The organism is Paenibacillus dendrobii (assembly GCF_009807035.1).
Taxonomy (GTDB): domain Bacteria; phylum Bacillota; class Bacilli; order Paenibacillales; family Paenibacillaceae; genus Paenibacillus_AQ; species Paenibacillus_AQ dendrobii.
The window spans coordinates 1-57,671 of sequence record NZ_WUBI01000005.1; the positions used below are offsets into that span (position 1 = coordinate 1).

The window sequence follows — 57,671 nt, forward strand, 5'->3', positions numbered from 1 at the left end:
AAGCAAGCTTCTCATCAAGTCCGCTCGACTTGCATGTATTAGGCACGCCGCCAGCGTTCGTCCTGAGCCAGGATCAAACTCTCCAAGAAAGTTTGTAGCTCATTTTGAAACTGACGAGATATAATGAATTTTTGAATGAGGAAAACCCCAATCAAAAACTTCATTACTTAAAAATCTCATTTACGCTCCACAGTTCGGGGACCGAACTGTGGAGCGTTTCGACTTCATGACTGAAGTCTGTATCTCACTCGTTGTTCAGTTTTCAAAGATCAAAGTCTTTCTTTCGTCCATCACCGCATCTCAGCGGCAACTTTTATAATATATCATGATTCCTAGAGATTAGCAAGCTTTTTTTCAAAACTTTTTTTCTCTTAATCTCATTCGGCTTTTAGTAGTTTTCTTGGCCGGAATAATAATATACCATATGAACCAGTTATTTAGCAAGCATATTTTTAAATAATTATAGAACTTCTACTTTAGCGTTTAGGAACATGCAAAAGCAGACATACGACGTGTGGACGTATGTCTGCTTCATCCTACTTATTTCATATCTAACCTTTAATCCATGGATTCTTACGTTTGGATGAAACGACTTGTTTGTGGGGTTTCTTAGAACCAACTTTTTCGCTGGCAGCCTTTGTGTTGTTTTTACTACTGCTCATTGTTTTAACTTTTTTAGCAGGCTCCTGTTGAGGCTCTTCGACTCGATCTGCTGTTTCAAGAGAGTTACTCTGAACCTCTGCTGATTTTACACTGGCGGTATTCATGGCACCATCAGGCTGTGCCGATTGCGGAGGATATGCATATGCTTGAGCCCGGTCCCACTCTGGGTGTCCCATGCCTCCCCAGCCCGGAAAAGGCATATTCGGATCGTGATACGGCATATTCGGATCATGGCTGTATGCGCCTAACTGAGAATTCGGGCCCGCTCCATAGTGCCCTACCATCGGCGCGGGATATGGATAACACCAGTCAGGGTGCATAAACTGTGGAAATGCTCCCGGATGATGATACATAGGCTCTACATAAGTCGGTTGCGGTGAATGGTAGGCAGGAGATACATCTGAACAACCACAAGGGTTATAAGGAAGATGCTGTGCATGAACAGGTTCATAATACATTGGGGAGACGTTGGCGTGGTGGTAAGGCTGATTTGGCTGATAACTTACAGGAGATTGCATATTGGGTTCATAAGCGACGGGCGACTGGTGGTTCTCCCAATGGTTCTCACCCCACTGTCCAGCATCAGGCATCTGGGAGTACGGACTTACCCAGGACTGATTAGGCATACAATCTGCATCCTCCGCCCCTTCTACAATACCTGGATAATGAGAGTTTCCTGGATACGGCATGTTGTTGTAAGTATGAGCAGACTGGACATGATCATCACAATACATATCGTGGAAGGAGCCTACTTCCTGGACAGGGGTCGGATAGTGCATAAAAGGATGGTGCGCTCCCCCCATAAAGTAATTGTCATCGCAGCCACAAGGCTCCTCGGCTACAGGCATGACATGCATAGGCTTATTCTCTGAAAGAGGCATAATGTTTGGCATTACGTTTGGCATAATGTTTGGCATTGTCATCTCAGGCATGACGTTTGGCTTTTCATTTGGTTTGATCATCTCAGGCATGACATTCGGCATCACGTTAGGCATGATCATTTCAGGCATGACATTTGGCATGACATTAGGCTTAATCATTTCAGGCATAATGTTAGGGAGATTCGGCATCACATTGGGTACCGTAATCTCGGGCATCACATTCGCATTTGGCATCACATTTGGAAGTGGATGGTTAGGCATTTCAAGCTGCTGTGGCTGTACATTAATTGGAGCGGTGGCTTCCGCTTTGGGTGCAGTGATTTCTTCTTTAGGGCCAGTGAAGGCTTTACCACCCGGAAGTACTTTGTCATGATGGGCATTCGCATTGGCATTAGCATTTTCATTGGCGTTTGAATTCCCGCTGGTTTTGGGAATGTTTACAACCTCTCCAACCAAGAGGGCATTTGGATTTTTGAGCTGAGGATTGGCATCGATCATTTCCTTCAGCGATACTCCCCATGCTTTCGACAACTTCCAGAGACTATCACCCTGTTTGACGACATGCTTATGAATAATTTGATCATTGCTTGGCACCTGCACCGGCTCTGCGGGAATTTTCACCTTTTGTCCGATTTGCAGCTGGTTGGGATCGGAAATTTGAGGATTAGCGTCGATGATTTTTTGCAGAGGAACATCATACTTTTTGGAAAGCTCATATAAAGTGTCGCCATTTTTCACGATGTGTATCTTCACGCGGCAAATACCTCCTAAACTTCTTATAGGCGCATAAATCGTCCGCCTTCGTTACTACATCTTATGCACAGGATAGGCGGATGACATCCCTAATGACAAAAAAATCCTTTCATGAGCTTGTCATGAAAGGATTTTCCGGGAACCTGCACGCTCGATCCGGGCCAATTGCTTATGCTTCCCAGACTTTATAACCATCCTGAGTTACCGCTTTGCGGAATTCTTCGAGCAATTTCAACGTAATAGGACCTGCGTGACCTTCACCGATCACACGTCCGTCAATTTCGCGGGCTGCAATAACTTCCGCTGCCGTCCCCGTGAAGAATACTTCATCGGCAATATATACATCATGCATGGTGAATGGCTCTTCCTTCAGCTTGTAGCCCAACTTCTCGCACAGCTCGATAATCGCCAGACGTGTAATGCCCTCTAGAGCGCCTAGATAGCACGGCGGAGTGTATACGACACCCTTTTTAACCAGGAATATGTTATCGCCGGAACCTTCAGTCACGTAACCCTGTGCGTTCAGCATAATAGCTTCGTCAGCTTCAGCGAGATTCGACTGGATCTTCACCAGGATATTGTTCAAATAGTTCAGAGATTTAATCTTCGGATTCAAGGCATCCGGTAGATTGCGGCGCTGGGAAACCGAAACCGCGCGCAGTCCCTTCAAATAAGCTTCTTCCGAGTAGATAGCAAGCTGTTCCACGATAACAAGCACCGTCGGTTTCGGACAGCGTCTTGGGTCGAGCCCCAAATTGCCGGCCCCGCGGGACACAACCAGACGAATATAACCGTTTCTCATCTCATTGCGGCGAATTGTTTCTGCCATGACTTCGCGCATTTCCTCAAAAGACAGCGGAATGACAAGGTCGATGGATTTGGCGGAATCGTAAAGACGTTCCAAATGCTCGTCACATTTAAAAATATTTCCCTCATAAATCCGGATTCCTTCAAAAATACCATCGCCATACAAAAATCCATGGTCAAAAACGGATACCTTTGCGTTCTCTTTCGTAACGAATTCTCCATCCAGATAGATCCACTGCTCTGACATTAACTACTGCACCTCCGAAATTAGTTGCTGATAAGTATAGCTAGGATATGATCCCAAAACACGTACCTGACAGCCAAGAGCCTCGATTTCCTCAATCGCCGCAGTCAGGAGGACGGAATCCACCGATTCAAGCACATCAATATAAAAATAATAACTGCCAAGCTTTTTCTTCGTCGGACGGGACTCGATGCGAGACAAGTTTAACCGTCTCCATGCAAAAGTTGCGAGAACCTGGTGAAGCGCTCCGGCAAAATCCTCCGGCAACGTAACCAGGACACTTGTTTTCATTTGCTTGACGGGCTGCGGCACCTTAGAGAGTCCTTCTTGGCCAATCAGGATGAACCGCGTGTAATTATTGTCATGATCCGTCACTTTTTCAGCCAAAATGTCCAGCTTGTGGGTAGCCGCGCCCAACGTTGTTCCGATAGCAGCCAGTCCTTGACCTGGATTTGCTTTTACGATCCCTACAGCTTCCGTGGTACTGCCCGCATTCACCAGCTCTGCCTGCGGGGCATACTTACGTATAAACTGTTGGCACTGAGCCATCGCTACAGGGTGGGAGAGTATTTGTTGAATTCGGGTGAAATCCACATCCCCGGACTCTGAAATAAACTCCTCACGATCCCCGATTAAATTTTGTATAGAAGGATACACCCATTCGATTTGCATCGGGATATCCACTTCGTTAACGAGCCAATCCATATGAAGACTAACGGATCCTTCAATGGTATTTTCAATCGGAATGACGCTGTAATCCGTTTTCCCATGTACCGTCGACAAAAATACATCTGAAATCAGCTTGTGGTATACCAGTTCAACCTGCTCATCCCCAAGCAACTGTACGACGGCCTCATGCGACACCGACCCTTCAGGCAATAATGCAATTCTTTTCATGCTTTTACTTCCCCTTTTATGAGTTCCAAGAATGAGCCAGACGACATATTGCCGATCAGCTGAGCCCCTTCGGATGACGGGTTCAGCCAGCGGGCAGTCGCGCGAATGCCCTTGGCCTTCATCGTATTCAGGAGGTAGGCCTCCAGTTCCTTTTTCCGGTCTGAATGACGGTCAACCAATGCAAGAAGCGTTGGTCCCGCGCCGCTAAGCGCAATACCCAAAGCGCCGTGCTGAACGGCCTCTTTCAGAATCTCAGCCATCCCAGGGACGAGATTAGCCCGATACGGCTGATGCAAACGGTCAGACATCGTTCTCTGGATTAGATCCAGTCTTCCTTGGGCCAATGCCGCCACAAGCAATGAGGATCTGCTGATATTAAACACCGCGTCCTGGCGGCTGATCTGAGCTGGCAGCACTTTTCTTGCTTCGGAGGTCGACAATTGAAAATCCGGAATGACGACCAACACTTCCAAGTCCTCATGCGGCTCCATACGGATATAATCTGCATGCAGCCCATCCCATACCGCGGTAATGATTCCGCCGAATAACGAAGCACCGACATTATCAGGATGATCTTCAATGGCCGTCGCCATGTTGAAAAGCTTCGCTTCCGAAAGCGGAGAACCAATCAAAGCGTTCGCCGCGAACAGCGCGCCTACAATAGCCGATGCACTACTGCCTAACCCCCGCGTCAGCGGAATGTCGGAATACATGGATATTTCAAGCTCAGGTATATGGACTCCAGCTTCGCGAAATACCATCTGAGCCACCTTGTAGACCAAATTGCTCTTATCCGTAGGTATGCCTTCCATTTGGCTGCCGTACAAGCGGATCATGGTTTCCTGCGAAGACTTCATTCCGATCCATGCGTATATAGACAAGGCCATGCCGAGCGTATCAAATCCGGGGCCGAGATTCGCGGTGCTTGCAGGTATTCTCACATATACGCCTTCCGGTTTGATCATGCCCCGGCCTCTTCCAACTTCGCGATGGCCTCCATTACCGCTGCTTCGGTATCCGGTACCACAAGAGGATCCGCGTTAACTGTCTTCAGAGCGACATTCGGATCCTTCAACCCGTTGCCCGTCAGGACACACACGACGGACTCCCCGCCTTGGAAATAACCTTCTCGTTTCAATTTCAACACGCCAGCGATGGAAGCTGCTGAAGCAGGTTCAGCAAAAACACCCTCACGGGATGCAATCATGCGGTAAGCCGTCAAAATTTCGTCATCCGTTACATAATTAATCTGCCCGCCTGATTCCTCGGCAGCTGCAACTGCTGTTTTCCAGCTGGCAGGGTTGCCGATGCGGATCGCCGTAGCGATGGTTTCAGGCTCGAGAATCGGTTCGCCTTTGACGATTGCCATGGCGCCTTCCGCTTCAAATCCAACCATTTTCGGCAGGGATGAAGCTTTGCCTGCTTCATGGTACTCCTTGAAACCCTTCCAGTAAGCCGAGATATTGCCGGCATTTCCGACAGGAATCGCAAGCACGTCAGGGGCTTTGCCCAGCTGATCAACCACTTCAAATGCGGCTGTCTTCTGTCCTTCAATGCGGTATGGGTTAACCGAGTTCACAAGCGTGATCGGATGCTTCGCCGTAATTTCGCGGACGATCTCCAAAGCACGGTCAAAGTTGCCCTCGATGGCAATAACCTTTGCTCCGTAGATCATGGCCTGGGCCAGTTTGCCTAGCGCAATATTATTGTTCGGAATCAGCACGATGCAGTTCAGCCCGGCTCTGGCGGCATATGCCGCTGCAGCTGCAGAAGTATTGCCGGTGGAAGCACACATAATCGTACGGCTACCTTCTTCAATCGCCTTGGCAACGGCCATAACCATACCCCGGTCCTTAAAAGACCCCGTCGGATTCAGTCCTTCATATTTGAAATACAGATCAAGCCCCAATTCCTCCGAGAGATTCTCCGCACGGATCAGCGGCGTATTGCCTTCCTTCAGGGTAAGCAAAGGCGTTTTTTCATTCACTGGCAGGTACGATTTGTAAGTTTGAAGTAGTCCTTGGTATGACATGGGTATGGCTCCTTTTCACTTTATATATAGATAATTTGAAATAAAGAAAACACTCATCTTCTCATCGAAAACAGGGCCAATCATGAGAATGGCGGATCAAGCTTTATTTCATTTTATAATCGCAGGCATTTATCCCTCTACACGGTATACACTCTTAATTTTGCGAATGACCGAAAGCCCTTCGAAATGTTGGAGAACTTTGTCCATGCTCGTTTTAGTTGCATTATGCGTGACGATAATGATTTCCGCTTCCGGATTCAGCTCATTTGGCTGTTGTACCACCGATTCCAGACTGACCCCAAACTCAGCAAACACCTGGGTAATTTGGGCAAGCACACCCGCTTTGTCATCCACATGCAGCAGAATGAAGTTTTTGAAGGAAATTTGATCGTCGCTCTTCAACTTCTTCTGTTTATAAGGGACGATGGCCTTCAGACCATTTACGCCCAGCTTCAGATTCTTGATAACTGCAATCAAATCCGCCACTACGGAAGTTGCCGTTGGCATTTCGCCTGCGCCGGCACCATAGAACATCGTCTCTCCTACAGCCTCGCCATAGACGTAAACGGCATTAAATACACCATTCACAGAGGCGATCGGATGGCCTTTGCGCACCATGGTAGGCTGAACGCTGATACTCACATGATCATCTTCGCGGTCGGCTATGCCGAGTAGCTTCATCTCATATCCGAGACGTTTAGCATAGGTGATGTCTTCCTTCGACACTTGAGAAATGCCGCGAACGCTGACATCTTTCAGTTCCACATTGGTGCGGAAGCCAAGCGTGCCGAGAATGGCCATTTTACGAGCAGCATCCAGTCCTTCCACGTCGGAGGTTGGATCAGCCTCTGCATAACCCAGTTTCTGTGCCTCTTCGAGAACAGCCTCGTACGATGCACCTTCCTGGCTCATTTTCGTTAAAATAAAATTGGTCGTTCCGTTCACGATCCCCATAATTTTCAAAATGCGGTCTGACGAGAATCCCTCAATCAAGGTCCGGATAATAGGAATGCCGCCGGCAACGCTGGCCTCATAGAATACATCGCATTGTTTTTCCTGAGCCTTGGCTAAAATCTCAGATCCATGAAGAGCCATGAGATCCTTATTAGCGGTGACGATATGCTTGCCGCGCTCCAAAGCTTCTAGAATATATGCCTTGGTATGTTCAATGCCGCCCATGACCTCGACGATCACATCAATTTCCGGATCGCGGATCACATCCCAAGGATCTTCTGTCAGCTTGCTTTTGTCCACGTTGATGCTGCGGGTCTTGTCGCTGTTTTTCACGGCAATTTTCTCAATAATGATGGGAGAGCCCACTTGACTGCTCAAGTCCTCTTGATGCCCTTCCACAATCCGTACGACGCCTGTACCCACAGTTCCCAGACCCAATAAACCTACTTTTACCGGTTTCATTCCCTTACCTCCTATTTCGTCTGTTACATTCTCTTTCTTTTTCGCCACTAGCCTTGGCCGATGAGGTTTGCACGCTTGACACCTGCGCAGTCACGCAAGTTTTCCAGCATATCTCCCAGTTCGTCGCTCATTCTGGAGACCTCGACGGATATCACGACATTCGCAATCCCTTGCAGCGGTATGCTCTGGTGAATCGTCAACACGTTACCGCCAAAGCCAGCAACGAGACTTAATACCTTGGAAAGCATCCCCGAGCGGTGTTCCATGTCAATGGAGATCGTAACGATACGTTCTCTTTCCAGTTGGTTGATCAGATGAATGCCATCTTTATATTTGTAAAATGCACTGCGGCTCATTCCAACCTGCTCCACAGCTTCATGCACCGTCTTCGCGTCACCGGCCGCAAGCAGCTGCTTTACCTGCATGGTTTTCACCACGGCTTCCGGTAAAATATCTTCACGGACCAAATAATAGCGTTCTTTCACGAACGTCCTCTCCTCAAAGACTGATGTTTTTATATAGTGGACATTATAAAGAATTGTACAGGATGGGTCAATAGATTTGAGCCTTTTTGTACCAAAGAATCAAAGGTAAACGCTTACGGAGTGAATTCGCAAGTAAAACGTCATTTGAAGAGGTTATTTCACGGCGGAAGAACGAATTCCGTGTCCATGCACTCCGGTTATGTATGATTCCATTTTCGTTTGAATGCGTACATATGCTTGATTTAATTATAGAATGGGTCCAGCTTCGCTGAAATTTTTAAATTCTATCATCTTAAAAAAGCCGTCCAGGTGCCGGAATGCACCTTAAACGGCTTCTCATTTTAATAGTAGCTGCTACCTTCCACAAACTCGAATTCGAAGTCTGCGATTCGGACGATGGTACCTTCAACGGCTCCGCGTTTGCGCAGTTCCTCGTCAATACCCATATGACGCATCGTACGAGCAAGCTTCAGAATAGCCTCATGCGAGTTCATCTGAATTCTCTTCAGCATCCGCTCGATCTTCACGCTGTGTACAACATATGCCTCGTTATCCCGCGTGATGGTAAACGAATTGTCTTCTTCCTTCTTATCCAGTTTGTACACTTTTCTTTCCGTCGTTTCGGCTACTTCTTCGACATGAACTTCTTGTGGTATCGCGTCGAGAATGCCAGCCGCACGGTAAAGAAGCTCCTGAATCCCTTGGCGGGTAAGAGAAGAAATCGGCATGATTTCGATGTCCGGTCGCTCGCTCTGAACCTGTTCACGGAATGTGGCCAGATTCTCCTCTGCTCCAGGCATGTCCATCTTATTCGCGGCCACGATCTGTGGACGCTCGGCAAGAGCTGCATTGTACAACTCAAGCTCCTGGTTGATCTTCACCCAGTCTTCGAACGGATCACGTCCTTCGGACCCGGCCATATCGACGACGTGGATAATAATACGCGTCCGTTCCACATGCCGCAAGAACTCATGCCCGAGGCCCACGCCTTCATGGGCGCCTTCAATCAAACCCGGCAAATCGGCCATGACAAAACTGCGGCCGTCCCCTACTTCAACCATGCCGAGATTCGGCGTTATCGTTGTAAAATGATACGCACCAATCTTCGGTTCTGCTGCAGAGACCACAGACAGCAGGGTAGATTTCCCGACACTCGGAAACCCTACGAGCCCTACATCAGCCATGACTTTAAGTTCCATGACCAGATAGCGCTCCTGGCCTTCTTCACCATTCTCAGCAATCTCCGGAGCCGGATTCTTCGGCGTGGCAAAGCGGGTGTTACCGCGTCCGCCGCGTCCGCCGCGGGCTACAACGACTTGCTGGCCATGGCGCACCATATCTGCCAGTACCTCGCCTGTATCATCATCAATTAGCACGGTCCCTGGCGGGATACGTACGATCATATTCTCCGCATTGGCGCCATGCTGGCTTTTATTCCGACCCTTGATCCCACGATCAGCTTTGAAATGCCGCTGGTAACGGAAATCCATCAGCGTGCGCAGGCCTTCATCGACGCGGAAAATAACATCTCCGCCTTTTCCTCCGTCACCGCCGGCAGGGCCGCCTTCCGGGACGTATTTCTCCCGGCGGAACGCTACGAGACCATCACCGCCGTCTCCGCCCTTGACGTAAATCTTCGCTTTATCTACAAACATGAATTCACCTTCCTCATAACTCACACGGCACACGCAATTGAAACGAAGCCTGGGAGGGGTGTAGCTGCTCCGCTTTCATTCGTTTGCCTTGTACCACATTATATATTTGCTGCTTCAGGATTTCCGGGTCTCCCATCGACCCGTCTCCTTCGAAGCTTACGATAATCTCCGAACCATCTTGCCGCAGACTGAGAAGCAGTTTGCGGGTATCCCCCCAAGATACTTTTCCGCTATATTGATAAGCGCGAACCGTCTGCATGATTACAGCAGCCAATTCGGTGCCAACCTGCGGATTCAGCTTATCCAGCTGCATATCCTGATCCACTGCAATTTCCAGCTCCAGGTTACTGTTAGACGTTCGGAACGACTGCAGATAGAACACAAGTGACGGGATGCCAAGCTTCGAGATTTTGCTCTCCTGATTCATCCGCTCTTTTATTCTTTCCACACATTGAACGGCTTTATCAATTTTTCCGAGTTGAATATAACCATACAGGATCTGCAGGTCATTCATCCAGTCATGCCTGTGATGATTCAGCGTCCGAATGGCCGCCTCCTCAAAGCTCCGCAGCAGTGCCTGCTGTTCCTGATCACGACGACGGGCAATCACCTTATAGCCTCCTGCCAATACGGCCGCCACCCACAACACCAGAACAATGCTCCAGATGAGAGACTTGTCCTGTATAACAAAATATAAAGGTATAGCCACAGATATAGCGAATATAGCCAATAGGGTCTTCCAGGATTTCAATAGCCTCTCCCCGTTCCTGATCACCGATCATTCTTACATCAATTACCAGTATAACACAGCAATCGTTGATAGATCATCCATCAGCTGCAAGAAAAACAGGATACTCTTTTTTAGCAGACGCAAAAATCCTGAGAAGGTTCGGTGAAAGGCCATATTCCGCTCAAAAGAGCCCTATTTGCAATATTCCCACCAACGCTTATATAGACCTCATATATTTAAAAAAAGCCCCCGGCAAGCACTGCCGAAGGCTCTTTTCGTTACTCCAACCCGTTATGTGAAGACAACTTACGCTTCCACTGCTGCCGCTACCGGAGCGACATCAACAGGGTAGACGCTCACTTTTTTGCGATCGCGGCCCCAACGCTCGAATTTCACAACGCCGTCCACTTTTGCAAACAAAGTATCGTCTTTGCCGATGCCCACGTTCGTACCAGGATGAATTTTAGTTCCGCGTTGACGAACCAAAATGCTTCCGCCAGTAACGGTTTGTCCGTCAGCACGCTTAACGCCGAGGCGTTTCGCTTGGCTGTCGCGTCCGTTCTTTGTGGAACCAACACCCTTTTTCGATGCGAACAATTGAAGATTCAACTTTAACATGTTGTCTACCTCCTTCTTTAAGTAATAACTTCTTTTATTTGAATATACTTCCCGTATGATTCTTCAATCGAATTTAGCATGACAACCATAGACTCGAGCAGCAGCTGTATCTGCTTCCCAGCATCCCCATTTTCCTTGGAAGGAAGATAGGCGCTTAAAAAGCCGTTGTTCATCCTGCTGTCCATGATGGTTCCGGTTAAAGCTTCCAAGGAATTCACAGTTCCGATCGTGACCGTCGATACGCCGGCGCACACAATATCTTCACCGTGTTTCGCAAAGTTCGCGTGACCCTTCACCTCAAAGCCATGGATGCTGCCATCCTCTTGACGTAGTATGCGCACGTTAATCAAATCAGTGCACCTTCTTACGCCTGGATTTTTTCGATGGTTACTTTAGTGTAAGGTTGACGATGGCCTTGTTTCTTGTGGTAGTTTTTCTTAGGTTTGTATTTGTATACAACAACCTTTGCACCTTTGCCATGTCTCTCCACTTTTGCAGTTACAGCAGCGCCGGAAACCAATGGCGTACCTGCTACCAAACCGTTGTCATTAGATACGGCCAATACACGATCGAAAGTCACGCTTTCGCCGTCGCCCGCATTCAATTTTTCGATGTACAATACGTCGCCCTCTTGAACTTTGTATTGTTTACCGCCAGTTTCGATAATTGCGTACATTTGCTTGCACCTCCTCATGTCTCAGACTCGCCTGATCCAGGTGGCTGCCCTAAAGCATGCGCTTTTCAACCCGACCGGAGCGGTTACAGCATGTGACAAGCATAAATACCGGACACATACTCATAGATATTAACATAACACGTGCACCGGAGTCAATGGATGCCTAACAGATTTATTTTGCCCGTTCCGTCGCAGGTATCGCATGGCTTCGTAAACAGCATGGCTGTATCGTCACGTACCTTCTTGCGCGTTAATTCAAGCAGACCAAGCTTGGTCCAACCGACCACGTGGCTTTTCGTACGGTCCTTGCTCATCCCGGCCTCCAGCCTGTCCACCACATCTTGTCGATGTTGATCCATCTCCATATCAATGAAATCAACGATAATAATGCCGCCGACATCGCGGAGTCTAATGAGCCGGGCAATCTCTTCCGCCGCCAGTAAATTGGTACGCGTAACCGTATCCTCCAGGCTGTCTCCGCCGATATACTTGCCTGTATTCACATCCACGACCGTCAGTGCCTCCGTTTGGTCCCAAACGATCGAACCTCCGCTCTCCAGAATGACTTTTCGTGAAAAGTCCCTCTCCATTTGCTCCTGAATCCCGAAACTCTTGAAAATATGCTCCTGACCATGGTACACCTTGACCGGCAGATGGCTGCCGTGCGCGATTTCTTCCAGGAACATTTCCGCTTCCTTGGCTTCTTTGGCGCTGTCAATTTGCAGTTCATCCTGCTGCGGGTCAAACACATCACGAATAAATCGCTGCACAATACTCAGATCCTGATGCAAAAGGGACGGTGCACAGCTCGCGTCGGCACGTTTCTGAATCTTACGCCACTGTTCACGGAGCAGGCTGAGATCGCCGGCGATAGCCTCGGGATGCTCTTCTTCGGAAACAGTTCTCATAATAATGCCTTCCCCGGCATGACGGATTTCTTCCCCGAGCATTTTGAGTCGGCTGCGTTCATGTTCTTTGCTCACCTTTTTGGACACCGCCACATAATCGGCATTCGGCATGAACACGACCCATCGTCCCGGAAGTGAAAAATGCGTGGTTACGCGAGGCCCCTTGCTTCCAAGAGGCTCCTTCATCACCTGAACCACAACCTCCTGACCTACGCGAAGCAGCTCATCAATCGACGGTTTCTCTTTGGGCTGCTTGTCCAGATGTGGATGGAGAACATCGTCCACATACAAGAAAGCATTCTTCTTATGACCAATATCTACAAAAGCCGCCTGCATGCCCGGTAGAACATTGACGACCCGACCTTTATAAAAGCTTCCTACCAGACTATGATTATGGCTGCGTTCAACCGCAAACTCCACCAGTTTGCCTTCCTCCATGAGGGCCATCTGCGTCTGCTTCGGTTCACAATGAACTATCATTTGTTTCATGGCTTCACCCCTGCTAGAAGACATTTCCATTCCATATTACCATGAAATCCCCTTTTTTAGCTTATAGCTCGTATTCAATTATTGATCTTGTTTCATGTATTTATTTCATATGGGAGCCTGCTTGCCAAGCATCATCTTCATGATGGGCGGTCAGTGGCGAAATAAGCCGAAATCAGACGCTGCTCCGGAAGCATGGCGATGAGTCCTCCCTGCTTGTTCATTACATAAATGACATGATACTTCTCTCTTTTAAATAGACGCAAAATACTGTCCAAATGTTTCGCCTGATCGGCAATGATCGGCTGCGCAAATCCCCCTGTCTCCGACCCTCCATACCTTTTTTCCCGGTTCATGAGAAATCTGGTAAAACGGTACGGCACATGGCGATAGTCGGTCCAGTTTGAGTACAGCAAAAATATTCCGATAAGCAGCAGATTTAATTGTATCCTGTTTTCCCCTTGCAAGAAGGGCAATACCGAGAAGAAAACCACGCCAATACTGCCTGCAATGCTGATTCTCGAGGACCAAAGCAGAGTCTCATGGTAAGGAAAATACAGACTGGCTGCAGCGTGCACGATCTTGCCTCCGTCCAAGGGAAGGATTGGAAGAAGATTAAATAACGCAATCATGCCGTTCCCAAAAATTACATAGTTTAAAAATGCTCCATCCCCCGCTCCCCATTCACGAACAAGCAGGGCGGCAACGATCATAAGCAGATTTTGAAGCGGTCCGGCAATCGCAATGCCGATTTCCTTCCAGGCGGTTAACTCTCCATGGTCCTCCATTTCCACGACGCCACCAAACGGAAGCAACTGAACGGAGCGTATACGCACGCCGAACAGCAGAGCTGCTGCCATATGCCCAAGCTCATGTATAAAAACAATGGAGAACAAAACGATCAGTTCCAAAAAATGCCCAGTAATCACGGAAAAAAGCATGAGGATAACGAAAAATGGATGCAGCGACAACTTGATGCCCCTTATATTAATCAATAGGAATCACGTCCGCCGGGTCCACGTAATTGCCGTTCTCTTTCACGGAGAAGAATAGGCTCGGCGTTTCCCCTTCCGCTGCGGCCTGAAGATGTCCAACCGCATCGCCGCCTTCAACCCAGTCGTTTTTTTGCAGACGGGTATCAGCCAAGTGACCATAAGAAGCCACGATCTTCCCAGTATGCTGAATCGTTACCGTAATGCCGGTATCGGCACTTCCAGTTACATCGATGACACGTCCTGTTTCTACACTTTTCACCTCAAGCGGGATATTTGAAACCTTGCGCGGGGCAATTTCGACACCCTTTAAGCTCACGGCAAATGCCTGAACGATTTCCCCATCAATGGGCGGGTACAACGATTTGGAAGCATTCACTTTAATCGGGGACGTCTGGTTCTGCTTGAAAATCGGAATGAACGTCGGCGCCTTGCCAAAATGGGATTCATACCAAACCTCAGCGGCTTGAAAATCCATCTCACGGTTCAGCGACTGCATCACATAATCCTGCACCTTCATGCTCCAAGGCTGGGGAAATTTGAATATGCCCCACACCAGAACAAAAATGATTGCGCTGAAAAACAAACGCCACATCATTCCCGAGAAGAAGCGGGTTTTATGATGAAACGGGCCGCGGCCCTTGGCTTGCTCTTTTTTCCACAATTTCTCCGGATCGGGCTCCGGAGCATACGATTCCGGCAACTTTCCTTTATTCCAGAGTTTGGGCGTTTCTTGAACGGGCTGCAGTATCGGCTGGGCCAGATCCTCGCGAAGCAAAAGATCCTTGATTCTCTCTTCCCTGCGCTGCTTGATGGAGGATTTCGTATCCATTGCATGATCCCCTTTCGAGGCTTGTTTTTAATACATTTTATGAGGGGATGTCCCTGTTTTAGAACAAGCCCAGGCCCTTGGAACTGCCATATTTACAAAGACAGAGCGAAACGCCAAAAGGAGCCCCTTCATACGAAGGAGCTCCTGCGGAGTCAGATGTGCACCGATAGGCGTCAGCCGATATTTTGTATTTTGGCAGGCGCAGGAGCCGCACTGGCCGACTTTCGTTTGGACAGATCCATTTTTCGCTGCAGAATGCCAAGAACAAGATCCGCAACAATCGCCAGCACCGCAGCAGGTATGGCACCTGCAAAGATCCGAAGAGAGTTATTGCTGTTCAACCCGGCATATATCTCCCGACCAAGTCCGCCACCGCCCACAAGGGGTGCGATCGTTACGACGCCGATGGCGATGACCGCAGCAATACGAAGACCCGACATGATATAGGTCAGCGAAAGCGGAAAACGCACTTTAACGAGCATTTGGAAGGGGCTCATGCCGATTCCTTTTCCAGACTCCAGATAGCTGGGATCCACCTGTTTCAACCCTACGTACGTATTGCGCGCGATAGGGTTCAATGAATACAGAAAGAGTCCTACCATGACCGTTTTCGTTCCCAGTCCCAGCCATAACATGAGCACCACCAGCATGGCCAGGCTCGGTACCACCTGAAGAATGTTCGTTATGAACAAAATGATTTTGGCGGCCCATTTGTTTTTAGAGCAGAGAATGCCAAGGGGCACCCCGATGATGACTGCAAGCCCCAGGCCGATAACCACCATCGTGATATGCTGGATGAAATACTCCCATAGCATCCCTTTATTCCGTGATATATAGGACATAAAGTCCGCAAATGTTAAATGTTTATTTTCCATGCTTACCCTCCTTTAGCTTTTCAAGAGGCCCTGCTGCTTCAAGTACGTAATTGCAACCTCCCGCTCGCTTTTCTTCTCAATGTCCACCTGATAATTGAGCGATATCATCGTATCCGCATCCAGATGGCCAATTAAAGGCGCTATCGCCTCCTGAATTTCGGGATGCTTTTTCAGAAGATCCGAACGCAATACCGGGCTTGCATCATATGGAGGGAAGAATTGCTTGTCATCTTGCAGTGTCTGCAATTTGTAGGCTTTCAGCCGGGAATCCGTAGAATAGGCCAATACGATATCGACCTGCTTATTGGCTACCGCGCTGTACACCAAACTGATTTCCATGGGGAATATCTGACCGAATTTGATTCCATATGCTTTGGAGAAGGCGGGATATCCATCCGTGCTCCGCTCAAGCCATGTGGTATCTACCCCCAGCTTCATATCCGCCATGTCTTTTTTGACATCGGAAATTTTGGTATACCCTTTGGATTCGGCAAGATCCTTTCTTACCGTAAACGCGTATGTGTTTTCAAACCCCAAGGGCTTCATCCAAGTAAAATCGTAGTATTTCTGAAATCCTTCCTGGGCTTCCTTCAAAACCTCTTGGCGTTCTTTGGTTCCGCTGATCGGAAAATGGTTATTGAAAATTTCGCCGGTATATAATGTCGCCATCTGAACGTCGTTTCTTTTCATCGCATTGATAACCAACGAACTCGACGCCAGATCCGGAATAACGTCCACATTCAGATCGGTGCGGTCTTCAATCAGGGCTTTATACATTTCAGCCATAATCTTGGTTTCGGTATAGGTTTGTGTTCCGATCGTGATCTCGCTTTGAATCCCGCATGCGGAGGTTAACGAGGCAAGAACAATCGCGCAGATCAGCATCGGTATCCATTTGAGCTTATTCAGTTTCATCACGCCTCCCTTGTTCAGTCTGGGTCGCTGGTTCCAGAAGATCCTACTCATATGGCTGCATCCCGTGTCTGATGATAGCGTCTGCTGAGCCAGCCCTCTAGGAGGCCAAGCAAGCCGTCAGCTACAAGAGCAAGCAGGATCGCGCCAATGCCGCCGATAAATATCATCTCCGGTTTGTTGACACCAAGCCCCGATACGATAAGCTGGCCCAGACCTCCAGCACCAATCAGGGAGGCGAGAGTTGCCCAGCTGATGATATAAACGGTGGTAATTCGGATCCCCGACATAATGTAGGGAAGGGATAAGGGAAGCTGAATTCTCAAAATCGTCTGTGCCGTACTGTATCCCATCCCTCTGGCGGAATTCAGCACACCTTCATCAACGGAATGAAAACCGTCATAGGTATTCCGCAAGATTGGCATCAGGGAATATAGCAGCAGCGCCAGAATGGCAGGCTTCATGCCGATACCGAGCAGCGGAATCAGAATGGCAAGAAGCGCCAGACTCGGAATCGTTTGAAACAAATTTGCTATGAAAAATACAATACTGTTAATCCAGCCCACCCGGCTGTACACCAGCAGAATACCGATCGGGACTGCAATAATCGTACCCAGGATCACAGCAGAGAACGATAGGACGAGATGTTCCTGCAAAGCCTTCAGAATATCCGGATAACGTTCCGTGATAAAGCTCCAGAATGCATTCATATCACTCATCCTCTCCGTTCAGCAGCGGAGGGACCATGGTAGGATATACTTCGGCCAAATGTTTAACTACACTGCCTCTTGTAATTAATCCGAGGAATCGGTTATTACTGTCGATTACGGGGAGATTGCTGAGCTGATGGCTGTCCATAATTTCGATTGCCTGCGGAAGCGTGCTTCCGGAAGCAACGGAATAACGGACCGGATGCATAACATCCGCCACTGTTTTGCCTTCTTCGCCGTACTGGTCAAGTACCCGATAGATAGAAACTGCGCCCTGCAACTGTTTGTTGCGGTCCACAATCAGCAGTGAGTCAACCCGCTTCATCTCCATCATTTTGATGGCTTCCGCAAGTCCCCTGCTCGGGAAGGAAGTTACCGGGTTGGTAATCATCACTTCATCCACAAGCGGGATTTCATAAATGTTTTCATTCTCGTTCTCCAGACGCTTAGAACCGATGAAGTTACGAACAAAATCATTGGCCGGATGGCGCAAAATGGTGTCCGGTTTACCGGTTTGTACCACTTCTCCATCCTTCATCAAAATGATGGTATCCGCAATCTTGATGGCTTCGTCCATATCATGCGTAACAAAAATAATGGTTTTATGGAGATCCTGCTGAAGCCGGATCAGCTCATCCTGCAGCTGCTCGCGGCTGATCGGATCCAATGCGGAGAACGGCTCGTCCATCAGTATAATGTCAGGATCAGCCGCAAGTGCGCGCGCAACGCCCACACGCTGCTGCTGCCCGCCGCTAAGCTCCGACGGGTAACGGGTGCCGTAAACCGTGTGATCCAGTCCGACCATGTCCAACAATTCATTGACTGTTTGATCCGTTTTGCCTTTATCCCACTTTTTCAGACGCGGAACCACACCCACGTTCTTGGAGATATTCATATGCGGAAATAAACCGACGCTTTGAATGACATAGCCGATATTGCGCCGCAGTTCAACCGGATTCAACCCCGAGATGTTCTTACCGTCAATCAGTACTTTGCCCGATGAGGGCGTATTGAGCGCATTGATCAGCTTCATCGTGGTTGATTTGCCGCAGCCGCTCGGTCCGATCAGGACGGTAATTTCCCCTTCTTTGAATTCGAGATTAATGTCTTTCAGCGCGTGAAAGCCATTATCATAAACCTTGTTCACATGCTCCAGTACTATCATTCAATCGCCCCTTTGCAAGCAGTATCCATATTATGCGGAGCATTTGGCATATCATCCATCGGGGAACCAAAAAAACCGCTAAAGGAAATGTGTGATGCCAGAGTTAAGGGAAGACGGCAGCCTTGATATGTAGAAACGGAAGTGAAGCTAAGTAAGATGGCTAAAAAAAGAAATCAAATTGGAATAGGATTAAGCGCATTGATAAGGGTTGGAAAAAATTAAAGAGGAAGCCCTGAGGGTATTAAAAAACAAAGTCAAAAATCTTCGTTACGGCATTGACTTACATACCTAAAATTCCACCTTTATATGCATTGTAGCTTTCCAAGCTGTGCAATCCCCCTGTTACATCCATGCCATCCATCCGAAACATTCCAAGCCTGCGAGCCCGTGTTCGTTAAACAAGAAGTATGCGCTGTCACACATAAAATCCTGTTATACCTGTGAGAAAGCGAACTTCATTGCAATTGTGCTTCTGCTTCTCTCAGCCCAAATGGATATATGCAAAATGCGTAAGCAGGTAACGAGCCCCTTTTAAGTAGGTCCGTATACCTGCAATAATATGTTTAATACATTTACCCATTATGCCTTGGATTGAAACATGTATTTGGAATGATTTCGAATTGTTATTTTTTGGTACCTCGGGTCCAGAATCCTCCATGGAGCAGAACAGGTTCTGTAACGACAATAAAAGCCTTAGGATCCAGTTCAAGAATCATATTATATAATTTTTTTTGGTTTTTACGTTTCGCCAACACTTCAAATACCAACCGATGTCCATCCCGTCCGCTGCCAATCCATGAAGTGACCCCGTATCCGTTATCACGCAGAGCGTTAGCCATGCCACTGTCCGGATCATTCAAGATGACCTTCATCGTAATGTAGCCCAGAGCAATGCGACCCTCAATCCATGAACCGACCAAAACGCCAAGCCCGTAACCGACGGCATAAACAATCAAGCTGATCGGCTGGTTCACGTATTTCAACACGATACTGAGCCCAAGCACATAGATGGTGATTTCAAACATACTAAGAACAGCTGCCAAATATTTCTGGCCTTTCAGGGTTAAGATCATGCGCAGGGTAAAAAAGGTGACATACACGATTTGAATAATGAAAATGGATGCAAGAATTCCAAGCATTCCGGTTCACTCCTTTGTTAGTCTGGTTGATAAAAGGCTTTGCGGCTGTGCCGGACAAAAACTTCCGTATGATGTAACTTAACCCGATCTGAAGCTCTGTTATACATTTTTATCCTTTGAATCGGTAATCCAAAGATCAAGAAACAAACTCCCGGCACGGAAAACAGACCAAAAAAAGCCGCTGCTTAAAAGCAACGGCTTCGAGACATGCGGTTCAACCCATGCCAAATAGTTTTTTAAATTTCGAGAACATGCCCTTCTTTTGATCCAAATGCATTAGAGGAACCGTATCCCCTAGAATGCGGCGGGCGATATTACGGTATGCGATGGCAGCCCGAGAATCGGGATTCATCACCGTCGGTTCCCCGCTGTTCGCAGCTTTGATGACGTACTCATCATCAGGCACGATACCGATCAGATCGATGTTCAGCACCTGGAGCACGTCTTCAATATCCAGCATATCTCCTGTTTTCACCATATTCGGACGGATTCTGTTCACGACCAGCTTCGGAGATTCAACATCCGAACTCTCCAGAAGTCCGATAATCCGGTCAGCGTCACGTACTGCCGCATTTTCCGGCGTTGTTACGACTATGGCCTTATCGGCCCCGGCAATCGCATTTTTGAACCCTTGCTCAATACCCGCCGGACAATCGATAATCACATACTCATATTCTTTTTTCAGCTCAAGTATAATGTCTCTGACCTGCTCTGGCGACACGGCGTTTTTGTCTTTCGTCTGGGCGGCCGGCAGCATATACAGTTCATCGAAACGTTTGTCTTTCACAAGCGCCTGATTCAAACGGCAGCGTCCTTCCGCAACATCACATAAATCGTAGATGATCCGGTTTTCCAGCCCCATAACCACATCCAAATTACGCAGGCCAATGTCCGTATCCACCAGACAGACTTTTTTGCCAAGCAGTGCAAGCGCAGTCCCGATATTCGCCGATGTGGTGGTTTTCCCGACACCGCCTTTACCGGACGTAATGACAATAGCCTCTCCCATGTGCTACACCCCTTTAAACACGTTAAAATCGCGCCGTATCCGTACGATATTGCTAATTTTGTCGATTTGCATGGCTCCATCCTGCAAAAACGCGAATTCCATACTGGTTTCACGCGTTTCCCATTCATCCGGCGGACGGCTGATTTGCTCCGCGATGCGAAGCTGCGTCGGGGCGAAATGGGATGCAGCGATAATCGCTTCTTCCTTGCCTTCGAAACCTGCATGTGCCATGCCCCGCAGAGCGCCCAGTATATAAATGTCACCCGTGCACAGAATGCTGCCCCCCGGGTTCACGTCTCCCAAAAACAGCAAATCTCCATGATGGCTCAGCACTTGACCGGAGCGCACCATGCCGCTCATGATCGTATAAGCAGGAGCCTGCTCCGGCTCCGATTCAGGAAATTCGACAGAACGGATGAGCAAATTCCCTTTTTGTTTTAAAATATCGAGCATGCTTTGTTTCTGATCTTCCGTAATCCGCCTTGAACCCATCTTTACATCTACGTGAATGATTGGACCGGTCAAAATATTTTGATGGCTGTGCTCCAGCTTATAGCGGAGCTCGCCAAGCAGTTCCTCATATTCACATTCATCGTCAAGCAGGAATACCAGGCCATCTTTGATGCCCTTGATCGTGACATGATTCGATTTCACTGCCATGCCTGTCCCCCCTATCTCATTACATTTCGTCTTCGGTTGGCGAAGTTCCTGCTGGAAAAGAAAAATGGCGGTGAGGTTTACGCCGCCTTTTCCTTCTTCTCCCGTCTCGCAATCTTTTCAAGCTGCTTCCGGAGAGGAACATAAATAATGAGCCCGAACACAAAATGGACAACAAGATCGGGTAAAATGTGATGCAGCAAATTCCAGTCATAGGAAACCTGCGTTAAGGAGAACACTCGGTAAATGGCAAACAGCATACTGTCGAACAGCAGGCTTCCCAAAATCACGACCGTCATCATCAGCGGCATGGGAGCCCGAGGAGCACGAAAGATAAAGCCCATGATATAAGTAGAAAACCCCATAACCAGGGAATAAGTGCCGATCATATCACCGTAAAAAACCACATCGTGAATCAAGCCGAAAATGATGCCGAGCACGAGCGCCGTATGCCGATGATGGTACACCGATACAAACAACAAGACGATGAATACCAGATTCGGCATAATGACGTTTTGCCAGGAGAAGGGCAACAGCCACGGGACGATGGTACCTTGCAGGATGAAGAGGAGAAAGAGCAACAGAACCAGAACCTGCTTACGCACCACCATTATTTAGGTGCCTCCGGCGTAAAGACTACAAAGAGCTGTTTCCAATCCTGGAACTCGGCTTCAGGTTCGATGGTTGCTGTCTTCGTCTTACCGAATTTGCTCTCCTGAACGCTTTTCACCTTGCCGATGATCAATCCACGAGGGTACTTATCCGTATCTCCTAATGACACGATCATGTCTCCCGCTTTAATCGGGTCTTCCTGTTTGATTTGTGTCATCAAAAGCATCTGCGTTGCTTCGTCATAGCTTTCCACAATCCCGAAAGTCTGATGATTATCCATGGAAGTAGCGGCGATTCCGTTGGAGTTCGGGTCCTTCGCATCCATCGTTGTAATCAGCTTCACGGTAGAAGTGAAGTTGCTGACATGGCTGATCACGCCTACCATTCCCTTAATTGATATGACAGACTGACCGATTTTAACCCCGTCGCGTTCCCCTAAATCAATGACCAACGTTTTGTTGACCGTATCGGCATTGACGCTGATAACTTGGGCGATATGATAGGAGTAATCGAACTTTCCTTCTTGCTGCTTTGTGAATTTCAGATCTTCCATTAATTCCTTGTTCTGCTTTTCTATGAAATTATAATTGGCTTTTTCGCGCGTATACTGCGCCAGCGCGATTTTTAACTGCTCGTTTTCCTTGTATGTTTCCCGCATGTTACCAATATCTTTAAACAAGCCCGCTACATAGCCAGCGGGCTTATAAAAAATATTCTGGGCGAAACCGACGGTATCCCTGAGAAACTTCTCGGGCCAAGATAATGTAGCCCTTGGCCCGAGCGTGAAACCCATCAGCGCGATAAACATAACAAGGGCGATTAAAATCACAAATAAGCGTTTGTTGCCAAGCAGCTTAAACAGTTTCAACACCCTCTAACTCTACTGATTTCTCTCCCATTATCAGGGGTTGACCCACAAATTTTTCGGTCTTAGCGCTTCGAGCGCACAGCCGAGCTGCTGCGGGATTTAAACAGGTGAATGTTCTCAAGCGCCTTACCGGTCCCGATCGCAACGCAGTCCAGCGGATTTTCAGCTACAATAACAGGCATTCCAGTTTCTTCGGCAAGCAGCTTGTCCAGATTGCGCAGCAGAGCTCCGCCGCCTGTAAGCACGATACCGCGGTCCATAATGTCGGCAGCCAGCTCCGGAGGGCATTTTTCCAATGTAACCTTCACAGCTTCCACAATCGCATTTACCGTATCGGAAAGTGCTTCACTGATTTCATCGGAAGTGATGGTGATCGTCTTAGGTAGACCTGTCACCAGGTCACGACCGCGAATTTCACTTGTCTCTACCTGCTCCAGCGGAAGGGCCGAGCCAATCTCCATTTTGAGTGTTTCCGATGTTCTTTCGCCGATCATCAAATTGTACTGGCGTTTGATGTACTGAATGATGGATTCATCCATTTCATCGCCGGCTACGCGTACAGAGCGGCTGGTTACGATGCCTCCAAGAGAGATGACGGCAACTTCTGTCGTGCCTCCACCAATATCGACTACCATGCTGCCTGTAGGCTCCCATACCGGCAAATCAGCACCGATCGCTGCCGCAAACGGTTCTTCGATCGTATACGCTTCACGCGCACCGGCTTGCTTTGTCGCATCCTCAACGGCACGTTGTTCAACCGCTGTAATGCCGGAAGGTACGCATACCATCACGTTCGGATGGCGCTGGAACATCGAGCGCTGTTTCTGAGCCTGACGGATGAAATATTTAATCATTGTTGCCGTCGTGTCGAAATCAGCGATAACGCCGTCTTTCATCGGGCGAATGGCACGGATGTTGCCAGGCGTGCGACCGATCATTTTCTTCGCAGACTCCCCGACAGCTTCAATGCTCTTCGTATCCGTACGAATCGCAACAACAGAAGGTTCTCTTACAACAATTCCTTTTCCACGGACATAGACTAGCGTGTTCGCTGTCCCCAAATCAATTCCCAAGTCTTTCGTGAAGCTCCCTAACATGCTGTAATCTCCCTTTCCTCGTCAATCTCAACTATTATATTACATCAAGCCTTGCTCCTTCAAACTGACGAATTCCCCGTCACCGATAATCAAGTGATCCAGCACCTCAATCCCTATGATTTCTCCCGCTTCCTTCAAGCGTGAAGTCATGGAAATATCTTCAGGACTCGGCTTTGGATCGCCGCTCGGATGGTTATGCGCGCAGACAAGCGATGCGCTGCTGCACTTCATGGCTGCACGAAACACCTCGCGCGGATGGACGATGGAGGCGTTCAGACTGCCGATCGAAAGCGTCTCTTGAGCAATAATGTGATTTTTAGTATTTAGAAACAAACAGACAAAATGTTCCTTCTGCAGGTATCGCAGCTGTTCCATGAGCACATCAGCCGCATCACGCGGACTGCGGATGACTACCGGCTCATCCATTCGAGTCCGGGCAAGCCGCTGTCCAAGCTCGATTCCAGCCTTGAGCTGAACGGCTTTGGCGCTTCCGATTCCCTTAATCGCCATGAGTTCCTGAATGCTCATGTCCACAAGCCGGCGCAAACTGCCGACCTGATTCAAAATGCGCTGCGCCAAATGGATAGCGGACTCCCGCTGCGTACCTGTACGAAGTAAAATAGCCAATAACTCTGCATGGCTTAATGCGGAAGCCCCATACTGAAGCATGCGTTCTCTGGGTCGTTCCTGATGGGGGATGTCGCGCAGCATATACATTTGCGGCTCCATAAGTTCCCCTTCTTTCCCTTCACTCAAATCTCATCCACGCTTACAGGACGTCAATTCCAAATTCCGACAGCATGTCGGAAAGTAGGGAAAGAGGAAGTCCCACGACGGTAAAATAACAGCCCTCTATCCGTTCCACCAAAGTGGCGCCTAATCCTTGAATACCGTATGCGCCAGCTTTGTCGCCGGGCTCGCCGCTTCTCACGTATGCATCTATTTTCTGATCCGAAAGTTCCTTCATCCTCACCTTCGTAGATTGATGTCTCACCAGTTTTTGACCGTTTGCCGCGTCAATGCATGCGACACCCGTATAAACGTGATGGGTCTTCCCCTGCAGAGATTTCAGCATCCGGAAAGCGTCGGCGTCATCTACCGGCTTGCCAAGAACCTGATCTTCCAAAACAACGATCGTATCGCTGCCGACAACAACCGCATTTTGGGACGGATCTGCAATAAGAGAATACACAGCCTGCGCTTTGCGCAGCGCCAAGCCTTCAACAATCTGCTGGGGGGTCCAGTCGCCAGGAGTATGTTCATCCGCATGACTGGGACGAATCTCGTACGGTATATGTAGAGAAGCGATCAGCTCCTGCCTTCTGGGTGAAGTAGATGCCAGTACGATACGGCGTGAATGGTCTGATTTCAATGAAAGGATCTCCTTTGTCTCTTTAGTTACAGCCTGCGATACAGCCACACGGAGACAATGATGCCGATCAAACTCAGCAGGCTCAGTTTCATTTGAATGGTGATGTCGTAGCTGATAATGTCCAAATTAGCTTGTGGTGACCACTTAATAGGTGTTGATGCAGTCAGAAAAGAAAGGGCTTGTACAGGTTCCAGGGCCTTTGCGATCCAGGCACCCGCCAGCCATCCAAGCAGTATAAACAAGAGCAGAATTCCTATGTTCTTTTTCATCCTTCTCTTCCCTCGCCATAATTTGACACACACCATATTATACGGTTATTTGAACCCCAATACAAACACAAATCCGGTATGGGGAACTATTTCCAGTTCCATACCGGATCTGCGTTGTCATCTGAAAAATGGCCCCTAAAGCCTTCATTTCCCGATCTCTTCGCTTAAATGGTGCTGTTTTCCTTTTTTCGGTCTTTCCATTCTGAGGCTATACTCTTCCCAGTTTTGATATCAACTCTTTTTGCTGGAGGATATATTGCATCATGCCGGCTTGTACTTCCCACAAATGGCCTTTGGACCGATTCCGGTTATACTCCGTGATGGCGGATATCGCACTGTTCATCGTTTGTTCCAGGTTCGTACCTATGACAGTTTCATCCGGGCCAAGTCCGGTTTGAAGCCGCTTGATCACCTCCAACCAGCGGCTGTGAAGATCCGTCAGAACCTTGGTATTCTCAGCATCCAAGGCTGCGGGATTCTCTTGCCCCAGCAGACCCGCGGACAGTTGGCTCAGCTTCGATACCAGTTCGGAGCTCACGGTAAAATATTCATTAACGGTATCTGCTCCCCCGACGAATGTCATCTCACTTGCAGCAGGCAGCGAGATTTCCCTGACATATAAATCGAGCCCTTGAGCCTTCAACTGATTACTAAATAGCTTGGCCTGCTCTTGGTCTGTCGACATGCCGGCATAGACGCGGTTCTCCTGATCGGGATCTGCACCTGCGGCGATTCCGAGCTGCTGCAGCTCTTTTTGAGCCTGAAGCACCCGCTCCCCACTGCTGAATACACCATACTGGAGCATATAATAGGATTGTCTCTGGACTTGTACAGCCACTGGAGCTGCCTTGTCCGCTTCTGCCGGAGCCTTCGCCACGTTTTCCGTACTTGTCTTCACAGGACTCAAGGAAGCGCCGGAGCCATCCTTGAAAAAGGACAGCACGACGAAGCCAAACAGAGCTCCGGTCACGATGGCGCCTGTGACGGTACCGATGATTTTCCATGGAGAAGAAGGACGTCTTGGGCGGTATGTTGCATCCACCAATTCAGGGTATACGGCATCTGCCAGGTTATGCAGATCATCCGTATGCTCCACATACCTATCATAGGGGTCAAAATCATATTCATATCCGTCATTCTGTTGATCGTACTGTTGATCGTACTGTTTGTCATCCTCTTCCTGATATGGCTGTGGACCCGCCAGCATTTCACTCCAAGGATCATCCTTATGAAAAGGATCCGACCAGCCCTGCATAGGACCCGGAATCACGTTCAAGTGATCCCGGTTTTTTTTCACACTTTCCTTTTCCTGCGTATGTTCAAGCCAGAAGGCGTGCTTGTCTTCGGAATGCCCCAAACGAGGATTATCCTGTCTCGCCTCTTTAGGCTTTTGCGGGGCGGACTTCTGTTCTTCCTGCGCAACATCGAGCTGACGGGAGCTTTCCTCATTGAAGCGGAAAGTCATTCTCGCTTTGTTCACTGTCATACACCTCACCCTTGTCTCATTACAAAGTATATATGACAGATTGTCCGAAGTTATGCCGCATGAACATCCCTAATTCGTCTACTCAAACGCAAAGCCGCATAAATAAAAAAACTGCCCCACTCCGCAATAAATTACGGGTGAGACAGCCTTTCCAATCATTCAAATAACAAGCATATGTAAGCGTCGGCCCTAAATCAGGGCTATAGCTCCTTGGCCAGCTGATAACCGACCTTCCATATATCGCCGGCGCCCATCGTGATCACGAGCGTTCCCGGCTGCATTCTTTGCTTCAGATCCAGCAGCACATCTTCCTTGGTAGGAAGATATCTTGCGCCGGCATTGCTGTTTTGAACAATCAGTTCAACCAGCTTCGACGAATGCACGCCTTCGATCTGCTTCTCTCCCGCGGGCGAGAAAATATCCGTGATAATGACCTCATCAGCTTCGCTGAACGCCCGGCTAAAGGCATCGAGCAGGAAGAAGGTGCGAGTATAGCGCTGCGGCTGGAATACGGCGATGATCCGTTTACCTGTCGCTTTGGCTGCGCTGATCGTCGCTTCAATCTCCGTCGGGTGATGGGCATAATCGTCGATAATGAGAATATCGTTCTTTTCGCCGAGCACCTGGAAGCGGCGCTTGGCACCATGAAACTTGGATATCCCTACAACGATTTGCTCAAACGGAATGTCCGCCTTAAGACAAGAGATAACCGTCGCCATCGCATTATACACGTTATGACGGCCCGGTACCGACAATTCTACCGTTCCGAGAAGAACTCCCTTGTGATTCATCTTAAACGAAACTTGACGATCGCCAAGCACCAGATCGGTTGCAGTATATTCCGCGTCCGTATCGATGCCGTACGTGGCTACCTGGCAGCGGATGCCCGGAATAATCGCTTGGATGTTGGCGTCATCTCCGCAGACCACGGCAGTACCGTCTTCCCGAATCTGATTCAGAAACTGGACATATGCACCCTTCAGTTTTTCGAAGTCACCGTCATAGTTCTCCAGATGATCGGCTTCAATGTTGGTCACGATGCCTAGCCATGGATGATACTGCAGGAACGAGCCATCGCTTTCATCGGCTTCCGCAACGACAAAGTCGCCTTTTCCAGCCTTCGCGTTCGTACCCACATTCATGATTTCTCCGCCGATAATGTACGTCGGATCGACCCCGCATTCTTCCATGACCAAAGCAATCATAGAGGACGTGGTCGTCTTCCCGTGCGCTCCGGCAACAGCTACGCCTTTACGCTCATTCAGCAGTCTTGCAAGCATTTGGGAACGATGGATAATCGGAATATTAAGTTGTTCCGCTTCCACACGCTCCACGTTATCTTTGGACAAAGCCGTCGAATACACGACCAAATCCGCTCCATGTACCTGCTCGGCCGTATGTCCGATATAGATTTTGGCGCCTTTGGCAGCCAACTTTTCCGTTAATTCCTGGGAAGCCACATCCGAACCTGTGACCTTGTATCCCATTTCCAGCATAACCCGTGCAATGGCGCTCATCCCGTAGCCACCAATACCGATAAAATGAACATGTTCAGAATTCAACAGATTTTCACCAACCTTTTTCAGAATCGGTCTGACCCAGCAGAGCGGCACGCACATCCGATATCAAATAAAGCGTGCCGGATACCACCGCCAAATCCTCCGCTTCTGTCCGTGACTTAAGTAGTTCTAGCGCGTTTTTCCAATCCGGTTCTACGATGATCTGCAAACCTGGTTTGCCGTAGGAATGCTTCAGCCCCTCCGCAATTTCATGCAGCGCTGCCGCGTCCATTTTTTTCCGGAAGTCCGGCTCGGTCAGGATAAGCGTATCCACTATAGGAAGTATATGCTTCAAGTAGGATTCATGATGCTTATTCGACAGCATTCCCATCATCAAATTTAAACGTTCATGCGGATAGTGCCGCTCAATGCTTTTCCGCAGGGATTCCGCACCCTCCGGGTTATGGGCTCCATCCAGCACGATCCGGGGCGAGCCCGAAATTTCCTCCATGCGTCCAGCCCAGACCGTCTCGCGGAATCCTTGTAAAATGTCCTCTTCATCCATAACGAAAGCCATGTATTGGCGAAGGATCTCCAGAGCCATCAGCGCCCCGGCCGCATTGGCGATCTGATGCTCCCCCTTCATCCCGATCTCAACATCATATTCATGGAAAGGGCCTTCGAAATGGAAGGATTGATACGGTCCCTGCTCACCCGTATATTCGTAAGTGAATTTTTCGCCAGCCAAATAGAGTGTTGTCCGGCATTCCTCTGCTTTTTTCCGCAGCAGTTCAATCACTTCCGGCTGCTGCACGCAGCTGACCACAGGCACGCCCGATTTGATAATGCCCGCTTTTTCAAAAGCGATCTGCTCTACGGTATCACCGAGAACATCGGTATGGTCCATCCCCACGTTGGTAATGATGGAAACCACCGGAAATACAATATTGGTTACATCCAGCCTTCCCCCAAGTCCGGTCTCCCATACGACAACATCCGGCACGCATTCCTCTGCGTAATACAAAATCGCAAGCGCCGTCGAAACCTCGAACATCGTAGGCGATCCCAGCTCGGTAGCAGCGATGTCCTTCACAATCGGATACAGGCGATTGGCAAGCGCCAGGAGGGTTTCCTCGGGAATATCCTCACCGTTATATTGAAAACGGTTCGTGAATTTGGTGATATAAGGGGATGTGAACGTCCCCACCGTGTAGCCGCTTTGCAAGAGAACCCGCGTCAAAAAAGCGCAGGTTGAACCTTTGCCATTTGTGCCCGCAACATGGATGAACTTCAGACGCCGGTGAGGGTTATGAAGCAGCTCCATCATTTTTTCAATTCTTGACATACCCGGGCGGATTCCAAAAGGAATCAGCCCGTTAATCCAGTCTACAGCTTCTGTATATGTGTTCAGGTACGCAGAGGCTTCAAATTGATCTCCCATTTGCCATTTCACCTTCTGAATTTATTTGGTCCAGGATGTAACGTTCCCCGGTCAATCGGTTAATCGTCCAATTAACCCTTCAATTCTTCGATCCGAGCAATCACTTTGCTCCGTTTTTCAGAGTAGTCGGCCATCTTGGCTTTTTCCTCTTCAATGACCTTCTCCGGTGCCTTGGAAACAAAGCCCTGGTTACCAAGCTTCTTCTCCACACGCTCCACTTCACTGTTCAGATTCTTCAGTTCTTTCTCCAGACGAGCAATTTCCTGATCGATATCAATCAGACCCGCAAGCGGCAGATACAGCTCTGCGCCAGTAACTACAGCTGTCATCGCTTTATCCGGAATCTCAAGTCCAAGACCCGCTTCAAAGCTCGATGTGTTGCAGAAGCGCGAAACGTAAATCTCATTGCGTTTAACCAGTTGAAGGATCTGATCGTCTCCTGCCTTCAACATCAGCTCGATCTTTTTGCTCATCGGCACATTGACTTCGGCCCGGATATTGCGCACCGCACGGATGACATCCATCAGCAAGGACATTTCGCGCGCAGCCTCGCCATCCTCAAGAGCAGGATCGAATTCAGGCCATGCAGCCAAGGTGATCGTCTCGCCCTGATGCGGAAGATGCTGCCAAATCTCTTCGGAGATAAACGGCATAAATGGATGTATCATGCGGAGCGTACGGTCAAGCACGTAGGAGAGCACCGATTTCGTCGTGTTCTTCGCAGCTTCGTCTTCCCCGTAAAGGGACAGTTTGGAGAATTCGATATACCAGTCGCAGAGGTCATCCCAAATGAAGTTATACAGCAGGCGGCCTGTTTCACCAAATTCATAGGCATCTATTAGACGCGTAATGTCACGGGAAGTTTCGTTCAAACGGTGCAGAATCCAACGGTCAGCCGTGCTGAGCTCGCCACTTATGTCAATGTCGTCATAAGTGAAGCCTTCCAGGTTCATCAAGGCAAAACGCGATGCATTCCAGATTTTGTTGGCGAAGTTCCGAGCCTGCTCCACGCGTTCCCACCGGAAGCGCAGATCCTGTCCCGGCGTACTGCTGGTGGAAATCATATAACGCATAGCGTCAGCACCGTACTGTTCAATAACATCCAAAGGATCTACACCGTTCCCAAGGGATTTGGACATCTTCTTGCCTTCCGGATCACGAACCAAACCATGCATCAGCACGTCCTTGAACGGGATCTCTCCGGTAAATTCAAGCGCCGTGAAAATCATCCGGGCAACCCAGAAGTAAATGATATCGTAGCCGGTAACCAATACGTCTGTCGGATAGTAACGTTTCAGATCTTCAGTTTGATCCGGCCAGCCCAGCGTAGAGAACGGCCACAATGCCGAACTGAACCAGGTATCAAGTACATCCTCATCCTGACGAAGCTCTGTGCTGCCGCATTTGGAGCACTTCGTTACATCGTCATGAGCCACATGAATCTCGCCGCAGGATTCGCAGTACCACGCCGGGATCCGGTGTCCCCACCAAAGCTGACGGGAAATACACCAATCGCGGACATTCTCGATCCAGTTCAGATACGTTTTCTCGAAACGGTCTGGTACAAAGTTTACGCCTTTGCCTGATTTTTGCGCTTCGATGGCGGCTTCGGCCAGCGGCTGCATTTTAACGAACCACTGCGTGGACAGATAAGGCTCTACAACAGCGCCCGTACGTTCACTATGACCAACCTGGTGAAGATGGTCTTCAACTTTGATCAGAACGCCTTGATCCTTCAGATCTTGAACGATCTGCTTGCGGCAGTCGCTGCGATCCATGCCCTGATATTTGCCGGCCAGCTCATTCATGGTACCCGTCTCATCCATCACCGTAATTTGCGGCAGGTCATGACGCAGGCCAACTTCAAAGTCGTTCGGATCATGGGAAGGCGTTATTTTAACGGCGCCGCTTCCAAACTCCTTATCAACGTACTCATCGGCAATAATCGGAATTTCGCGTCCTACGATCGGCAGAACGAGCATCTTTCCGATCATGTCCTTGTAGCGCTCATCCTTCGGATGAACGGCTACGGCCGAATCTCCGAGCATGGTTTCCGGACGCGTCGTTGCAACCGTAATATGTCCGCTTCCGTCTTTGAGTGGATAGGAAAGGTGATACAAATGTCCTTGAACCTCTTTGTATTCTACCTCGATATCCGAAAGCGCGGTACGGGCAGCCGGATCCCAATTGATAATGCGTTTACCGCGATAAATCAGCCCTTTTTCATGCAGCTTTACGAAAACCTCGCGCACGGCTTTGGACAGGCCTTCATCCAATGTAAAACGTTCTCTGGAGTAATCCAGGGAAAATCCCATCTTCGCCCACTGCTCATGAATGGTATCCGCATACTTGTCTTTCCACTCCCATACCTTTTCCAGGAATTTCTCCCTTCCTAGGTCGTAGCGGGTAACACCTTCCTCGCGAAGCTTCTGCTCTACCTTCGTCTGGGTGGCAATGCCTGCATGGTCCGAGCCCGGAAGCCATAGCGCATCAAAACCTTGCATCCGCTTGGTGCGGATCAGGATATCCTGCAGCGTAAAATCCAACGCGTGCCCGATGTGAAGCATGCCTGTAACGTTCGGAGGCGGAATCACAATTGTATAAGGCTTCGCGTCCTGCCGTTGACCAGCCTTGAAAAACTCCCCATTGATCCAGTATTTGTACCATTTTTCTTCGGCTGCCTTCGGGTCATATGTCGTCGGCATCTCTGTCGTTAATTTGTTGTCCTGCTCAGTCATATTTGCATTCCTCCATCACAAGATCAGCTTTTTGTTTAGAAAAACCAAAAAAGCCCTTCGTCCTCAAAGGACGAAAGGCTGTTCTTTCGCGGTACCACCTTTGTTTCGCGTATGCCTGTGAAAAAAAACATCGTAGGCATCAGGCCATCTGTCCGAAGACCGATTGCTTCTCATGTACGCGACACTTCATGCAGATAACGGCTGCAGCCGGTCATACCCTAACCCGATATGTATCACGGGATCAAGCAGACAACTCCCGGGCGACTTCGGCTGAAACAGCATCCTGCGGAATCTCACAGCGCAGCAATTCCACTCTCTGAAGGGCATGTCATCCTACTCTTCCCGATCATCGTTCTTAAAAAATATATGATTATCATAACTTGGTTGTTGACTTAAGTCAACATAGCTTGGTTTTTGTTGCATAACCGCATAATTGCCTGTTGCATTTATTATTATCATATGTATGATTCTTAAACAGGAGTTCCGGGCCAAAGCACAAAAAAGCGCCCGGCTTCTTCTTGAAGCGCCGGACGCCTTTTCATGCTCATGTTCATACTCATTCTTACGGAATGTACAGAATCTGGCCTTCCTCAATGGTCTGTTCGGCCAGCCGGTTGTAGAGCAATATTTCACGGGCGCTGAGCTGGTAACGGTTCGCGATCGTCTCAAGCGTTTCCTCCCGCTGCACGATGCAAAGCCGTACTTTGCGGAATTGATTTTTTTCAGTGCTGCTTCCAAGAAACAGATTCTGCCACTGGATTTCATCACTTCCGGTTGCTTCGCGTTCCGCCTCTTCCTTCTGGGCCTCTTCCGACACCGCTTGCTGCTCCTGCTCTTTCAAGGAACGGCTCGAAGCCAAAATCGAGGAGAAACCGATGGCTTCCTGATCATTAGTTTTCGCTTCTTTTTTGCTGCCGAGGGCGATCCGCATTTCACGATCATCCGATGCTTCTTCCTGCGGAACGGATTCCTGGTGAAAAGCGTTGAACGGAAAAACAGGCTCCTGATCAATGGAGGTCAAGTAGATATCCGTTTCCTGTTCCCCATCCGCCTGAACGGCCGTGTTGTCCGGGTGTAACAGCTCCGCCTCATCTTCGTGCTCGAAATGCCAAGCATTCGAAGACGCCTTAATCCCGCTGCGTTCCGAGGATTCCTTGTCCGTATGTAGCGCGGCGGGAGAAGCTTCTTCCTCAGCTGCCGGCGTCTCATCAACCGTCCGCTGCTGTGCAGCCGTTTGAGACTCGGGCGGGATCTCCGAAAATCCGGTGGCTTCAACCCCTTCAGGGACGATAAAGCTTTCCGCAGCATATATCGGGGCAGCGTTGCCTTCTGCCGCACCGGCATTGCTCGCTTCCCTGATCCCTGCCTCATCCGCGCCGCCCTCCTCTTCTAAGAAAGCTGCCAGAAGGGGATCGGTGGCCGGATCCTCCGACGCATGTACAACCGTAAATTCATCGGCATTCCATGAGGCAGCCGGGTCGCTCACTGCTGATTCAATTCCCCGAAGCGAGAGCACCCCCGTGATGTTCAGGCTTCGTTTGGACAATAGATCTACGTCAAAGTTTTCAATCTCAACGGCAATCTCGTCCAGCGAAGACACTCGGTTTGTAGGTACGGTAATTTCCACTGGGATGAAATGCTCCAGACGCTGCGTTCCGTCCTCCTCCCCATCGCCTCTGTACAAACCGCTGAGAAGCAAGTGGCCGCGAAGCGCGATCTGCTCCCCTTGGCTGATGACCTGAATATGAGGCAGCAGTTCGATTTCTTCCAGCTCGGCAATCCCAGACACATCTTCCGTTAGATGAATTCGTTCATAAATATCAAAGCGCAAACCGTAGGACTGGTCAAACACAGATAATGTCCTCCTTTCGGCATATTTCTAACCATGAGCCTGCTCACGGCATGAGCCCCAAAATGCGTTACTCATTCTATTTATATGCTCCAAATAGGAGGGCATTCCAGTTTTGCACCTGTCACGCGGTTTGTGCCGAGATTTTTTAGCGATGTAAGAGTCGCTAAAGTGACGTATCGCTCTAATGATCGATTGTCATATCCAAATTTTCCTGAACGCATCCCCTCGTCGCAAATAAATTCGAAGCCGAAACTATTTGCTTATGAAGTCTTGCTGAGCTCGCTATGAAGCTGCTTCAGATCTTCTGGCCAAGGATCTGTGATCTCAATCCGTTCTCCCGTGAACGGATGGGAAAATGCCAGACGTTCACCATGAAGCGCCTGTCTTCCGATCAGAGCGGTGCTGCCGCCATACATTGAATCCCCCAGCAGCGGATGCCCCAAATGGCTGAGATGGACGCGGATCTGATGCGTACGGCCCGTTTCCAGCTCCAAATGCACCAGTGAAGAATTTTTATACACCTCGCCAACACGCACATGCGTAACAGCGTTTTGTCCTGCCATGGATACTCGTCTGCGCTGCTTGTGATGTCGGTCTTTACCGATCGGCAAATCAATGACGGACAACTCAGCGGATACCTTTCCCTGTACAAAGGCAGCATAGCTGCGGGCTATGCGTTTGTTACGCATATCTTCGTCAAGCTTTAACTGTGCCCATTCGTTTTTGGCGTACAAGACAGGTCCGGACGTATGTTGATCCAGCCTGTGGATATGCCTCACTGAAATCTCTTCTCCCTGCATCTGAACATGCGCAGCAACCACATGATCCAGCGTCGGATCCATCTCGCCTTTTCGCCCATCGGGATGGATGTTCATGCCCGCCGGCTTATGCACAACCAAACAGAAATCATCCTCATACAAAACCTCTATCTCCCGCCATATCGGTTCAATTCCCGCCGGTTGAACAGGAAAGAGGGCCAGCCGCAGCCGGTCCCCTCTCCACTCCATTCCTTTATTGGCACGCAGATGCTTCAGAAGCTTTTCCGGCATTCCAAGCGTTTCAAGCAGCCAGGCTGCCGTAGCTTCGTCCCGATTATCAGCTCTGCTCATGGCTTTTCCGGGAGCCAGTTCCAGCCACTGGCCACGGCGTGTCCACGTGTTCACAGGTTTTTCAAGGCGTTGTAGTTAGCTGCAATGGTGGCATCAATATCCTCCACGCTATGTGCAGCCGATACAAACATCCCCTCGAACTGGGAAGGAGCTACGCTGACGCCCTCTTCCACCAAGTTGGCAAAATATTTGGTGAAGCGCTGAATATCGCTGCCTTTGGCCGTATCATAGTTCACGACGGGTCCTTCCGTAAAGAACGGGCAAACCATGGAACCCACCCGGTTCAAAGTCACAGGAATACCCAGCTCCTTGGCATTTTTCTCAAAACCGGCCGCAAGACGCGAAGCGCGTTCTTCAAGCTGCTCGTATACCGCTGGCGTCAGCAGTTTGAGAGTCGTGTAACCCGCAACCATCGCCAGCGGATTACCGCTGAGCGTTCCCGCCTGATAGATCGGTCCAGATGGAGCCACTTGCTCCATAATTTCACGTTTGCCGCCATATGCGCCGACAGGAAGTCCTCCGCCAATTACCTTGCCGAGGCAGGTCAGGTCAGGCGTAATGCCGAACAAGCCTTGGGCGCAGTTGATGTTCACACGGAAACCGGTCATAACCTCATCAAAAATCAGCAGGCTTCCGTAACGCGTCGTGATATCCCGAAGTCCCTGCAGAAAGCCCGGAAGCGGAGGTACAACCCCCATATTTCCGGCAATCGGTTCTACAATGACACATGCAATTTCTTCGCCAAAGCGTTCAAAGGCCACTTTTACCGATTCCAGATCATTATAAGCAACCGTAATCGTGTTTGATGCCACGCCCTCTGGCACACCAGGGCTGTCAGGCAAGCCAAGCGTTGCTACGCCGGAACCAGCTTTGATCAGCAAGCTGTCTGCGTGACCGTGATAAGAGCCTTCAAACTTCAGAATTTTGCTGCGTCCCGTATATCCGCGTGCGAGACGGATCGCGCTCATCGTAGCTTCCGTTCCCGAGTTGACCATCCGTATCACGTCAATCGAAGGAACCCGCTCGCAGACCAGCTTGGCCATATCCGTTTCGATCAGGGTAGGAGCGCCAAAGCTGGTGCCTTTCGCAGCCGTTTCCTGAATGGCCGAGATCACTTCAGGATGGGCATGTCCCATGATCAGAGGACCCCAAGATCCGATGAAATCGATAAAGCTGTTGCCGTCGATATCATAAACCCGTGAGCCTTTGGCGTGGTCGACATAGATTGGCGTCAGGCCAACCGATTTAAACGCCCGTACGGGGCTGTTAACACCGCCGGGCAGATAATGTTTGGCTTCTTCAAACGCGGTGCGGGAAGCCTCTTCTTTACGCTTTCCAGACATACTCATGAATGTCACTCCCGTTTCAGTATATTAACGCTCCTGCATCCAGCCGGCGGCGTCTTTGGCAAAATACGTAATAATGATATCGGCTCCGGCGCGCTTCATGCCCGTAAGCATTTCCTGCACGATCGCCTTTTCATTGATCCAGCCTTGTTGTGCGGCAGCCTTCACCATGGAATATTCGCCGCTGACATTATAGGCTACGAGGGGCAGATCGAATTGATCCTTCAAAGTCCGAATAACGTCCATGTAAGCCAAAGCCGGCTTGACCATCAGCATATCCGCGCCTTCAAGAACATCCGTTTCCGCTTCACGCAGCGCTTCGCGGGCATTCGCCGGGTCCATTTGATAGGTTTTGCGGTCGCCAAATTGCGGAGCGGAATCCGCAGCTTCGCGAAAAGGTCCATAGAATGCCGAGGCATATTTAACGGAATAAGACATGATCGGCACATGTTCAAATCCGGCTTCATCCAAGCCCGCACGGATTGCTTGCACGAATCCGTCCATCATATTGGATGGCGCGATAATGTCAGCTCCGGCTTTGGCTTGGGATACGGCGGTCTTCGTAAGCAGTTCTAGCGATTCATCATTCATGACATCGCCATGAACCTGACCGTCAACTTCAAACGTATGGACCATGCCACAATGACCATGATCGGTAAATTCGCAGAGGCAGGTATCAGCTACAACAAGCAGATGCGGATACCATTTTTTAATTAAGCGTGTGGCTTCCTGAACGATCCCGTTTTCCACGAAGCCCGAAGTGCCCACGCTGTCCTTCGTTTCGGGGATCCCGAACAGCAACACCGCCGGAATACCAAGATCTACGATTTCGTCCACCTCGGCCTTTAACGTATCGAGCGAAAAATGGTAGATTCCCGGCATCGAAGAAATTTCATTCTTCACGCCTTGTCCGTAAGTCACGAATATCGGCATGATTAAATCATTCACGTTCAGCACGGTTTCGCGCACCATATTGCGCATGCCTGTGGATTGACGCAGACGACGATGTCTTACAATTGGAAAACTCATATCTATGACCTCCTGTATCGCGTTTCATTCATAGTTCAAAACTTCATATTACATGTTGATGCTGATCTTTCATGTAGGAGCACAGCTCATCCACCAAACTCTCAATGGTGGCTTGCCCGGCAACCATACTTACCCGCAGACCCGCCTCACGGGCCGTCTTTGCGGTTACTTCCCCGATGCACGCAGCCACCGAGCGGCTGAGCAGCTGAACCGGGTCCTGCACACCCATCCGCTTCAACTTTTCAATCAAATGCGTAACGGTTGATGAGCTTGTAAAGGTGACCGCATGTATGGCGCCTTCCGAAAGCAACCTGATCAACTCATGATCCTCTTCCTGGCTCATGACCGTCTGATAGGTATCGACAGCCGTGACTTCCAGCCCCATCTCATCGAGCTTTTCCGGCAGCCATGTCCGCGCCAGATCACCACGCGGTAGCAGCACTTTCTGGCCAGGCATCAGTTCTTCGCCCAGCGTTTCGATCATGCCCTCAGCCTGAAATTTTCCCGGCAGTTCGACGGGAATAATTCCGCGATCCTTCAGTGCCTGCGCCGTTGCCGGACCTACGGCCGCGATCTTCGCGCGGTGAAGGCTTCGAATATCCCTGCCCTGCTCGGCCAAATGCCGGTAGAAGTATTCAACGCCATTGACGCTCGTGAAGAATACCCAATCATAGCCTTCCAGCCGGGAAAGGGAATCCTGAATCCGATTCAGCGTATCCCGATCCTGCGGATAGACCGTTTCAATGACAGGAAATTCGTATGACTCTCCGCCAAGCTCGTCAATCCGGCTCACGAGCTCGGATGCCTGAGATCGGGTACGCGTAACCAGAATCCGTTTGCCGAAAAGCGGAAGAACCTCTGCCCATTTCAGCTGCTCTCGCTGAAGCACCACATCGCCGACGACGATGACGGCCGGAGGCTGAAAATTCGCCTCCAGCACCCGCCGCTCGATATTTTCGAGGGTCCCCGTCAACGTATCCTGTTCAGCACGGGTTCCCCACCGCACCAGGGCAACCGGCGTATGCCCAGGCCGTCCGTGCTCCATGAGCTGATTCGCAATATATCCAATTTTGGACACGCCCATCATAAAAACAAGAGTGCCCGTAGCATTCGTGACCTTTTCCCAATCCATCATGCGGTCGAGTTTATCCGGACTTTCATGTCCGGTAATGATCGACAGCGATGAAGCGAAGTCCCGGTGAGTAACAGGTATGCCAGCATAAGCAGGAACGCTGATGGCAGCCGTAACCCCGGGCACGATTTCGTAAGCGATCCCGTTCTTTTTCAGCAGTCCGGCCTCTTCCCCGACCCGCCCGAAAATGGTGGGATCGCCGCCTTTCAAGCGCACAACGGTGTTACCTTCCAGCGCCAGATCGACCAGAAGCTGATTAATTTCTTCCTGCTTCATCGTATGACGGTCCGGCAGCTTGCCAACATATATTTTACGTGTACCCGGCTTCGCTTCCCCCAAAAGCTGAGGGGCCGCGAGACGGTCATAGACAACCACATCCGCTTTTTGCAGGCATTCCAGACCTTTCACGGTAATTAACTTGGCATGGCCCGGTCCTGCACCAACCAGATATACTTTTCCCGCCATCTCCACATCCCCTTACTCCCTGACTTGTTCGAGAATCTTCTCCGCTCCCCGTTCAATCAGCTTCCCGGCCACTTCTTCCCCGAGCTTAACCGGATCCGTGCCAAGAAGCGTTTCCTTCAGGATGACATCCCCATCCGGAGAACCGACCATTCCTGTCAATTGTATAACGTTTTGTCCGGCATGGGAATGTCCTGCGGGTGCTTCAACCAGTACGGCATGCGCGCCTATCGGTACCTGGCAACCGCCGTTCAACACGCCAAGAAACTTGCGTTCCGCAGCAACCGTCAGTGCGGATTCCTTATCATTGTACAAAGCTAGCAGCTTCATCAGCTCCGCGTCGTCTTCTCGGCACTCGATCCCGAGCGCCCCTTGTCCTACTGCCGGCAGGCAGGTTTCAACCGGAAGATAGGCGGTGATCTTGTCTTCCCAGCCCATTCGGTACAGCCCGGCCGCAGCCAGCAGAATCGCCTGGAACCCTTCCGTTTCCAGCTTCTTCAGGCGGGAATCGATGTTGCCGCGAACCGGCTCCAGTTCCAGATCTGGGCGGTATGCCTTGAGCTGGCTGGAACGGCGAAGACTGCTTGTCCCTACCTTGGCCCCATGAGGCAAATCGTCTATGCTCTTTCCTTCGAGCGTAATCAAACAGTCACGCGGATCCACGCGGCGGGGTACGGCTCCGTTTACCAACCCATCAGGCAGGACAGAAGGCATATCCTTCATGCTATGTACAGCCATATCGATCTCGCCGTCCATCATGGCCTGCTCGATTTCTTTGACAAATAAACCTTTTCCGCCCACTTTGGATAGCGTTACATCCAGAATGCGGTCACCCTTCGTAACGATCTTCTTCACTTCAAAATCAAAATCAAAGCCATGTTCCTGGCTAAGCCTCTTCAAATCATCAATGACCTGACCCGTCTGAGTCAGTGCCAGCGCACTTTGTCTGCTGCCTACTACAATTGTCCGCATTCTCATTCCTCCTGATTGTCGTTGATCCATTGCCTGATATCCTCCGGACTCCAAGGTCTGGAAGTACCCTGCCGCAGCGTTTCGAACATCTCCGGTCCGCTTGCCTTCCTTAACAATTTTTGCCGGACTGCCGGGTTGTTAACCTGCTGCTGAATCGCTTTTCGGATGTGATATAAAGCATCGAGGTATTCCTCGTATTCCGTCCCGTAATCTTCGTCCAGCTTTCTGCGAATGGCCCTTGCAGCGAGCGGTCCTGCCCCCGAAGTAGAGACCGCGATCAACAGCCGCCCTCGCCGGAGTACGCTGGGATGTATGAAGCTGCCAAGATCCGGCTGATCCGCAACATTTGCAAGAATTCCTTTTGTCTTGGCTTCTGCCGCCACCGCTGCGTTCACCCCGGCGTCATTTGACGCGGCATGAACCATAAACGTTCCCTCCAGATCCCCTGCCGCATATTTGCGGGGTATCCAGTTGAGCTTGCCTTGATCGTAATATTCTTGGAGGTTAGGCGTTACCAGAGGACTGATCACAGTCACCCGCGCCGATCCGGCAAGGAGTTCCCGAACCTTTCGCTCCGCCACCTGCCCGCCTCCGATAACCACACAAACCCGGTCTTCACAATCCAGCATGATGGGCACATAATTAGGCATGCCGCTATCACTCCCCGTTCCAATGGTGGAAGTCAGACCACGTATTCAGCACGAAAATAAGGATGATAAATACATAACCGGCCAAAATCCATTTGGCCATAAACGATCCGGTATACTGATGCGAGCGTTTCTTAAACAGGTAAAAGTAATAAAAACCAAGTCCAGCAAACGTGGCCAGCACCTTCAAATCCAGCAGCAGGTTCAGCCTTCCTTCCGATATGACGGATAAAGCCGCGACGATAAAAGATACAGTCAGCATCGGTGTCCCGATAAAAGCGAGCGAATACGCATATTTATCCAACATTTCAAGGCTTGGCAGCCTCTTCACCGTGTCCGTCCATTTCTTTCCTTTCAATTTTTGGTGAAGGAAAAGATACATCACCGCGAATACCGCAGCAATCGTATAAATGACAAAGCTGAGGTTGGCCATCGTAATGTGCAGGACAAGCAGCCCGTGTACCGTTTCCCAGTGCTTGAGCGGATTGTTGCCCGGAGAGAACCAGAGCCTGTTCAATACCAGAATGCTGAACCCGATAATACTTAACAACAGAACCGCGAACTCGGCCCGTTGCAGCAGATTAATAATAAGCGACGCGACCACAAGACTGAATGATAGCAAAAGCAGAAAATCAAACGGTGTAAAAATCGGAAGCGCCCGTTCTTCAACAGCTCGAATAATCAGCGCTCCCGCCTGCAACACCCCGACTACAGCAAGAAGCCCTGTACCCATCCGCTTCGCGCCCCGATTGCGTCGAATGCAATCCGAGATAAAAAACAGAAGGCTCAGGGCATAGATATAAATACCGGCATCATAAAATCCAGTGAGCATGTCCACTCCCCCTGATAGCCTACAGGCCTGCTGGTGTCAGCGAACCTTTAATGGCAAACGGTTTGTCTTCATGCTTTTCTCTGCTGAGTTCGTTCTTGGATGGACTGGATTGTTTGATCAAGCTTGTTTCCTGTCCGGCTCCATTCAAATCTTCTTCCAATGCAAAAATCTGCGTGAAATAATCCAGCGCTTCATTTCCGTTTTTACCCGCTGTCATCTCCTTGATCCGATTAATCGGATCATGCATCATCTGATTGACAATGCTCTTCGTTAACCGGCGGATGACTTTGCGCTGATGCTCATCCAGCTCCGGCAGCTTGTTGAATAGGCTTTGAAGCGTCTCTTCATGAATGCTCGAGGATTTTTCCTGCAGCGCGCGGATGGCCGGTCTAACGCCCAGCGTCTTCAGCCACTGATAGAAATCATCCATCTCTTCTTGAATCATCACTTCGATTTTAGCCGCTTCGGCTCGACGCATCTCCAAATTGCTCTCTACAATGCCTTCCAGATCATCAATATCATACAGGAATACATTATTCAGCTCCGCAATCGCCGGATCAATGTCCCGCGGTACGGCGATATCGATAATAAAGAGAGGGCGGGATTGGCGTTTTTTCATGCTTTCGCTGACCTGAGTACGGTTCAGGACATAATCCTTGGCCCCCGTGGAGCTGATGAGAATATCCACCTCATGCAACCGAGCCATGGCCTGTTCCATGGTACAAGGCGTTCCTTGGAATTTGCTGGCCAGCTCCTCTGCCCGTGCAAGCGTACGGTTAGCCACAATAACCTCTTCCGCGCCATTGGCATACAGATGTTTCACCGTTAGCTCACTCATCTTACCGGCACCCAGAATCAGTACCTTCTTGTCATCGAACATGCCAAAAATCCGTTTGCCCAGCTCTACAGCTGCGTAGCTGACGGATACGGCGCTTTCGCCGATAGAAGTTTCCGAGTGTGCTCTTTTACCTAGCGTTACCGCTTGCTTGAACAGCATATTAAACCATGTTCCAGTAGCTTTTTCCTGCTGACTCTGCAAAAATGCGGTTCGGACTTGGCCGAGGATTTGCGTCTCCCCGATCACCATGGAGTCCAGACCGCAGGTTACACGGAACAAATGGGAGATCGCCTGCTGATCTTCATATATATATAAATGCTGGGTAAATTCCTCACGGGGAATATCGAACCACTGTTCCATAAAGCTGCGGATAAAATATCCGCACATATGCAGGCGGTCCACCACAACATAAATTTCCGTACGGTTACATGTTGCTACGATAACGCCTTCCATGACGCTTTTGGTCAGCATGAGCTGGCTGAGCGCTTCCGGCAATTCATTTTGTTCAAACGTAAAACGTTCCCTTACTTCTACAGGCGCTGTGCGATAGTTCAATCCGACAACGACGATGTGCATTACATGTTCACCTGCCTAAGGTTCATTTCAAAAAAAAAGATCCAATTCAGGATATCTCTTTTGGTTTCTATTCATTTTCACTATGTTAATTATATCACAGTTGTCTAGTCCCTCTGAATCATTTTATGAAATGTTTATGAAAATACACACTTTGGACAAAAGTGTTTTTCACCTCCCGCAGGAGTATTTTACTATAATGCCATGAACCCCAGAATTTTATACCGTCTTATTAACCATCAACTACTTCCCTTTAATCAGCGCGGCAAGCTGCTTACCTGTTTTCTCAAGCTCGTCATTTTGGGAGGATATCACATGTCCGCTTTCACTAAGCAGCTGCTGGTAGGGCTGAACCGACCCGGAGAAGAGTTCGCTGTATGAACCGAGAAGCTCTTTTTCCGCCTCGCTCAAGGGACGATTACCTCCGATTTGCCAGGACGTAAGAAGTTCCACCAGGCCACCGATGGCCGGGAACGGATACAGTCGATCACTGCCGAAAGAGTCCGCCAGCCGGTCATGTGTATATGCAGCCGAATAAGCTGCCAGCTTCAGCGCGTTAAGTTCACTGGTATTTCCGCTGTTCGCCGCATCCATCAGCGAGGTATTCAGTACCTTCATCTGGAAAAGCGACACTTCATACAGCATTTGCTCCGCGTCCGCATGGCCGCCTTGAGGGCGTGCCAAACGGTATCCCTGATATACGAGCGTGCCTAACAGCAGCACAATCAAGACTAAAAACAGCAGGTCTCGTGATTTTCGTCTTCTCATTGATCTTCCGGCCCCCTAAAGCTTCGTTCACAAGCTTGTTCCATATCTGTAGTATATGGGGCCCTTAGAAAACAAATGACCATGGAGACGGATCTCCATGGTCAGGATTCATTATCGTTATTAAGCGCCTAGCCTCTATACCAGCTCGACCTGTTTCATTTCCGGTGTTTCCACCTTCAACTCGCCCAAACCGCGTACAAGCTTCTTCGCATACGTTTTTTCAGGCTTCAATACGGATACCAGGTAATCGATTGCCAATTGTGGATCGACAGTTTCGCCACAGGTGTAGCAATCAATCGCTGCAAACCCTCTCTCGGGATACGTATGAATCGAGAGGTGGCTTTCTGACAGCAAAACAAGCACTGTAGCTCCTTGAGGTTCAAACTGCTTGGATTGTACCGACATCACTGTAGCACCACATGCTTCTGCAGCTTCAACCATTTGAGCCTGCAAAAACTCTGCGTCGTTCAGCATCTCGAAGTCGACTCCCCAAGTATCAACAGCAACGTGTCTTCCGAAAGTTGAGTATTCCATCTTCCGGTTTCCCCCTTCCTAGGAATAAAATGTTTGAAAATTTCATCCGCTAGGACCTACGTCATTCACTTCCCGAGGGAATAATCTCTCGCAACATACAATGTCCTGAGTGAATCCTGGTTCCTAATATATTCTTTTCAACGAGATTAAAAATAACATCTATCAGGGCGAAATGCAATACTTTTTTAAATATCCCCATTGTTTTATTTTTTTCATATTTGTCCCAGATAAAATGCAGCTAAACTGAGGTTAGCTACACTTTTCATCCTCCTTTATCCACGCTGTCTTTCATGAAAAAAGGAACCTCTTCATGGCGAAGAAGTTCCTTTATCAATTTATGGGATCAGGCCTCTAATGCAAACCATTTTGCGGCGCCCTGCCGGAGCTTTTCGTCAATGTGAGCGATTTGCTCACGGGTTGCCGCTTTGTTCCGTTCATCAAGCCAATAGTTGATATCCTGGTACAGGAGCGAGATCTCCTGTTCCACATCATTCAGTTGATAAACCCGCTGCAGCTCACCTGCGGTATGTTTATACTCATATACCAGTTTGCTGTGCGACGGGGTGATTTCCGCAATTTTTCGAACTGAGCCATTTTCATAATAATACATCATTGTGAATCCTTGATAAATTCGGTTAACGATGCCTTTACCCTTGCAGGCAACAAACAGCTTGCGGACCAAATTCGTCAAACGAGGGTTCACCAAGCGGCATGACAACTCACAGAAGTACAGGCCATTATTACTTTCGAGAGGGAAATGAACCTCCTCACCGCTTTCGTCTTCCAGCACAATCTCTTGTCCTCCGCTGTCCAGCACTTTCACGATTACATGCATGTGACAGCATTCAGCCGAATGCATAAACTGGTTCAATTGAAGCTCCGTCATTTGTAAAGTGGCTTTCACATACTCTGTGGCTAACCGCTGAGCCATAAAAATCTCCTCAATTCTTTTTCACGATCATAGACGTTTTCAGCGCAGCTGAGCGGCTCTATGATCTGCCGAAAAAATTTCCGCTAAGGGCGGATTTCTTAACATTCCTTAGTATTATTATACAGCACATTTCAAAACGATTGCTTGCGAACGAAACCATGAATTTTCTTCATATTTCATAAAAAAACGGATTAAACCGGATTTTTGAGCAAACTTTTCACGGGATGCTCACTTTCCTGCTGGTTAAAGTCTGAATCCCTACGCAATACGCCGAAAATATGATCTTCGCTTGATGATACAACCTTTCCTATTCGGCCGTTTGCTCCGGTTCCGGCTGTATATGATCTTCTTGTCCAAGACCGGCTATGGATTCGATATGTGCCCATAATTCGTCTTTTCCCACTCCGGTTTCGGATGAATACATCACGAACGAATCTGTTTTACGCATCAGAAGACCTTCCTTCATCTGCTTCACATGCTTTTGCCAGCGGCTCTTCGGAATCTTGTCCGCTTTGGTGGCTACGACGCAGATCGGAATTTCATAATGCTTCAACCAGTCGTACATCATCTCATCATCCTTGGTTGGCGGATGGCGCAGATCGACGATTAGCAGAACCATTCTGAGCGTCTCCCGCTCGAGCAGGTATCTCTCGATCATTTTGCCCCATACCTGCCGCTGGGTCTTGGAGACCTTCGCATAGCCGTATCCCGGAAAATCGACGAAATAAAGATCCTCATTGATCCGGTAATAGTTAAGATGCTGCGTTTTACCTGGCGTAGAACTCGTTCTCGCCAGATTCTTGCGGTTGATCATTCTGTTGATAAGCGATGACTTGCCTACATTGGAACGCCCTGCCAGAGCAATCTCCGGCAAGGCGTCCACTGGATATTGGTCAGGGCCAACGGCACTGATTACAAATTCCGCTTGTTTTACTTTCATGTCAATGTTTCCTCTCTAATGCACTCCCGCCTGTTCCACAAGCGCATGCTTCAGCACTTGATCCATATGGGATACCGGAACAAACTCCACTTCATTTTTGACGCTGTCGGGAATGTCGCGCAAATCGCGCTCGTTGTCTTTTGGGAGCAATATTTTTTTATAGCCTGCGCGGTGCGCCGCCAGTGATTTTTCCTTCAGGCCGCCGATCGGGAGCACCCGTCCGCGCAGCGTAATTTCGCCGGTCATCGCCACATGCTTGGAAACATGCTTTTTGGTAAGAGCCGATATAAGAGCTGTTGCGATCGTAATGCCGGCTGATGGGCCGTCCTTCGGAATAGCGCCTTCAGGAATGTGAATATGAATATCATTTTTCTCATGGAAATCGGGTTCGATGCCGAGCTCTGTCGCTTTGCTGCGTGTGTAACTGAATGCCGCTTGCGCGGATTCCTTCATCACATCGCCAAGCTTACCGGTTAGCGTCAGCTTGCCGGAGCCCGGGACGACGGTGACCTCGATCATGAGCGTCTCTCCGCCAACCTCTGTCCAGGCAAGGCCTGTGACCGCACCAATCTGGTCTTCGAGATCGGCCACGCCGTGGCGGAATTTGGCGGCGCCCAGGTATTCCTTAATATCATCCGGCTCTATGGTAATAGATTCCGTGCCATCCGAAACGATTTGCTTGGCAGCTTTACGGCAAAGCGCAGCTACCTGCTGTTCCAAATTACGGACTCCGGACTCGCGAGTATATTCACGAACCACTTTAAGCAGTGCTTCTTCGCCAATCTGAACCTGTTCTTCCTGCAGGCCATGCTCTCGCTTCTGCTTCGGCAGAAGGTAACGCTTAGCGATTTGCAGTTTCTCAAGCTCCGTATACCCTGGGATGTTAAGCACTTCCATCCGGTCAAGCAGCGGCCGCGGTATATTGTGGATCGCATTGGCTGTCGTGATAAACATGACCTGCGACAGGTCAAACGGAATTTCAATGAAATGGTCGCTAAACGTATTGTTTTGTTCAGGATCCAATACTTCGAGCAACGCAGATGAAGGATCTCCTCGGAAATCCGACGCCATTTTATCGATCTCATCCAGCAAAAATACGGGATTCAAGGCTCCTGCATTTTTCATTCCCTGGATAATACGCCCTGGCATCGCTCCTACATAGGTACGGCGGTGGCCGCGTATTTCGGCTTCATCCCGGACGCCTCCAAGCGAAATGCGGACGAACTTCCGGTTCAGCGACCTGGCAATGGAGCGCGCAAGCGAGGTTTTGCCTACGCCCGGAGGGCCAACCAGACAAAGGATAGGCCCCTTCATCTTTTTGACGAGCTTCTGCACGGCCAAATATTCCAGCACGCGTTCTTTCGGTTTGTCCAGACTGTAATGATCCTCGTTGAGGATCTGTTCCGCTTTATGGATATCGAGATCATCCTCGGTTTTGTTGCTCCAAGGAAGAGCCAGCAGCCAGTCCAGATAGTTGCGGATCACGCCGCCTTCGGCGGAGCTGGCAGGCATTTTCTCAAGACGGTCGATTTCTTTCTCGACCTTCTCTTTGACCTTCTCGGGGAGCTCCTGCTTCTCCATCAAATCGCGTAATTCCTCGACTTCTCCGGTGCGGCCTTCCTTCTCGCCAAGCTCTTTCTGGATGGCCTTCATCTGCTCACGCAGATAGTATTCCTTCTGGGTTTTCTCCATCTGCTTCTTGACGCGCTGGTTGATCTTGCGCTCCAGCTCCAGCACTTCACGCTCATTGTTCAGGATATCCAGCAGCTTTTCCAGACGTTTACCGACATCGACAGTCTCCAGAATCTCCTGTTTGTCCTTGATCTTGAGCGATAGATGGCTGGTAATCACGTCTGCAAGACGACCCGGCTCCTCAATATCGGAAACCGCCGCAAGCGTCTCCGGAGTAACCTTCTTCGATAAATTGATATAGTGCTCAAACTGGCTCAGAACGGTACGCATCAGCGCATCCACTTCCGGGTTGTCGCTGTCCTCTTCATGCAGCTCCCGGGCGAGGACTTCATAATACTCCTCGTTGTCCGTATACTGTATAATTTCGGCGCGCTCCATCCCTTCCACCAGAACACGGATGGTGCCGTTCGGAAGTTTAAGCATTTGTCTCACGTTGGCTACTGTGCCAATACGAAAAATATCTTCTTGCGTTGGTTCTTCTATGTTCACCTCGGATTGAGAACAAAGGAGAATCAGGTTATCTTCCACCATCGCTTTTTCCAGAGCCTTGACTGATTTCTCCCGGCCTACATCGAGATGCAGTACCATGCTCGGGTAGACTAGAAGGCCTCGCAAAGGCAATAACGGAAAACGGCGGCCTTTCGCTTTACTCAGCCCCATCGTTTTCGCACCTCCAGCCGTTCTCAGGTTATAACATCCGGTTTTATTTTAGCAAATGTTCACAGAAAACACCAATTATTAAGCTGCTTTAACATGTCCCTGCATCGGTAATTTGTCCGGATCGGCCTGGCTTTGCCTGCAAGAATGAAGCTGCAGGGGCTTGCGGGAAGATTTCAGGAGCAGCACTCTTCTCCATTACTTCGTTCTTGTCTTCCTGTACCTCTGTATCCAGTGAAGGCATTAGCTCGCTGCCAAACACATGAAGGAAGACCTCCTGTACGTTTTCCACCGGAATAACGCGTAAGCCCTCCAAATCCTCGAACAACGTCTGCCAGTTTTCTTTCGGGATAATGACCGTGGTGGCACCTGCCTGGAATGCCGCCTCTACCTTGGCTATCACGCCGCCAATGGGCTTCACCCGCCCGTGGATACTGATTTCCCCGGTCATCGCTATTTGATTGTCTACCGTAAGGCCTTTGACCGCCGACATGATCGCAGTTGCCATGGCAATCCCGGCGGACGGACCATCGATCGGCGTTCCTCCCGGGAAATTGATGTGCAGATCATAATTTTCAGGCTTGAGGCCCAAGGAGCGAAGTACCGTCAGCACGTTCTCCACCGATCCTTTAGCCATGCTTTTGCGGCGAAGCGTTCTCGAGTTCCCGCCGATCTCCTCTTCCTCTACCACACCCGTAATATTGAACTTTCCTTGGCCTGGAGCAACCGGCACCGCCGTAACTTCGATTTCAAGCAGTGTCCCCATGTTCGGGCCATATACGGCCAGACCGTTCACAAGCCCTACTTGAGGGCGATCCGGAATTTTCCGGTCTGGGCGCGGCTGAAGCTGGCTGCTGCTCGCTACCCATTCCACATCGGATGCGGCAAGCGAATCCCTTTTCTCCGTGAGGGCAAGTCCGGCCGCCAGCTGAATGATGTTCACGGCTTCGCGGCCATTTGTCGCATACTGCTTCACAACCTCAACAGCTTCAGGACAGGGCATCAGTCCAATCTTCTGGATGGCGTCCTCGGCGATTCGACCGATCTCGTCAGGCAAAAGGGGACGGAAATAAATCTCCATACAGCGGGAGCGCAAAGCAGGCGGCAATTCCTGCGAGGAACGCGTGGTAGCTCCAACCAAGCGGAAATCCGCCGGCAGACCATTTTGAAAAATGTCATGGACGTAAGCCGGCGTATTATTGTCCTCCGAATTGTAGTATGCGCTCTCGAGCAAAACTTTACGGTCTTCCAGTACCTTTAACAACTTATTCATCTGAATGGGATGCAATTCCCCAATTTCATCAACAAACAATATCCCGCCATGAGCTTTCGTTACCGCTCCCGGTTTAGGCTGCGGAATACCAGCAACGCCCATGGAGCCTGCGCCCTGGTATATCGGATCATGCACTGAACCGATCAGCGGGTCGGCTATGCCGCGCTCATCAAAGCGAGCTGTTGTGGCATCGATTTCAGTGAACTTGGCATCCGCCTTAAACGGCGAGGCAGGATTGCGCTTCGCCTCCTCCATTACGACGCGTGCGGCAGCGGTTTTCCCGACTCCCGGAGGCCCATAAATAATCACATGCTGCGGATTTCCACTGCACAGCGCGGCCTTGAGTGCGCGCAAGCCGTCCTTTTGACCGACGATATCTTGAAGCGACTGCGGTCTCGTCTTCTCCGCCAGCGGTTTCGTCAGCGAGATGGAGCGCAGCTTCCGCAGCTTATCCATTTCCTTGCGGGACTCCCGGTCCACCGCGGTACGATTGGTTTTTTGTCCGCGAAGCAAATTCCAAAAATAAATGCCGATGATGACGGCAAAGAAAAACTGAACCAACATCATAACCATACTTAAATTCATTTCAAAAACCCTCCCGTTTCTCTTGAGTGGCCTAATATCCCTGTATTTATATCATCCTACGGGTTGGCCTGATACATGGTAGTATAGCCGTTTCACACACACGTAAACGCCTCAAGCGGGATTTCTAAACAAAAAAGCTGCATTGCCTCGAGTATTCCAGGTCAATGCAGCTTCTTTTCTCTTGGTTAATGCTTGCGTCCCGGAATTTTACCGGTTTCTTCAAAAACTTTGACGATGGAGTCAATCTCTTTCTTAAGTTCATCCACCATTTCGGCTTCCGGCACTTTGCGGATCATTTCCCCATAGCGGAACAGCAGGCCTTCGCCGCGGCCGCCGGCAATGCCAATGTCGGCTTCGCGGGCTTCACCCGGGCCGTTAACCGCACAGCCCAGCACCGAAACTTTAATCGGCACTTTCAGTTTCGAAATATACTCCTCAACCTCATTGGCAATCGAAAACAGGTCGATGTCCAGACGTCCGCATGTCGGGCAGGAAACCAGCGTCGCTGCATTCGAGATGAGTCCAAAGGTTTTCAGCAGCTCACGGGCTACCTTAATCTCTTCCACCGGATCGGCACTCAGCGAAATCCGAAGCGTACTACCGATTCCCATGGACAGCAGCGCACCAATACCAGCCGAACTTTTGATCGTTCCCGAGAACAGCGTTCCGGATTCGGTGATGCCAAGGTGAAGCGGATAAGGAATAACTTCCGCCGCTTTACGGTAGGCTTCAATCGCCATCGGCACATCGGATGCCTTAAGCGATACGATAATATCGTGGAAATCGAGTTCTTCTAATATATTGATATGGAACAAAGCGCTCTCCACCATGGCTTCCGGTGTGGGATAGCCGTATTTCTCCAACAGGTGGCTTTCCAGCGAGCCTGCGTTAACACCGATACGGATAGGTATTCCGCGCTCTTTACATGCTTTGACGACCGCTTCAACTTTATCGCGGCTGCCGATGTTGCCCGGGTTGATCCGGACTTTATCAATGCCATTTTCAATCGCCTTGAGAGCGAGCTGATAATTAAAATGAATATCCGCGACCAGCGGAATATGAATGCGTTTTTTGATTTCTTTGATCGCTTCGGCAGCTTCGTTGTTATTGACGGTCACACGGACCAGCTGGCAACCTGCTTCCTCCAAGCGAAGAATTTCGGCAACAGTCGCTTCCACATCAGCGGTTTTCGTCGTACACATGCTTTGAATGATGACTTCATTGCTTCCGCCGATCGTCAAATCACCGACTTTGACAGGTCTTGTGTCTTGTCTCAAAAACATGATTTTTTTCTCTCCCATAACGCCAAGACTCCACCCCCGCCCCTCTAAAAAGGCATACGCCAGAGGGGAGGAAGTGGAGAAACGGCAATGAATTTCCGAAAGCAGCTTCCCCTTCCAAATAAAGGTTTAGGCGCTTTCTTCCTGTTTATTTTCTTTCTTGCTGACCAATTCAGGCACGATCTTTTCCTTCACGACCTGCTCCGTAATGACGCAGTCCTTGATATCATCACGGGAAGGAACCTCATACATTACGTCGAGCATAATGCCTTCGATAATGGCTCTGAGACCGCGGGCGCCTGTATTGCGCTTGATCGCTTCTCTCGCAATGGCTTCGAGTGCTTCAGGCTCGAATTTGAGCGCGACATTATCCATTTCCAGCAGCTTTTGATACTGCTTCGTCAGCGCATTTTTCGGTTCGGAAAGGATACGTACGAGTGTCTTCTCATCAAGCGGCTCCAGCGTGGAGATGATCGGAAGACGTCCTACGAATTCCGGAATGAGACCAAATTTCAGCAGGTCTTCCGGAAGCACCATACCCAAGTATTCACCTGGTTTGAGATCCTTCTGGTTCTCGCCCATGGCATTAAAGCCGATGACTTTTTTACCGATCCGGCGTTTGATCATTTGCTCCAGGCCGTCAAAGGCACCGCCGCAAATAAACAGAACGTTCGTCGTATCGATTTGGATGAATTCCTGATGAGGATGCTTGCGTCCGCCTTGCGGTGGAACCGAAGCAACCGTTCCTTCAAGAATCTTCAAAAGAGCCTGTTGCACGCCTTCACCCGAAACGTCACGCGTAATGGACGGATTCTCGGATTTACGGGCTACTTTATCGATTTCGTCAATATAAATAATGCCGCGTTCGGCTTTTTCCACATCATAATCTGCCGCTTGGATCAGCTTCAGCAAAATATTCTCAACGTCTTCGCCGACATAGCCGGCTTCCGTCAATGAAGTTGCATCCGCAATGGCAAAAGGTACATTCAAGATTTTAGCCATGGTTTGAGCCAGCAGCGTCTTACCGGAACCGGTAGGGCCCAGCAAGAGAATGTTACTCTTCTGCAATTCCACGTCTTCGATTTTACTACCCGTGTTGATCCGTTTGTAATGGTTATAAACGGCAACTGACAACGATTTCTTCGCTTGCTCCTGACCAATGATATATTGATCCAGAATATCGCAGATTTCCTTTGGTTTCGGAATATCCTTGAGATCCAGCTCTTCGTCATGACCAAGCTCTTCCTCTACGATTTCCGTGCAGAGTTCAATGCATTCGTCGCATATATAAACTCCGGGACCGGCAACAAGCTTGCGTACCTGTTCCTGGGATTTCCCGCAAAAAGAGCATTTTAGCTGCCCTTTTTCATCGTTAAATTTAAACATATAAACACCCCTTTAAGATTTAATCGGTGAAGTGAGAACCTGGTCGATAAGGCCGTAAGCCTTCGCTTCCTCCGCACTCATGAAAAAGTCACGATCCGTGTCGCGCTCGATTTTTTCAAGGGGCTGACCTGTGCGTTCCACATATATTTGATTGAGCTTTTCTCTTGTCTTAATGATCCAGCTCGCATGAATCTGGATGTCTGCGGCCTGCCCTTGAACCCCACCTAGCGGTTGATGGATCATCACTTCACTGTTCGTCAGCGCATATCGTTTACCGGGTGCTCCAGCCGTCAGCAGAAGAGAGCCCATGCTCGCCGCCATGCCTACGCAGATGGTAGATACATCCGGTTTAATGTATTGCATTGTATCGTATATACCCATCCCTGCCGTGACAGAACCACCAGGAGAATTGATATATAAATGGATATCTTTCTCAGGATCTTCTGCTGCAAGGAACAATAACTGTGCTATGACGAGATTGGCGACATCATCGTCGATCGCACTGCTGAGAAAAATTATGCGATCCTTCAGTAATCTGGAGTAAATATCGTAAGATCTTTCGCCCCGACTTGTTTGCTCTACAACCATAGGTATCAGACTCATGTGTCCAACCTCTTTTCCGTTTAAAGATGTAATGCTTGCATCCATCAGGCTTACAGCATTATTCTAACATGTTCAAAGCATGATGTCATTTTTCACTTTATACCCCGCAATACAGTGTATGAACCCTGCCACGAAATATAGCCTGAACGTAACCGCCACTAATGGTGATCTGTCTTCTGTGAAGAATGCATCGATTGACGTTATTCTTATGTATGGAAGAGAAATTATCCATTAAATACTTTATTTAGGAATAAAATGGATAATCCCAGTTAAAAATAAGGCACGCAATGGAATATACGTGCCTTATCTCTCTATAGATTCATATGAATGGCATCACATACGTCATGCCTGCAATTGAATGCTCAGGTAATCTTCCGTTTCTTACTCTGCTGCTTTTTCTTCAGCAGCTTCTTCGCTACCTTCGACTTCCTTGCTGTTCTCAACGAGGAGTTCAACGGTTTTGCGAAGGGAAATTTCGTCACGCAGGCTTGCAAGCGATCCGTTTGCTGCCAAAATGTTGCGGATTTCGTCAGCGGAACGTTTGTAGGCTTCAGCCATCGTTTCGACTTCCTTGTTGATGTCTTCTTCAGTCACTTCGATATTTTCTTCTTTGGCGATTTGCTCAAGAACAAGGTTGTTACGAACGCGTTTTTCGGCGTCGTCCTTCATTTGATCTTGCAGATCAGCCGTTGTTTGTCCGGAGAAGCTCAAGAACATTTCAAGGTTCATGCCTTGGCCGCGCAGACGGTTGTCAAAATCACGCATCATGTTTTGAATTTCGCCGTCGATCATCGCTTGTGGAATTTCGATTTCAGCATTTTCGGAAACCTTGTCTACGACAGCAGCTTCTTTTTTGCCTTTAGCTTCTTGTTCCTTGCGAGCCAGAAGTTCTTTTTTCAGATCTTCTTTATATTCGTTCAGCGTTTCAAATTCACTTACGTCTTTGGCAAATTCGTCGTCCAGTTCAGGCAATTGTTTGCGTTTGATTTCGTGAACTTTCACTTTGAAGATCGCTTGCTTGTTAGCCAGCTCTTCAGCGTGGTAAGTCTCAGGGAATGTCACTTCAACATCTTTGAAGTCGCCTGTTGCGAGGCCGACAACCTGCTCTTCGAAACCAGGGATGAACGTGCCGCTTCCAAGCTCAAGCGAATAACGCTCTGCTTTTCCGCCTTCGAATGGAGCGCCGTCTACATAGCCGTCAAAATCAATCACAGCGATGTCGCCGTTTTGAGCTGCGCCCTCATCGATGACAGCGAGTTCAGCATGACGCTCTTGCAAGCGGTTCAATTCTTCGTTCACTTCTTCTTCGGATACTTCCACTTTCTCTGTAGTTACTTCAACGCCTTTGTAATCACCAAGAGTAACTTCCGGTTTAACTGTTACTTTTGCTTTGAATTTAAAGGCTTGTCCTTTTTCGAATTGATCAATTTCAACTTCAGGACGGTCTACAGGAAAGATATCCGTTTCGTTAACGGCTTCTGTATATACCTCTGGAAGCAAAATATCGATGGCGTCTTGGTACAGAGCTTCTACTCCGTAACGAGCTTCAAAAATCGGACGAGGTACTTTACCCTTACGGAATCCAGGTACACTCGCTTTTTTAACTACTTTATTAAAGGCCTTGTCAAGCGCATCAGTTACACGATCCGCCCCAACTTCTACTTCAAGAACGCCAAGGTTCTTCTCTATTTTTTCCCAGGTTGCTTTCATTTTATGCCTTCCCCTCCAAAAATATTTCACATGGTCATTAGTTTTAACACGCACAGAATAACCATTATAGTATAAACAAGATCAGTACCTTTTTCAAGGGCATGCCTTTTGCAAGTCTTTAGGCAGAAATTCCTGTTTTTTCTATGGGTTCGTACCTGCGGCAACAAACTGCTTCATCGTACGGTACGCCTGCTCGAAACAAAAGCGCATCGTGTCCGTCACTCCGTACATATACCTGATTTCCTCTTCGTTCCTGCTGCCCGTCAGACTCTCTGAAACCGTTTGGTGCAGTGAAGCAGCCCAAATGTCAATGGTCTCGTCGTTTTCATCCACAATGGAAAAATAATCGTCCGTGCCGTAAATGGCCATGATAAATTGCGTCCACAGCTCCTGCGCAAAATAAAAAAGCGTAGGTTCCTGGACCTCTGTCTGCCCTGCTACACGTTCCGTGATCAAACTGACCTGAGGCGGAAATTCATCCGGACTCAGCGGTACAGCCTCCACGTCGATTCTGGCCCGTTCCTGGCCCCGAAGCAGTTCGATGTTCCCCTGCATTCCGCGCTTCCGCAGCGTCTGCAGGACTCTGAATTGCAACAGCGGATGAAGCGGTCGGCTTTGCAGCCATTTCACGAGCGACTGGTCGATGGCTGCGCCTTCCAGATAAGAAAGCTGTTCGAGGGCAAGCATATTTTGCTCGCTCAGTGGTTCCTGCATGGCCGTTTCCAGCAGTTTGTCCGCATAGAAATGGTCTTCAGCCAGCTTCGCCTGAACGTTCTGGCGTTTCATCTCATCCTCGCTTTTCTCATCCTCTTCAATCTCCCCGGGATGGTCACCATCCTCGTTGCTGCGATTGTATTGGGGAAACGCTGCTTCCAGCCACTCCAGCAGTGCCTGCCACTCATCATAATGCCGCTGATCCTGTCCTTGACACTGCAGCAAAAAGCGCAGAAGTTCCATTGCTTCCCCGTACCGTTCGTTTTCCAGCATGACTGTCAGCTGAATCTGATAGAAGTCGAGTGTCTTTGGAAAGAGGACTAAATTGTCTTTTGTGGGGGAATTGGAATCTTTAATAGGGGGTTCCTCCTTTCTGTCCGGGTAAGGGCAATTAATTGTTGATTATAGCATACCCGCTTTGCACATGAAAAAAAACCGCCTGCATATGTACATGACTCTTTCGAATAAGCATATAGTGTTCGACGTAAAATCCAGGTACAGAAAACATTAATGAATTATGTATGGTTTGAAACAGTTTTCCGGCCTTTTTCAAGTTTTATTTAATTATATTAAATTAATGTTGTAAATTATTTATCCATATGATATGATATTTCTTGCTTGAAATTTTTCATGTCCCAGTAGCTCAGCTGGATAGAGCAACGGCCTTCTAAGCCGTCGGTCGGGGGTTCGAATCCCTCCTGGGACGTACATAAAAGCCACTCTTCGGAGTGGTTTTCGCTTGTCTAGAGAGATGAGAACCCATCAGGGTTCGTCGGAGCATTTGCATCGTTAGCTTCAGCTTCGCAGTCAGCCCGAAGGGCTGTATCCCTCCTGGGACGTACATAAAAGCCACTCTTCGGAGTGGCTTTTCGCTTGTCTAGA

Annotated in this window: 52 protein-coding genes, 1 tRNA gene, 1 rRNA gene and 2 other annotated features; of the genes, 1 reads left to right on the forward strand and 53 read right to left on the reverse strand. The window is 49.3% G+C overall.

Annotation, left to right across the window (positions count from 1 at the left end):
* The 53 genes from GRF59_RS24190 to GRF59_RS24450 form a co-directional block, all read right to left on the reverse strand.
* A 16S ribosomal RNA gene (locus GRF59_RS24190) occupies positions 1–89 on the reverse strand; the annotation flags it as partial.
* Positions 90–551: 462 nt separating this feature from the next.
* The gene (locus tag GRF59_RS24195; protein ID WP_160500311.1) at positions 552–2,297 is read right to left on the reverse strand and encodes a LysM peptidoglycan-binding domain-containing protein; all 1,746 of its coding nucleotides are present in this window, start codon (positions 2,295–2,297) and stop codon (positions 552–554) included.
* A gap of 169 nt (positions 2,298–2,466) precedes the next feature.
* Positions 2,467–3,351 (reverse strand): branched-chain-amino-acid transaminase, encoded by an 885-nt coding sequence (ilvE, locus tag GRF59_RS24200; RefSeq protein WP_160500312.1) that lies wholly within the window; start codon positions 3,349–3,351, stop codon positions 2,467–2,469.
* A 3-nt stretch (positions 3,352–3,354) separates the two neighbouring features.
* Positions 3,355–4,245, reverse strand: coding sequence for a prephenate dehydratase (pheA, locus tag GRF59_RS24205; protein ID WP_160500313.1), 891 nt, complete (start codon positions 4,243–4,245; stop codon positions 3,355–3,357).
* Complete coding sequence (gene thrB, locus GRF59_RS24210; RefSeq protein WP_160500314.1) at positions 4,242–5,210, reverse strand: homoserine kinase; 969 nt, start codon at positions 5,208–5,210, stop codon at positions 4,242–4,244. Before thrB ends, pheA begins: the two co-directional genes overlap by 4 nt.
* The gene (thrC, locus tag GRF59_RS24215; RefSeq protein ID WP_160500315.1) at positions 5,207–6,277 is read right to left on the reverse strand and encodes a threonine synthase; all 1,071 of its coding nucleotides are present in this window, start codon (positions 6,275–6,277) and stop codon (positions 5,207–5,209) included. The genes thrB and thrC overlap by 4 nt, the downstream gene beginning before the upstream one ends.
* Positions 6,278–6,406: 129 nt before the next feature.
* Positions 6,407–7,693, reverse strand: coding sequence for a homoserine dehydrogenase (locus GRF59_RS24220; RefSeq protein WP_160500316.1), 1,287 nt, complete (start codon positions 7,691–7,693; stop codon positions 6,407–6,409).
* A 47-nt stretch (positions 7,694–7,740) separates the two neighbouring features.
* Positions 7,741–8,178 carry an ACT domain-containing protein gene (locus GRF59_RS24225; RefSeq protein ID WP_136608250.1) on the reverse strand — a complete coding sequence of 146 codons (438 nt, stop codon included), beginning with the start codon at positions 8,176–8,178 and terminating at the stop codon, positions 7,741–7,743.
* Positions 8,179–8,519: 341 nt separating this feature from the next.
* A complete protein-coding gene (gene obgE / locus GRF59_RS24230; RefSeq protein ID WP_160500317.1) occupies positions 8,520–9,833 on the reverse strand; it encodes a GTPase ObgE in 1,314 nt (437 codons plus the stop codon).
* 13 nt (positions 9,834–9,846) lie between these two features.
* Positions 9,847–10,542, reverse strand: a complete 696-nt coding sequence (locus tag GRF59_RS24235) for a Spo0B domain-containing protein (RefSeq protein WP_341480135.1) — start codon at positions 10,540–10,542, stop codon at positions 9,847–9,849.
* Positions 10,543–10,869: 327 nt separating this feature from the next.
* Positions 10,870–11,181 carry a 50S ribosomal protein L27 gene (gene rpmA, locus GRF59_RS24240; protein WP_076174421.1) on the reverse strand — a complete coding sequence of 104 codons (312 nt, stop codon included), beginning with the start codon at positions 11,179–11,181 and terminating at the stop codon, positions 10,870–10,872.
* A 17-nt stretch (positions 11,182–11,198) separates the two neighbouring features.
* Positions 11,199–11,531 carry a ribosomal-processing cysteine protease Prp gene (locus GRF59_RS24245; RefSeq protein ID WP_160500319.1) on the reverse strand — a complete coding sequence of 111 codons (333 nt, stop codon included), beginning with the start codon at positions 11,529–11,531 and terminating at the stop codon, positions 11,199–11,201.
* A 14-nt stretch (positions 11,532–11,545) separates the two neighbouring features.
* Complete coding sequence (gene rplU / locus GRF59_RS24250; protein ID WP_136608255.1) at positions 11,546–11,857, reverse strand: 50S ribosomal protein L21; 312 nt, start codon at positions 11,855–11,857, stop codon at positions 11,546–11,548.
* 13 nt (positions 11,858–11,870) lie between these two features.
* Positions 11,871–11,952: a sequence feature (ribosomal protein L21 leader region), on the reverse strand.
* A 57-nt stretch (positions 11,953–12,009) separates the two neighbouring features.
* Complete coding sequence (locus tag GRF59_RS24255; RefSeq protein WP_160500320.1) at positions 12,010–13,254, reverse strand: Rne/Rng family ribonuclease; 1,245 nt, start codon at positions 13,252–13,254, stop codon at positions 12,010–12,012.
* Positions 13,255–13,391: 137 nt separating this feature from the next.
* Positions 13,392–14,246, reverse strand: a complete 855-nt coding sequence (locus GRF59_RS24260; protein ID WP_160500321.1) for a M50 family metallopeptidase — start codon at positions 14,244–14,246, stop codon at positions 13,392–13,394.
* Positions 14,239–15,075, reverse strand: a complete 837-nt coding sequence (locus GRF59_RS24265) for a M23 family metallopeptidase (protein WP_160500322.1) — start codon at positions 15,073–15,075, stop codon at positions 14,239–14,241. Before GRF59_RS24265 ends, GRF59_RS24260 begins: the two co-directional genes overlap by 8 nt.
* A 173-nt stretch (positions 15,076–15,248) precedes the next feature.
* Complete coding sequence (locus tag GRF59_RS24270; protein ID WP_160500323.1) at positions 15,249–15,950, reverse strand: ABC transporter permease; 702 nt, start codon at positions 15,948–15,950, stop codon at positions 15,249–15,251.
* 12 nt (positions 15,951–15,962) lie between these two features.
* Positions 15,963–16,865 (reverse strand): osmoprotectant ABC transporter substrate-binding protein, encoded by a 903-nt coding sequence (locus GRF59_RS24275; protein ID WP_160500615.1) that lies wholly within the window; start codon positions 16,863–16,865, stop codon positions 15,963–15,965.
* Positions 16,866–16,912: 47 nt separating this feature from the next.
* Positions 16,913–17,572, reverse strand: a complete 660-nt coding sequence (locus GRF59_RS24280) for an ABC transporter permease (RefSeq protein WP_160500324.1) — start codon at positions 17,570–17,572, stop codon at positions 16,913–16,915.
* 1 nt (position 17,573) lies between these two features.
* Positions 17,574–18,737 carry an ABC transporter ATP-binding protein gene (locus GRF59_RS24285; RefSeq protein WP_160500325.1) on the reverse strand — a complete coding sequence of 388 codons (1,164 nt, stop codon included), beginning with the start codon at positions 18,735–18,737 and terminating at the stop codon, positions 17,574–17,576.
* Positions 18,738–19,360: 623 nt separating this feature from the next.
* Positions 19,361–19,876, reverse strand: a complete 516-nt coding sequence (locus GRF59_RS24290) for a DUF2179 domain-containing protein (RefSeq protein WP_160500326.1) — start codon at positions 19,874–19,876, stop codon at positions 19,361–19,363.
* A 214-nt stretch (positions 19,877–20,090) separates the two neighbouring features.
* A complete protein-coding gene (gene minD, locus GRF59_RS24295; protein ID WP_160500327.1) occupies positions 20,091–20,885 on the reverse strand; it encodes a septum site-determining protein MinD in 795 nt (264 codons plus the stop codon).
* Between the two features lie 3 nt (positions 20,886–20,888).
* Positions 20,889–21,545, reverse strand: coding sequence for a septum site-determining protein MinC (gene minC / locus GRF59_RS24300; protein WP_160500328.1), 657 nt, complete (start codon positions 21,543–21,545; stop codon positions 20,889–20,891).
* Positions 21,546–21,622: 77 nt separating this feature from the next.
* A complete protein-coding gene (gene mreD, locus GRF59_RS24305) occupies positions 21,623–22,153 on the reverse strand; it encodes a rod shape-determining protein MreD (protein ID WP_160500329.1) in 531 nt (176 codons plus the stop codon).
* Positions 22,153–23,025, reverse strand: a complete 873-nt coding sequence (gene mreC / locus GRF59_RS24310; protein ID WP_160500330.1) for a rod shape-determining protein MreC — start codon at positions 23,023–23,025, stop codon at positions 22,153–22,155. Before mreC ends, mreD begins: the two co-directional genes overlap by 1 nt.
* Before the next feature lie 59 nt (positions 23,026–23,084).
* Entirely contained in the window at positions 23,085–24,119 is a 1,035-nt protein-coding gene (locus tag GRF59_RS24315) for a rod shape-determining protein (protein WP_160500331.1), read from the reverse strand.
* Positions 24,120–24,158: 39 nt separating this feature from the next.
* Positions 24,159–24,848: a RadC family protein gene (radC, locus tag GRF59_RS24320; protein ID WP_160500332.1), complete on the reverse strand. Its 690-nt coding sequence runs from the start codon at positions 24,846–24,848 to the stop codon at positions 24,159–24,161.
* 40 nt (positions 24,849–24,888) lie between these two features.
* Positions 24,889–25,491, reverse strand: a complete 603-nt coding sequence (locus tag GRF59_RS24325) for a Maf family protein (RefSeq protein ID WP_160500333.1) — start codon at positions 25,489–25,491, stop codon at positions 24,889–24,891.
* Positions 25,492–25,517: 26 nt separating this feature from the next.
* A complete protein-coding gene (locus GRF59_RS24330; RefSeq protein ID WP_160500334.1) occupies positions 25,518–25,760 on the reverse strand; it encodes a DUF4321 domain-containing protein in 243 nt (80 codons plus the stop codon).
* Between the two features lie 208 nt (positions 25,761–25,968).
* A complete protein-coding gene (locus GRF59_RS24335) occupies positions 25,969–27,246 on the reverse strand; it encodes an SPOR domain-containing protein (protein ID WP_160500335.1) in 1,278 nt (425 codons plus the stop codon).
* 200 nt (positions 27,247–27,446) lie between these two features.
* A complete protein-coding gene (murC, locus tag GRF59_RS24340) occupies positions 27,447–28,811 on the reverse strand; it encodes a UDP-N-acetylmuramate--L-alanine ligase (RefSeq protein WP_160500616.1) in 1,365 nt (454 codons plus the stop codon).
* A gap of 4 nt (positions 28,812–28,815) precedes the next feature.
* Entirely contained in the window at positions 28,816–30,186 is a 1,371-nt protein-coding gene (locus tag GRF59_RS24345; protein WP_160500336.1) for a bifunctional folylpolyglutamate synthase/dihydrofolate synthase, read from the reverse strand.
* Between the two features lie 71 nt (positions 30,187–30,257).
* Positions 30,258–32,924, reverse strand: coding sequence for a valine--tRNA ligase (locus tag GRF59_RS24350; protein ID WP_160500337.1), 2,667 nt, complete (start codon positions 32,922–32,924; stop codon positions 30,258–30,260).
* Positions 32,925–32,987: 63 nt separating this feature from the next.
* Positions 32,988–33,283: a binding site (T-box leader), on the reverse strand.
* A gap of 203 nt (positions 33,284–33,486) precedes the next feature.
* Positions 33,487–34,776: a LysM peptidoglycan-binding domain-containing protein gene (locus tag GRF59_RS24355; RefSeq protein ID WP_160500338.1), complete on the reverse strand. Its 1,290-nt coding sequence runs from the start codon at positions 34,774–34,776 to the stop codon at positions 33,487–33,489.
* 260 nt (positions 34,777–35,036) lie between these two features.
* Entirely contained in the window at positions 35,037–35,885 is an 849-nt protein-coding gene (locus GRF59_RS24360; protein WP_160500617.1) for an RluA family pseudouridine synthase, read from the reverse strand.
* A gap of 50 nt (positions 35,886–35,935) precedes the next feature.
* Positions 35,936–37,234 (reverse strand): glutamate-1-semialdehyde 2,1-aminomutase, encoded by a 1,299-nt coding sequence (gene hemL, locus GRF59_RS24365; RefSeq protein ID WP_202128858.1) that lies wholly within the window; start codon positions 37,232–37,234, stop codon positions 35,936–35,938.
* 24 nt (positions 37,235–37,258) lie between these two features.
* Positions 37,259–38,260: a porphobilinogen synthase gene (gene hemB / locus GRF59_RS24370; protein WP_160500339.1), complete on the reverse strand. Its 1,002-nt coding sequence runs from the start codon at positions 38,258–38,260 to the stop codon at positions 37,259–37,261.
* Positions 38,261–38,303: 43 nt separating this feature from the next.
* Positions 38,304–39,857 carry a uroporphyrinogen-III C-methyltransferase gene (gene cobA, locus GRF59_RS24375; RefSeq protein WP_160500340.1) on the reverse strand — a complete coding sequence of 518 codons (1,554 nt, stop codon included), beginning with the start codon at positions 39,855–39,857 and terminating at the stop codon, positions 38,304–38,306.
* A 12-nt stretch (positions 39,858–39,869) separates the two neighbouring features.
* Positions 39,870–40,826, reverse strand: a complete 957-nt coding sequence (gene hemC / locus GRF59_RS24380; RefSeq protein WP_160500341.1) for a hydroxymethylbilane synthase — start codon at positions 40,824–40,826, stop codon at positions 39,870–39,872.
* A gap of 2 nt (positions 40,827–40,828) precedes the next feature.
* The gene (locus GRF59_RS24385) at positions 40,829–41,476 is read right to left on the reverse strand and encodes a precorrin-2 dehydrogenase/sirohydrochlorin ferrochelatase family protein (protein ID WP_160500342.1); all 648 of its coding nucleotides are present in this window, start codon (positions 41,474–41,476) and stop codon (positions 40,829–40,831) included.
* 7 nt (positions 41,477–41,483) lie between these two features.
* A complete protein-coding gene (gene ccsA / locus GRF59_RS24390; protein WP_160500343.1) occupies positions 41,484–42,305 on the reverse strand; it encodes a cytochrome c biogenesis protein CcsA in 822 nt (273 codons plus the stop codon).
* A 19-nt stretch (positions 42,306–42,324) separates the two neighbouring features.
* Positions 42,325–43,719 (reverse strand): glutamyl-tRNA reductase, encoded by a 1,395-nt coding sequence (gene hemA, locus GRF59_RS24395; RefSeq protein WP_160500344.1) that lies wholly within the window; start codon positions 43,717–43,719, stop codon positions 42,325–42,327.
* Between the two features lie 240 nt (positions 43,720–43,959).
* Positions 43,960–44,484 (reverse strand): hypothetical protein, encoded by a 525-nt coding sequence (locus GRF59_RS24400; protein WP_160500345.1) that lies wholly within the window; start codon positions 44,482–44,484, stop codon positions 43,960–43,962.
* A 135-nt stretch (positions 44,485–44,619) separates the two neighbouring features.
* On the reverse strand, positions 44,620–45,018 hold the full coding sequence (gene speD, locus GRF59_RS24405; RefSeq protein WP_160500346.1) for an adenosylmethionine decarboxylase: 399 nt from the start codon (positions 45,016–45,018) through the stop codon (positions 44,620–44,622).
* Positions 45,019–45,361: 343 nt separating this feature from the next.
* The gene (locus tag GRF59_RS24410; protein ID WP_160500347.1) at positions 45,362–45,949 is read right to left on the reverse strand and encodes a non-ribosomal peptide synthetase module; all 588 of its coding nucleotides are present in this window, start codon (positions 45,947–45,949) and stop codon (positions 45,362–45,364) included.
* Positions 45,950–46,256: 307 nt separating this feature from the next.
* Positions 46,257–46,889, reverse strand: a complete 633-nt coding sequence (yihA, locus tag GRF59_RS24415; protein WP_160500348.1) for a ribosome biogenesis GTP-binding protein YihA/YsxC — start codon at positions 46,887–46,889, stop codon at positions 46,257–46,259.
* Between the two features lie 15 nt (positions 46,890–46,904).
* Positions 46,905–49,241: an endopeptidase La gene (gene lon / locus GRF59_RS24420; RefSeq protein WP_160500349.1), complete on the reverse strand. Its 2,337-nt coding sequence runs from the start codon at positions 49,239–49,241 to the stop codon at positions 46,905–46,907.
* A gap of 88 nt (positions 49,242–49,329) precedes the next feature.
* Positions 49,330–51,096, reverse strand: coding sequence for an ATP-dependent protease LonB (lonB, locus tag GRF59_RS24425; RefSeq protein ID WP_160500350.1), 1,767 nt, complete (start codon positions 51,094–51,096; stop codon positions 49,330–49,332).
* Between the two features lie 185 nt (positions 51,097–51,281).
* On the reverse strand, positions 51,282–52,379 hold the full coding sequence (gene ispG / locus GRF59_RS24430; RefSeq protein WP_160500351.1) for a flavodoxin-dependent (E)-4-hydroxy-3-methylbut-2-enyl-diphosphate synthase: 1,098 nt from the start codon (positions 52,377–52,379) through the stop codon (positions 51,282–51,284).
* 126 nt (positions 52,380–52,505) lie between these two features.
* Positions 52,506–53,762 carry an ATP-dependent protease ATP-binding subunit ClpX gene (clpX, locus tag GRF59_RS24435; RefSeq protein ID WP_160500352.1) on the reverse strand — a complete coding sequence of 419 codons (1,257 nt, stop codon included), beginning with the start codon at positions 53,760–53,762 and terminating at the stop codon, positions 52,506–52,508.
* Positions 53,763–53,774: 12 nt separating this feature from the next.
* Positions 53,775–54,365: an ATP-dependent Clp endopeptidase proteolytic subunit ClpP gene (gene clpP, locus GRF59_RS24440; protein WP_160500353.1), complete on the reverse strand. Its 591-nt coding sequence runs from the start codon at positions 54,363–54,365 to the stop codon at positions 53,775–53,777.
* 381 nt (positions 54,366–54,746) lie between these two features.
* On the reverse strand, positions 54,747–56,075 hold the full coding sequence (gene tig, locus GRF59_RS24445) for a trigger factor (RefSeq protein WP_160500354.1): 1,329 nt from the start codon (positions 56,073–56,075) through the stop codon (positions 54,747–54,749).
* 141 nt (positions 56,076–56,216) lie between these two features.
* Positions 56,217–57,062, reverse strand: a complete 846-nt coding sequence (locus tag GRF59_RS24450) for a hypothetical protein (RefSeq protein ID WP_160500355.1) — start codon at positions 57,060–57,062, stop codon at positions 56,217–56,219.
* A 359-nt stretch (positions 57,063–57,421) separates the two neighbouring features.
* On the opposite strand from GRF59_RS24450, the gene GRF59_RS24455 reads away from it, so the two are divergent.
* Positions 57,422–57,495: transfer RNA gene (locus tag GRF59_RS24455), tRNA-Arg, on the forward strand.
* Positions 57,496–57,671 lie beyond the last annotated feature (176 nt).

What these genes read in the sequence shown, in the direction of transcription:
- cobA (WP_160500340.1), bottom strand. Translation starts at nt 39,857, where the DNA reads ATGGCGGGAAAAGTATATCTGGTTGGTGCAGGACCGGGCCATGCCAAG.
- GRF59_RS24345 (WP_160500336.1), bottom strand. Translation starts at nt 30,186, where the DNA reads ATGGGAGATCAATTTGAAGCCTCTGCGTACCTGAACACATATACAGAA.
- rplU (WP_136608255.1), bottom strand. Translation starts at nt 11,857, where the DNA reads ATGTACGCAATTATCGAAACTGGCGGTAAACAATACAAAGTTCAAGAG.
- GRF59_RS24275 (WP_160500615.1), bottom strand. Translation starts at nt 16,865, where the DNA reads ATGAAACTGAATAAGCTCAAATGGATACCGATGCTGATCTGCGCGATT.
- GRF59_RS24265 (WP_160500322.1), bottom strand. Translation starts at nt 15,075, where the DNA reads ATGGATACGAAATCCTCCATCAAGCAGCGCAGGGAAGAGAGAATCAAG.
- GRF59_RS24450 (WP_160500355.1), bottom strand. Translation starts at nt 57,062, where the DNA reads ATGCTGGAAAACGAACGGTACGGGGAAGCAATGGAACTTCTGCGCTTT.
- GRF59_RS24360 (WP_160500617.1), bottom strand. Translation starts at nt 35,885, where the DNA reads ATGAGCAGAGCTGATAATCGGGACGAAGCTACGGCAGCCTGGCTGCTT.
- GRF59_RS24410 (WP_160500347.1), bottom strand. Translation starts at nt 45,949, where the DNA reads ATGGCTCAGCGGTTAGCCACAGAGTATGTGAAAGCCACTTTACAAATG.
- GRF59_RS24330 (WP_160500334.1), bottom strand. Translation starts at nt 25,760, where the DNA reads ATGAAAAAGAACATAGGAATTCTGCTCTTGTTTATACTGCTTGGATGG.
- GRF59_RS24285 (WP_160500325.1), bottom strand. Translation starts at nt 18,737, where the DNA reads ATGATAGTACTGGAGCATGTGAACAAGGTTTATGATAATGGCTTTCAC.
- radC (WP_160500332.1), bottom strand. Translation starts at nt 24,848, where the DNA reads ATGGAGCCGCAAATGTATATGCTGCGCGACATCCCCCATCAGGAACGA.
- mreD (WP_160500329.1), bottom strand. Translation starts at nt 22,153, where the DNA reads ATGGTGGTGCGTAAGCAGGTTCTGGTTCTGTTGCTCTTTCTCCTCTTC.
- ilvE (WP_160500312.1), bottom strand. Translation starts at nt 3,351, where the DNA reads ATGTCAGAGCAGTGGATCTATCTGGATGGAGAATTCGTTACGAAAGAG.
- lonB (WP_160500350.1), bottom strand. Translation starts at nt 51,096, where the DNA reads ATGAATTTAAGTATGGTTATGATGTTGGTTCAGTTTTTCTTTGCCGTC.
- pheA (WP_160500313.1), bottom strand. Translation starts at nt 4,245, where the DNA reads ATGAAAAGAATTGCATTATTGCCTGAAGGGTCGGTGTCGCATGAGGCC.
- ispG (WP_160500351.1), bottom strand. Translation starts at nt 52,379, where the DNA reads ATGTTTTTGAGACAAGACACAAGACCTGTCAAAGTCGGTGATTTGACG.
- GRF59_RS24220 (WP_160500316.1), bottom strand. Translation starts at nt 7,693, where the DNA reads ATGAAACCGGTAAAAGTAGGTTTATTGGGTCTGGGAACTGTGGGTACA.
- hemL (WP_202128858.1), bottom strand. Translation starts at nt 37,234, where the DNA reads ATGAGTATGTCTGGAAAGCGTAAAGAAGAGGCTTCCCGCACCGCGTTT.
- GRF59_RS24350 (WP_160500337.1), bottom strand. Translation starts at nt 32,924, where the DNA reads ATGACTGAGCAGGACAACAAATTAACGACAGAGATGCCGACGACATAT.
- GRF59_RS24335 (WP_160500335.1), bottom strand. Translation starts at nt 27,246, where the DNA reads ATGACAGTGAACAAAGCGAGAATGACTTTCCGCTTCAATGAGGAAAGC.
- hemB (WP_160500339.1), bottom strand. Translation starts at nt 38,260, where the DNA reads ATGAGTTTTCCAATTGTAAGACATCGTCGTCTGCGTCAATCCACAGGC.
- GRF59_RS24315 (WP_160500331.1), bottom strand. Translation starts at nt 24,119, where the DNA reads ATGTTAGGGAGCTTCACGAAAGACTTGGGAATTGATTTGGGGACAGCG.
- minD (WP_160500327.1), bottom strand. Translation starts at nt 20,885, where the DNA reads ATGGGAGAGGCTATTGTCATTACGTCCGGTAAAGGCGGTGTCGGGAAA.
- minC (WP_160500328.1), bottom strand. Translation starts at nt 21,545, where the DNA reads ATGGCAGTGAAATCGAATCATGTCACGATCAAGGGCATCAAAGATGGC.
- GRF59_RS24290 (WP_160500326.1), bottom strand. Translation starts at nt 19,876, where the DNA reads ATGCTTGGAATTCTTGCATCCATTTTCATTATTCAAATCGTGTATGTC.
- GRF59_RS24400 (WP_160500345.1), bottom strand. Translation starts at nt 44,484, where the DNA reads ATGAGAAGACGAAAATCACGAGACCTGCTGTTTTTAGTCTTGATTGTG.
- clpX (WP_160500352.1), bottom strand. Translation starts at nt 53,762, where the DNA reads ATGTTTAAATTTAACGATGAAAAAGGGCAGCTAAAATGCTCTTTTTGC.
- thrB (WP_160500314.1), bottom strand. Translation starts at nt 5,210, where the DNA reads ATGATCAAACCGGAAGGCGTATATGTGAGAATACCTGCAAGCACCGCG.
- speD (WP_160500346.1), bottom strand. Translation starts at nt 45,018, where the DNA reads ATGGAATACTCAACTTTCGGAAGACACGTTGCTGTTGATACTTGGGGA.
- GRF59_RS24270 (WP_160500323.1), bottom strand. Translation starts at nt 15,950, where the DNA reads ATGGAAAATAAACATTTAACATTTGCGGACTTTATGTCCTATATATCA.
- thrC (WP_160500315.1), bottom strand. Translation starts at nt 6,277, where the DNA reads ATGTCATACCAAGGACTACTTCAAACTTACAAATCGTACCTGCCAGTG.
- lon (WP_160500349.1), bottom strand. Translation starts at nt 49,241, where the DNA reads ATGGGGCTGAGTAAAGCGAAAGGCCGCCGTTTTCCGTTATTGCCTTTG.
- GRF59_RS24385 (WP_160500342.1), bottom strand. Translation starts at nt 41,476, where the DNA reads ATGCCTAATTATGTGCCCATCATGCTGGATTGTGAAGACCGGGTTTGT.
- rpmA (WP_076174421.1), bottom strand. Translation starts at nt 11,181, where the DNA reads ATGTTAAAGTTGAATCTTCAATTGTTCGCATCGAAAAAGGGTGTTGGT.
- yihA (WP_160500348.1), bottom strand. Translation starts at nt 46,889, where the DNA reads ATGAAAGTAAAACAAGCGGAATTTGTAATCAGTGCCGTTGGCCCTGAC.
- GRF59_RS24255 (WP_160500320.1), bottom strand. Translation starts at nt 13,254, where the DNA reads ATGAAACAAATGATAGTTCATTGTGAACCGAAGCAGACGCAGATGGCC.
- GRF59_RS24280 (WP_160500324.1), bottom strand. Translation starts at nt 17,572, where the DNA reads ATGAATGCATTCTGGAGCTTTATCACGGAACGTTATCCGGATATTCTG.
- ccsA (WP_160500343.1), bottom strand. Translation starts at nt 42,305, where the DNA reads ATGCTCACTGGATTTTATGATGCCGGTATTTATATCTATGCCCTGAGC.
- clpP (WP_160500353.1), bottom strand. Translation starts at nt 54,365, where the DNA reads ATGAGTCTGATACCTATGGTTGTAGAGCAAACAAGTCGGGGCGAAAGA.
- hemC (WP_160500341.1), bottom strand. Translation starts at nt 40,826, where the DNA reads ATGCGGACAATTGTAGTAGGCAGCAGACAAAGTGCGCTGGCACTGACT.
- tig (WP_160500354.1), bottom strand. Translation starts at nt 56,075, where the DNA reads ATGAAAGCAACCTGGGAAAAAATAGAGAAGAACCTTGGCGTTCTTGAA.
- hemA (WP_160500344.1), bottom strand. Translation starts at nt 43,719, where the DNA reads ATGCACATCGTCGTTGTCGGATTGAACTATCGCACAGCGCCTGTAGAA.
- obgE (WP_160500317.1), bottom strand. Translation starts at nt 9,833, where the DNA reads ATGTTTGTAGATAAAGCGAAGATTTACGTCAAGGGCGGAGACGGCGGT.